General features: G+C 59.9%; 48 protein-coding genes and 2 pseudogenes (1 of these 50 running past the window's edge). 20 read left to right on the forward strand and 30 right to left on the reverse strand.

The features are described from left to right. Positions 1–96: 96 nt before the first annotated feature. The 4 genes from QUH67_RS03650 to QUH67_RS03665 form a co-directional block, all read right to left on the reverse strand. Positions 97–1,158 carry an MBL fold metallo-hydrolase gene (locus tag QUH67_RS03650; protein WP_300945282.1) on the reverse strand — a complete coding sequence of 354 codons (1,062 nt, stop codon included), beginning with the start codon at positions 1,156–1,158 and terminating at the stop codon, positions 97–99. A gap of 273 nt (positions 1,159–1,431) precedes the next feature. Beyond that, the gene (locus QUH67_RS03655; protein WP_300945283.1) at positions 1,432–3,552 is read right to left on the reverse strand and encodes a methyl-accepting chemotaxis protein; all 2,121 of its coding nucleotides are present in this window, start codon (positions 3,550–3,552) and stop codon (positions 1,432–1,434) included. A gap of 207 nt (positions 3,553–3,759) precedes the next feature. Beyond that, positions 3,760–4,485 (reverse strand): outer membrane protein, encoded by a 726-nt coding sequence (locus QUH67_RS03660; RefSeq protein WP_300945284.1) that lies wholly within the window; start codon positions 4,483–4,485, stop codon positions 3,760–3,762. Positions 4,486–4,706: 221 nt separating this feature from the next. Further along, on the reverse strand, positions 4,707–5,027 hold the full coding sequence (locus QUH67_RS03665) for a hypothetical protein (protein WP_300945285.1): 321 nt from the start codon (positions 5,025–5,027) through the stop codon (positions 4,707–4,709). A 95-nt stretch (positions 5,028–5,122) separates the two neighbouring features. On the opposite strand from QUH67_RS03665, the gene QUH67_RS03670 reads away from it, so the two are divergent. After that, the gene (locus QUH67_RS03670) at positions 5,123–5,356 is read left to right on the forward strand and encodes a hypothetical protein (RefSeq protein WP_300945286.1); all 234 of its coding nucleotides are present in this window, start codon (positions 5,123–5,125) and stop codon (positions 5,354–5,356) included. Positions 5,357–5,426: 70 nt separating this feature from the next. Here QUH67_RS03670 and QUH67_RS03675 read toward each other — a convergent pair whose 3' ends face one another. Together QUH67_RS03675 and QUH67_RS03680 are read right to left on the reverse strand one after the other, a co-directional pair. Further along, positions 5,427–6,884, reverse strand: coding sequence for a GH1 family beta-glucosidase (locus QUH67_RS03675; protein WP_300945287.1), 1,458 nt, complete (start codon positions 6,882–6,884; stop codon positions 5,427–5,429). A 13-nt stretch (positions 6,885–6,897) separates the two neighbouring features. Further along, positions 6,898–7,920 (reverse strand): glycoside hydrolase family 16 protein, encoded by a 1,023-nt coding sequence (locus QUH67_RS03680; RefSeq protein ID WP_407080405.1) that lies wholly within the window; start codon positions 7,918–7,920, stop codon positions 6,898–6,900. A 250-nt stretch (positions 7,921–8,170) separates the two neighbouring features. On the opposite strand from QUH67_RS03680, the gene QUH67_RS03685 reads away from it, so the two are divergent. Together QUH67_RS03685 and QUH67_RS03690 are read left to right on the forward strand one after the other, a co-directional pair. Continuing rightward, positions 8,171–9,211 carry an HD-GYP domain-containing protein gene (locus QUH67_RS03685; protein WP_300945288.1) on the forward strand — a complete coding sequence of 347 codons (1,041 nt, stop codon included), beginning with the start codon at positions 8,171–8,173 and terminating at the stop codon, positions 9,209–9,211. A 172-nt stretch (positions 9,212–9,383) separates the two neighbouring features. Further along, complete coding sequence (locus QUH67_RS03690; protein WP_300945289.1) at positions 9,384–10,379, forward strand: hypothetical protein; 996 nt, start codon at positions 9,384–9,386, stop codon at positions 10,377–10,379. Positions 10,380–10,384: 5 nt separating this feature from the next. Here QUH67_RS03690 and QUH67_RS03695 read toward each other — a convergent pair whose 3' ends face one another. Continuing rightward, positions 10,385–11,095 carry a GntR family transcriptional regulator gene (locus QUH67_RS03695; protein ID WP_300945290.1) on the reverse strand — a complete coding sequence of 237 codons (711 nt, stop codon included), beginning with the start codon at positions 11,093–11,095 and terminating at the stop codon, positions 10,385–10,387. A gap of 133 nt (positions 11,096–11,228) precedes the next feature. Between QUH67_RS03695 and QUH67_RS03700 the strand changes: the two genes are divergently transcribed. From QUH67_RS03700 to QUH67_RS34895, 6 genes and pseudogenes are all read left to right on the forward strand, one after another. After that, positions 11,229–12,176: an ABC transporter substrate-binding protein gene (locus tag QUH67_RS03700; RefSeq protein WP_300945292.1), complete on the forward strand. Its 948-nt coding sequence runs from the start codon at positions 11,229–11,231 to the stop codon at positions 12,174–12,176. Continuing rightward, positions 12,173–13,024 carry an ABC transporter ATP-binding protein gene (locus tag QUH67_RS03705; RefSeq protein ID WP_300945293.1) on the forward strand — a complete coding sequence of 284 codons (852 nt, stop codon included), beginning with the start codon at positions 12,173–12,175 and terminating at the stop codon, positions 13,022–13,024. The genes QUH67_RS03700 and QUH67_RS03705 overlap by 4 nt, the downstream gene beginning before the upstream one ends. Then, positions 13,021–13,770, forward strand: coding sequence for an ABC transporter permease (locus QUH67_RS03710; RefSeq protein WP_300945294.1), 750 nt, complete (start codon positions 13,021–13,023; stop codon positions 13,768–13,770). The genes QUH67_RS03705 and QUH67_RS03710 overlap by 4 nt, the downstream gene beginning before the upstream one ends. Before the next feature lies 1 nt (position 13,771). Continuing rightward, the gene (locus QUH67_RS03715) at positions 13,772–14,506 is read left to right on the forward strand and encodes an ABC transporter permease (RefSeq protein ID WP_300945295.1); all 735 of its coding nucleotides are present in this window, start codon (positions 13,772–13,774) and stop codon (positions 14,504–14,506) included. A gap of 31 nt (positions 14,507–14,537) precedes the next feature. Next, complete coding sequence (locus QUH67_RS03720) at positions 14,538–15,401, forward strand: isocitrate lyase/PEP mutase family protein (protein WP_300945296.1); 864 nt, start codon at positions 14,538–14,540, stop codon at positions 15,399–15,401. Between the two features lie 856 nt (positions 15,402–16,257). Then, a pseudogene (locus tag QUH67_RS34895) lies at positions 16,258–16,359 on the forward strand (PEPxxWA-CTERM sorting domain-containing protein); the annotation flags it as partial. Between the two features lie 724 nt (positions 16,360–17,083). Here the strand turns inward: QUH67_RS34895 and QUH67_RS03730 are convergent. The 17 genes and pseudogenes from QUH67_RS03730 to QUH67_RS03810 all read right to left on the reverse strand — a co-directional run bounded on the left by QUH67_RS03730 (position 17,084) and on the right by QUH67_RS03810 (position 36,222). Then, entirely contained in the window at positions 17,084–17,344 is a 261-nt protein-coding gene (locus tag QUH67_RS03730; protein ID WP_300945298.1) for a hypothetical protein, read from the reverse strand. A 212-nt stretch (positions 17,345–17,556) separates the two neighbouring features. Further along, positions 17,557–18,603 carry a TetR/AcrR family transcriptional regulator C-terminal domain-containing protein gene (locus tag QUH67_RS03735; protein ID WP_300945299.1) on the reverse strand — a complete coding sequence of 349 codons (1,047 nt, stop codon included), beginning with the start codon at positions 18,601–18,603 and terminating at the stop codon, positions 17,557–17,559. Further along, a complete protein-coding gene (locus tag QUH67_RS34820) occupies positions 18,600–19,256 on the reverse strand; it encodes a TetR/AcrR family transcriptional regulator C-terminal domain-containing protein (protein ID WP_407080443.1) in 657 nt (218 codons plus the stop codon). The genes QUH67_RS03735 and QUH67_RS34820 overlap by 4 nt, the downstream gene beginning before the upstream one ends. Further along, positions 19,239–20,864 (reverse strand): annotated as a pseudogene (locus tag QUH67_RS03745) (DHA2 family efflux MFS transporter permease subunit); the annotation flags it as partial. The pseudogene QUH67_RS03745 and the gene QUH67_RS34820, both read right to left, overlap by 18 nt. Next, positions 20,861–21,892, reverse strand: a complete 1,032-nt coding sequence (locus tag QUH67_RS03750) for an HlyD family secretion protein (protein WP_300945300.1) — start codon at positions 21,890–21,892, stop codon at positions 20,861–20,863. The pseudogene QUH67_RS03745 and the gene QUH67_RS03750, both read right to left, overlap by 4 nt. A gap of 52 nt (positions 21,893–21,944) precedes the next feature. Beyond that, positions 21,945–22,727, reverse strand: a complete 783-nt coding sequence (locus QUH67_RS03755; RefSeq protein ID WP_300945301.1) for a 3-hydroxybutyrate dehydrogenase — start codon at positions 22,725–22,727, stop codon at positions 21,945–21,947. Between the two features lie 40 nt (positions 22,728–22,767). Next, positions 22,768–23,940 (reverse strand): patatin-like phospholipase family protein, encoded by a 1,173-nt coding sequence (locus QUH67_RS03760; RefSeq protein WP_300945302.1) that lies wholly within the window; start codon positions 23,938–23,940, stop codon positions 22,768–22,770. Positions 23,941–23,972: 32 nt separating this feature from the next. Beyond that, the gene (locus QUH67_RS03765) at positions 23,973–24,773 is read right to left on the reverse strand and encodes an acetoacetate decarboxylase (protein WP_300945303.1); all 801 of its coding nucleotides are present in this window, start codon (positions 24,771–24,773) and stop codon (positions 23,973–23,975) included. Positions 24,774–24,865: 92 nt separating this feature from the next. Beyond that, complete coding sequence (locus QUH67_RS03770) at positions 24,866–25,840, reverse strand: MBL fold metallo-hydrolase (protein WP_300945304.1); 975 nt, start codon at positions 25,838–25,840, stop codon at positions 24,866–24,868. Between the two features lie 89 nt (positions 25,841–25,929). After that, positions 25,930–27,147: an NAD(P)/FAD-dependent oxidoreductase gene (locus QUH67_RS03775; protein WP_300945305.1), complete on the reverse strand. Its 1,218-nt coding sequence runs from the start codon at positions 27,145–27,147 to the stop codon at positions 25,930–25,932. A 111-nt stretch (positions 27,148–27,258) separates the two neighbouring features. Then, on the reverse strand, positions 27,259–27,534 hold the full coding sequence (locus QUH67_RS03780) for a hypothetical protein (RefSeq protein WP_300945306.1): 276 nt from the start codon (positions 27,532–27,534) through the stop codon (positions 27,259–27,261). Between the two features lie 98 nt (positions 27,535–27,632). Continuing rightward, entirely contained in the window at positions 27,633–28,583 is a 951-nt protein-coding gene (locus QUH67_RS03785; RefSeq protein ID WP_300945307.1) for a helix-turn-helix transcriptional regulator, read from the reverse strand. 243 nt (positions 28,584–28,826) lie between these two features. Then, complete coding sequence (locus QUH67_RS03790; RefSeq protein WP_300945308.1) at positions 28,827–30,950, reverse strand: PAS domain-containing sensor histidine kinase; 2,124 nt, start codon at positions 30,948–30,950, stop codon at positions 28,827–28,829. Further along, complete coding sequence (locus tag QUH67_RS03795; RefSeq protein ID WP_320416119.1) at positions 30,943–31,503, reverse strand: response regulator transcription factor; 561 nt, start codon at positions 31,501–31,503, stop codon at positions 30,943–30,945. Before QUH67_RS03795 ends, QUH67_RS03790 begins: the two co-directional genes overlap by 8 nt. Next, a complete protein-coding gene (locus tag QUH67_RS03800) occupies positions 31,442–32,086 on the reverse strand; it encodes a response regulator transcription factor (RefSeq protein ID WP_300947935.1) in 645 nt (214 codons plus the stop codon). The genes QUH67_RS03795 and QUH67_RS03800 overlap by 62 nt, the downstream gene beginning before the upstream one ends. A gap of 63 nt (positions 32,087–32,149) precedes the next feature. Beyond that, positions 32,150–33,124 carry an alpha/beta hydrolase gene (locus tag QUH67_RS03805; protein WP_300945310.1) on the reverse strand — a complete coding sequence of 325 codons (975 nt, stop codon included), beginning with the start codon at positions 33,122–33,124 and terminating at the stop codon, positions 32,150–32,152. Positions 33,125–33,303: 179 nt separating this feature from the next. Continuing rightward, on the reverse strand, positions 33,304–36,222 hold the full coding sequence (locus QUH67_RS03810) for an ATP-binding protein (RefSeq protein WP_300945311.1): 2,919 nt from the start codon (positions 36,220–36,222) through the stop codon (positions 33,304–33,306). A gap of 480 nt (positions 36,223–36,702) precedes the next feature. Between QUH67_RS03810 and QUH67_RS03815 the strand changes: the two genes are divergently transcribed. Further along, positions 36,703–37,587, forward strand: a complete 885-nt coding sequence (locus QUH67_RS03815; protein ID WP_300945312.1) for a DNA cytosine methyltransferase — start codon at positions 36,703–36,705, stop codon at positions 37,585–37,587. 419 nt (positions 37,588–38,006) lie between these two features. Here the strand turns inward: QUH67_RS03815 and QUH67_RS03820 are convergent, their stop codons facing one another. Continuing rightward, the gene (locus tag QUH67_RS03820) at positions 38,007–41,018 is read right to left on the reverse strand and encodes an N-6 DNA methylase (protein WP_300945313.1); all 3,012 of its coding nucleotides are present in this window, start codon (positions 41,016–41,018) and stop codon (positions 38,007–38,009) included. 769 nt (positions 41,019–41,787) lie between these two features. Between QUH67_RS03820 and QUH67_RS03825 the strand changes: the two genes are divergently transcribed. Further along, on the forward strand, positions 41,788–44,154 hold the full coding sequence (locus tag QUH67_RS03825) for a sbcc family protein (protein ID WP_300945314.1): 2,367 nt from the start codon (positions 41,788–41,790) through the stop codon (positions 44,152–44,154). A gap of 167 nt (positions 44,155–44,321) precedes the next feature. Here the strand turns inward: QUH67_RS03825 and QUH67_RS03830 are convergent, their stop codons facing one another. Next, positions 44,322–45,146, reverse strand: coding sequence for an HNH endonuclease signature motif containing protein (locus QUH67_RS03830; RefSeq protein ID WP_300945315.1), 825 nt, complete (start codon positions 45,144–45,146; stop codon positions 44,322–44,324). Between the two features lie 211 nt (positions 45,147–45,357). On the opposite strand from QUH67_RS03830, the gene QUH67_RS03835 reads away from it, so the two are divergent. Then, the gene (locus QUH67_RS03835; RefSeq protein WP_300945316.1) at positions 45,358–46,344 is read left to right on the forward strand and encodes a hypothetical protein; all 987 of its coding nucleotides are present in this window, start codon (positions 45,358–45,360) and stop codon (positions 46,342–46,344) included. Between the two features lie 114 nt (positions 46,345–46,458). Here QUH67_RS03835 and QUH67_RS03840 read toward each other — a convergent pair whose 3' ends face one another. Continuing rightward, positions 46,459–47,409 carry a hypothetical protein gene (locus tag QUH67_RS03840; protein WP_300945317.1) on the reverse strand — a complete coding sequence of 317 codons (951 nt, stop codon included), beginning with the start codon at positions 47,407–47,409 and terminating at the stop codon, positions 46,459–46,461. 625 nt (positions 47,410–48,034) lie between these two features. Between QUH67_RS03840 and QUH67_RS03845 the strand changes: the two genes are divergently transcribed. The 5 genes from QUH67_RS03845 to QUH67_RS03865 all read left to right on the forward strand — a co-directional run bounded on the left by QUH67_RS03845 (position 48,035) and on the right by QUH67_RS03865 (position 50,651). After that, positions 48,035–48,208 (forward strand): ribbon-helix-helix domain-containing protein, encoded by a 174-nt coding sequence (locus tag QUH67_RS03845; RefSeq protein ID WP_300945318.1) that lies wholly within the window; start codon positions 48,035–48,037, stop codon positions 48,206–48,208. 81 nt (positions 48,209–48,289) lie between these two features. After that, a complete protein-coding gene (locus QUH67_RS03850) occupies positions 48,290–49,231 on the forward strand; it encodes a hypothetical protein (RefSeq protein WP_300945319.1) in 942 nt (313 codons plus the stop codon). A 578-nt stretch (positions 49,232–49,809) separates the two neighbouring features. After that, on the forward strand, positions 49,810–49,995 hold the full coding sequence (locus QUH67_RS03855) for a hypothetical protein (RefSeq protein WP_300945320.1): 186 nt from the start codon (positions 49,810–49,812) through the stop codon (positions 49,993–49,995). Further along, positions 49,996–50,367: a hypothetical protein gene (locus QUH67_RS03860; RefSeq protein WP_300945321.1), complete on the forward strand. Its 372-nt coding sequence runs from the start codon at positions 49,996–49,998 to the stop codon at positions 50,365–50,367. Then, positions 50,364–50,651 carry a hypothetical protein gene (locus QUH67_RS03865; RefSeq protein WP_300945322.1) on the forward strand — a complete coding sequence of 96 codons (288 nt, stop codon included), beginning with the start codon at positions 50,364–50,366 and terminating at the stop codon, positions 50,649–50,651. The genes QUH67_RS03860 and QUH67_RS03865 overlap by 4 nt, the downstream gene beginning before the upstream one ends. A 354-nt stretch (positions 50,652–51,005) precedes the next feature. On the opposite strand, the gene QUH67_RS03870 is transcribed toward QUH67_RS03865, so the two are convergent. Further along, a complete protein-coding gene (locus tag QUH67_RS03870) occupies positions 51,006–51,266 on the reverse strand; it encodes a hypothetical protein (RefSeq protein WP_300945323.1) in 261 nt (86 codons plus the stop codon). A gap of 84 nt (positions 51,267–51,350) precedes the next feature. Continuing rightward, positions 51,351–52,031, reverse strand: a complete 681-nt coding sequence (locus tag QUH67_RS03875; protein ID WP_300945324.1) for a recombinase family protein — start codon at positions 52,029–52,031, stop codon at positions 51,351–51,353. Between the two features lie 764 nt (positions 52,032–52,795). Between QUH67_RS03875 and QUH67_RS03880 the strand changes: the two genes are divergently transcribed. The 3 genes from QUH67_RS03880 to QUH67_RS03890 all read left to right on the forward strand — a co-directional run bounded on the left by QUH67_RS03880 (position 52,796) and on the right by QUH67_RS03890 (position 57,547). After that, positions 52,796–55,987 carry a phage tail tape measure protein gene (locus QUH67_RS03880; RefSeq protein ID WP_300945325.1) on the forward strand — a complete coding sequence of 1,064 codons (3,192 nt, stop codon included), beginning with the start codon at positions 52,796–52,798 and terminating at the stop codon, positions 55,985–55,987. Positions 55,988–56,123: 136 nt separating this feature from the next. Then, positions 56,124–56,510, forward strand: a complete 387-nt coding sequence (locus QUH67_RS03885) for an excisionase (RefSeq protein ID WP_300945326.1) — start codon at positions 56,124–56,126, stop codon at positions 56,508–56,510. A gap of 74 nt (positions 56,511–56,584) precedes the next feature. Beyond that, positions 56,585–57,547, forward strand: a complete 963-nt coding sequence (locus QUH67_RS03890) for a site-specific integrase (RefSeq protein ID WP_300945327.1) — start codon at positions 56,585–56,587, stop codon at positions 57,545–57,547. Between the two features lie 69 nt (positions 57,548–57,616). Here QUH67_RS03890 and QUH67_RS03895 read toward each other — a convergent pair whose 3' ends face one another. Then, positions 57,617–57,671, reverse strand: partial view of a tyrosine-type recombinase/integrase gene (locus QUH67_RS03895; protein ID WP_300945328.1) — the 3' portion only. The gene runs 1,541 nt beyond the window's last position; 55 of the gene's 1,596 nt are visible here — the last part of the coding sequence; its start codon lies beyond the right edge, outside the window; the stop codon is at positions 57,617–57,619.

The following is a 57,671-nucleotide window of genomic DNA, read 5'->3' on the forward strand; positions in this document are numbered from 1 at the left end:
GGTCAGGTAGGCGAGTACCGTGAACGCCTTGGAGCGGCGTATGGGTCAGAATGCGAAGCACCACTGCATCCGCCCTCCCGATTCAGCCTGTCGCTGTCAGGTGGTCCGGAAGCGCAGGACGCCGTCGGTCATTTCCGAGGTCAGGCGCCCTTCGTTGATCATGTAATTGACGTGGGCGATCAACTCGCCGGAAGCAAAGCCCATCTGGTGTACATCGAGCGGATATTTGTTGAACACGACCGGCACCAGTTCCCGTGACGTTTGCGGGACTTCCCGGCAGGCTTCCGCGATCAGGCGGCAGCGATCCTCGTGATGATCGGCGAGCTGCTTGATACGGGTCTTCAAGCCGTAGAACGGCACGCCGTGGCCGGGCAGCACCATGACGTCGTAGGGCAGGGTGGTGGTCAGGCTGGCAAGCGAGGCCAGATATTCGCCCAGCGAGTTCTGGTCGGGCTCGACGGCCCAGACGCTGACATTGGGCGAGATCTTGCTCAGGACCTGGTCGGCGGAGAGAAACAGCTTGTCGGCCGCGCAATACAGCATGACCTGGTCGAGGGCGTGGCCGCCGCCGGTGATGACCTTGAAGCGGCGGGTGCCGATCACGACCTCGTCGCCGTGGGAAATGCGGTGGTAAGCCGGCGGCAGCACCGAGACGCGCTTCAGATAATCCTGGCCGCGGCCGAGCAGCTTGTCGGTCAGGTCCTCGTCCATGCCGTGACGGCGGAAGAACAACCGCTGTGCGTTTTTCCGCTCTTCGGTGCCGCGGTTCTGGTGATAGACCGATTGCAGGTATTCGACCTGCGACATCTGCAGCGGGCAGTCGAAGCGCTCCGTGATCCAGCCGGCAAGGCCGACATGATCGGGATGCGAATGGGTGACGATCAGCCGCGTCACCCTCACATGCTGCAGCGGTCCCTCGAACAGCGTCGTCCACGCCGCAATGGTCTCTTCATTGCCGAATCCGGAATCGACCATCGCCCAGCCGTCGCCGTCGGCCAGCAGGTAGATGTTCACGTGATTGAGCCGGAACGGCAGCTTCAGACGGATCCAAAGCACGCCGGGCACCACTTCGACGACCTGATCGTGGCCGGGGTGGCTTTCCCAAGGGTATCGCAGTGCCTCGGCCGAGGACGGCACGGTGTCGGTTTTCGAATGCATGCTACCGGCTTAGCGGCAGAGGCGGCGCTGCGCTAGTTGAAAAAATGGGGGTAGGACGCAGGCGTGCATTGGGGGCGCGGAGCCGGCCAAGACCTCAATCGTCGTCCCGGGCTTGACCCGGGACCCATAACCACCGGCGGAAATTGATCTGCTCGCAGGTCGTTATCTTTCTTTCCGGCAATAACGGCCGCGGCGTATGGGTCCCGGGTCAAGCCCGGGACGACAGCGAGTTTGTGGCAGCTGCATCCGGCCCAAGGCCGGGACGACCGTCTCTTACGCCGCCCGGATATTCGACAGGAACGCGTCGATTTCCTCGCGCAGCACGTCGGCCTCGCGGCGCAGCTTGTCGGAGGCGGTCAGCACCTCGTTGGCGGTGGTTCCGGCCTGGGCCGAGGCGCTGGAGACGCCGACGATGTTGGTGGAAACCTCGGTGGTGCCGCTGGCGGCATGCTGGATGTTGCGCGCGATTTCGCGCGTCGCCGCACCCTGTTCCTCGACCGCGGCCGCGATCGCCGTCGTCACCTCGTTGATCTCGGCGATCGTGCCGCTGATGTTGCGGATCGCGGAGACCGCGGTCTCCGTCACCGTCTGCATGCTGCCGATCTGCTGGCGGATCTCGTCGGTGGCCTTTGCGGTCTGGTTGGCGAGGCTCTTCACTTCGGAGGCGACCACGGCAAAACCGCGGCCGGCGTCGCCAGCGCGCGCGGCCTCGATGGTGGCGTTCAGCGCCAGCAGGTTGGTCTGCGAGGCGATGGTCTGGATCAGGTCGACCACCACGCTGATGCGCGCGGCGTTGTCCGCGAGCCCCTGCATGGTGGCGTCGGTCGCGCCGGCGTCTTCGACCGCCTTGCGGGCGATTTCGGAGGAGGTGACGACCTGGCGGCCGATCTCCTCGATGGACGACGACAATTCCTCGGTGCCCGAGGACACCGTCTGCACGTTGGCGGAGGTCTGCTCGGCGGCGGTCGCGACCGTGGTCACCAGCGCGCTGGACTTGTCGGCGGTCGCGGACATGGCCTTTGCGGTGGTCTGCATCGAGCCCGCGGCGTTCGACAGGCTGTCGAGCGCGGTGCGGACGGTGGTTTCGAACTCGACGATGCGGGCTTCCATGCGGCTGGCACGTTCGCTCTTGGCGATGCGGTCCTTGTCCTGCTCGGCGGAGAGCGCGCGGCTCTGGATCATGCTCTCGCGGAACACCTGGAGCGAGTCGGCCATGACGCCGATCTCGTCCTGGTGGTGGGTCTGGTAGATATCGGTTTCGAGGTCGCCGCTGGACAAAACCTGCATCGATTGCTGCAGGTTGCTGATCCGCCGCAGGATGTTGCGGCCGACATAGAGCCAGACGAACAGCACCGAACCGACCAGCGTGCCGATGCCGAGCGCGAGCATGACCATGGTCCCGAACGAAATCTCCTGGCGCGCCTGCCAGGTCGCGGCGTCGGTTTCCTTCTGAACGCCATCGACCAGCTGCTGCACGCTGATTCCGAGTCCGACGTTGAGCTTGCGGGTTTCCTCCAGAATGGTCTGGCCGAAATCATCCGCATCCAGTTCCTGCTGACGGACCTTGAAGATACCGGCCTTGCCGTCGGCCAGCGCCAGCAATTCCAGCGTCGCCGAGCGGACCACGTTCATCGCCGTGGTTTTCGGCAGCGCTTCCACGTTCGACTTCACGCGCCCCTGCGCCGTGCGGAATTCCTTGCCGATGTTTTCCAGCGTTTGGCCGTTGGTCGCAGACAGCGCGGCGATCATGTCGAAAGCCATGAGGTTGCCGCTGGCGGCGATGTCGGCAAGCTGCTCGGCGGTCTTGTGCGCCTTGATGGCGTCGGACTGGGAGAAGTTCGGCGCGGCGTAGATGCTGTAGAGCTCGGTCTGCGCGTCGATCGCCGCGGGACCGGCCGCGGCGACGAAGCGCCGTTGCGCCTTGCGGACCGCGGCGTACAGCCTTTCGTGCTGCGCGGCGAGTTCGAGCCGTTCGAGGGCGGCCGAGCCGAGGCTCTTGATCACCGCGTCGATGTTTTTCATGTTCTCGGTGAGTGCCGCGACGACCGCCTTGTCGGCGCCGAGTTCGACGATCTCGCCGAGCTTCTGCGTCGCGATCGCCTGGGTTTCCTTCATTTTCCGGGTGCGATCGTTCAGTGCTTCTTCGCTGCGCGCCGCCAGCAGCGCCGGCCCCTGGCTCGCGAGGCTCGCGCTCTGTGCGGACAATTGCAGGCTCGCGGCAAGACGCGGGATGTCCCGGGCGCTGAGGTCAATCATGGTGCCGCCGAGGCGCCCGAGCATCAAGCCGGCGCCGGCGGAGATGATGATCGCCATGCCCGCGATGACGGCGAAGGCGGCAAACAGGCTGCCCCTCACGCCGAAGCTAAAACCCTTGGATTTGATTGGTGCCGCCATTTTGCCCACTGCCCCGTCCGCGCTACCTTGAGGTGTTTCCTGGCGGCAGTATCCCCTTACCCGGTTAACAAGTTTGGAATTGAAGGGCTTTTCGTCGCTTTTTTGGTGGCGAATGAATTATTCTGTTCCGCAAACCGGAAAACTCGCGCCAAAAAATAAGAAGGCCGGCGCGAACGTCGGCCTTCTGCAACTGATAGTTGAGGTTACTCAGTAGCGTGCGGCGACGGGGCTCGCGAAGTTGAAGCGATAGTTGACGCCGAGCTTCAGCGTGTGGTCGTCGGTGCGGAAGCTTCCAAACGGCGCGAGCGCGACAGGGCTCGCGAACCGCGCGGTGCCGAAGTCATAATACATGTACTCGCCTTTGACCGCCCAGTTCGGGGCGACCATGTATTCGAGGCCGGCGCCGACGGTCCAACCGTTGCTGTGGTTGCCGTTGAGCAGGAAGGGGATCGGCGCGCCGGCCAGCGTCACCCGCTCGTTGTTGTCGGAATAGGCATAGCCGCCTTTGACATAGAGCAGGCCCGGACCCCAGGTGTAGCCGAGGCGGGCGGTGACCGAACCGAGGCCGCGCTGGTCGTTGGTATAGACGTAGGCGCCGGGGAAGGTGGCGGTGAGGTTGCTCTTGCCGAGCCAGGAATACTGGCCCTCGGTGCCGAGCACCCAGTTCTGCGCGAACTGCCAATCCAGGCCGGCCTGGATGCCGCCGAGCACGCGGGCGCTGGAATCGCTCAGCACCGCGCCGTTGAAATCGCTGCTGCCGCTGAATGCACCGCCGACATGGCCACCGATATAAAAGCCAGTCCAGTTATAGAGTGGCGCGGCATAGGCCGGAGGCCCCTTGTAGTAGGAGCGGCCGCCGAGATCGGCGCCGAAAGCCGGGGCGGCGGCGGTGAGGGCCGCGGCGGCGACGAGGGCTGCGAGGATCTTTTTCATTGTGCTGGTCTCCGAAAACCGTTCGGCGACCTCGACGCGGGCCGCCCTCCATGGCCACGGAGATAGACGGCATTTGACTAAAATGCTGTCACTTGGCGGTGACACCGGGTCGTAACCCAACCCATTGGCAGGTAAACGTTTTTCGTGCTTAATGAAGGACTAATCAAAGGTTAGGGAAGGCTTAATTTCGCGGACCTTTCGCCCCTTCCGGCAAGCTTTGCTTAACCAATGCGGCGTCGCACGTCGCTGCGCATCTGTTCGCGAAAGGCCTGCCGGCGGGCAGGCCGTTCTTTCGCCGGCACGTCGTGGCGGTCGAATACGTTGAACATGTCCAGGATCGGGTAGCGGTCGCTGGCCATCGACAGAATCCGCAGGAACTCCGCCACGGGTCCGGCCGGACCGGTGACCTCCCATTTGCGGATGGTGTCGGCGCCATCAGGGCCCTCCAGCCCGCAGAGTTTGGCCATGTCGGCGACCGACAGCTTCTGGCCGATGGCTTCGCCCAGATGCTCGCGAAGTTTCTTCAATTCAGCTCCGGTCAACGGGTTCTCCGTTCAATTCATTTCTGTGAAGTAAGTCACACACCAGGCGTGACTTGGGGCGTATACGCAGCGCATTCATTCCCGAGGAGGCCATCATGCGGCGGTTGATCGAAAGCCTGACGCCACAAGCCCGCCAGCTTTACTGGAAATGGGTCGGCGGCGTGTTCGCACTTTATGTCGTGCTGTTGCTAACCGCGGCCAGCCTGTTTGTCGGTCACGAATCGCCGCGCAAGCTGGCGCAAGAACCGGTCACGACTGTGGCGGTCGAGGGCAAGACGCGCTCGATCTCCGAGGTCTCAGCGCCGGTGCGGCAGGCCGCGCGGTATTGATCCTGGTGCTGTTCCGGAAAGTGCATGCCGTTCCTCCGAAAAGGCCGCGCACAATTCATGGCGTTGGCCATCACACGCCGATCGCGTTGCGCGCCACCACGTCACGATAGAAGTCGACGCTGAGTTTCGGCGTCCGGCGCTGCGTCGCAAAGTCGACATGGAAGATGCCGAAGCGCTTTTCATAGCCGTAGATCCATTCGAAATTATCCATCAGGCTCCAGAGGAAATAGCCGCGTACCGGAACGCCCTCTGACGTCGCGCGCTGCAGCTGCCGCAGGTAGTTGCGCAGATACATGATGCGATCGAGATCGTAGATCTGGCCGTCGGCGCTGACCTTGTCTTCCGACGAGGTGCCGTTCTCGCTGATGTAGATGTTCTCGATGTTCCAGACTTTTGCCGCCAGCCGCGGCGCCCAGTAGATCGTCTCGGGACCGACGCGAAGCCAATCCGAACTCATGTGCGGGAATGACGCGGGGAAGGGCAGCATTTTCCAGCCGGGCGGCTTGTCGGAGGCCGCGATGTAGAACTGCGGCGCGTAGATGTTGAGGCCGACGAAATCGTTCGGCGACGAAATGATCTTCAATTCTTCTGCGGTGAATTTCGGTGCGTTGCTGCCGGCATATTGCAGGAAGCCGTCCGTGTACTTGCCTTCCAGGATGACGCCGAGGAAGCCCGAATTGAGCTCGCGCGTCGCGATCTCGGCGGCGCGAACGTGTTCAGGTGTGTCGAATGCCGGTACGCAGGTCGCGAGGTTTTCCGCGGGGCCGACCTTGGTGCCAGCGCGCCCGCGGGCGCGGATCGCCTGCACGGCAAGCCCATGCGCAAGCGCCACATGGTGACGGACCTGGTTGACGTCGGCATCCGGCAGCTTCAGTCCGGGCGCATCGATGCCCAATCCGTAGCCGAAGGTCACGAACCTGCCGGCCTCGTTGATGGTGAAGATCGATTTGACGCGGTCGGTCAGGCGCGCCGCCATGTGGCCCGCATAGTCCGCAAACGCTTTCGAGGTTTCGCTGGAGCGCCAGCCGCCGCGCCGATCCTCGAGCGCCTGCGGCAGGTCCCAGTGATACAGCGTAGCAAACGGCTCGATGCCGTTCTTGAGTAGTTCGTCGACGAGGCGGTCGTAGAAGTCGAGTCCCTTGGGGTTCGGCGCCCCCGTTCCGTCCGGAAACACCCGCGGCCATGCGATGGAAAACCGGTAGGCCTTGGCGCCGATCTGTTTGATGAGGCCGATGTCTTCCTTGTAGCGATGGTAGTGTTCGTTGGCGCGGTCGCCGGTGGTGCCGTCCTCGATCTTGCCCGGCGTATGCGAAAACGTATCCCAGATCGAGCGGCCACGACCGTCTTCATTGACAGCGCCTTCGATCTGGTACGACGACGTGGCGGTGCCCCACACGAAGCCTTGCGGAAAGCTGGCAGGCTGCCCGGCCGTTGCCGGCGCGGCGGCGTGAGCCGGCGCGGTTGCGACGCCGAGCGCCGACGCGCCTGCGAGCTTGGCAAAATGCCGGCGCGAGAATTTTCCGAACATCCATTGTCTCCGGTCAGCGTTCGTCGATTTGATAGGCGGATATGCGGTCGATCTCGAAGGCGACGGTCGCGGGCGACAGGCCGTCGACGAATCCCACGCCCTCGAACGTCTTCGAACCCATTGCGAGATTGACGATCATGTACATCGGATCGATGAAGCCGACGGGAACCTTGATCTCGGATACCGGTCGACGATCGATGAAATAGGTGATGCGGTCCGGCTGCCACAACGCGCCGTAATTGTGGAAGGCGGTCGGCGCGTCCGGAACCCGGAAGTCGAAGCCGCAGCGCTCCACGCGCTGCGTTTCCGGGATGCGCCAGTGCGTCGTCATCGCGATGTCGCCCGGCCGCTGCCCGCGGCCTTCCATGATATCGACTTCGGGCGGCCAGCCGCCATTATCGGCGAGCATCCAGAACGCCGGCCACACGCCGATGCCGACCGGTATCCTGGCGCGGATTTCGAAGTATCCGTACTTCTGGGAAAACCGGCCCTGTGTCGTCAGGATTCCCGAGATATATTCATTGTCGAACAGCAAGGTTTTCAGCGCCGCGGGGGTGCGGCTGGCGACGATCGAGAGAACACCGTCCTTGACCTTGAACGGGTCGAGTCCGAGCGGCGTTGTTTCCCGTCCGCCATAGCGCGGGTCGACATAGATCTGCTGCTCGCCGTTCCAGTTGGTCTTGCGCCTGAAGTCAGAGCCGTCGCCGCCCCAATAACGCGCTTCCGGCCAGGCCGGGCCGCCAGCGTAATGCGGGGCCCATCTGTTGTCCAACAGGGGATGGGTGTCGAAATCGTCGTTGAAGGTTCGGTGCAGCGATACCGAAGCCAGCGAGGCGGGCTCTGGCGCTTCGATGCGGCGGCATTTCTCGCCGAGGATGGTGGTCGCGACCTGCAGCGTGAGCTTGCTCGTCGCGCCGGCGAGATCGGCCTGCGCGAATGCCGGGACGGCGGCGATCACGCTCCCGAACGAGGCCAGTGCGCACCACGTCAATCTTCCGTAGCTGGTTTCGCTTCGAAACGACGGGAAATCACTCACTGATGGCGCCCTCGATCTGACGGTCCTTTCGATCCTGACGGACGCGCTCACCCGTTTGGGGTCCGTAGTTATACGAGGTCGGAACTTAACGGCAAGGTAGCCAAGTTTGATGTTGATTAAAGGCTGAAATGCAATGCGACGAATGCGCCGATCCATGGTGGGATATATCGGCTAGCGGTTTCATTTCCGGTCAATGCTTGAATTTTAAAGAGCAGCTACCTCTAGAGTACCGAGTACGGAAGTTCCAGGAATGCTCGTTTATTTTGTCACCGACGAACCGACGAAGCTGCCGGCGGTTCGTGCGATGCTCGAGCCGCAACACGCCGTACTTCCCTGGGTATTGGGCGGCGACGGCACCGGGGTCAGGTCGCACGGCGTGCTGATGGTCGACATCGACCTGCGGCAAGGGGCGCGCGTCGATCAGCTCAAATTCGTTTTGCAGGATCTCGCCGAGATTCCCGAGAAGCTGTTCGTCGTTCACAATCTTTCCCGCTCGATGGTGGCGCAGGCCTACGCGCTCGGCGCGACGGCAGTAATTTCACGTCCCAAGGAAGCCGTTCTCAAGGTGGCGGAGATCGAACAGGCGGAAACCGCTGCAGAAGATGGCGCCGCAGAACCGCCGACGGCGGACGAGGGCGTTGCCGCCTTCGCCTCGATGTTTTCGAATGTGCGCAATGGCAAGCCGCTGAAGCTGGCCGATGCGCAGCGGGCGACCTCCAAGATCATCACCCGCGTCGGGCAGGACGGGCTTTCGACATGGCTCGACGAGGTACGCCGCTATCACGAGGGCACGTTCCAGCACTGCCTGCTCGTGACCGGTATTGCCGTCGCCTTCGGGCTGGACGTCGGATTTTCCGGCGGCGACGTCTCGCGGCTCGGGATGGCGGCGACGCTGCACGACATCGGCAAGGCGCGCATTCCGCTCGCGATTCTCGACAAGCCGGGACGCCTCGATGCCGAGGAAGAGGAAATCATCAAGCGGCATCCCGCGATCGGATATGAATTGCTGAAGGGCGTGCGCGGCATCAGCCCGGAAATCCTCGACGGCGTCCGGCATCATCACGAATATCTCGATGGCTCCGGCTATCCGGACGGACTGTCGGGCTCGCAGATTTCCGATCTGGTCAGGTTGCTGACGATATCGGATATTTTTGCAGCACTGGTCGAGGCAAGGCCCTACAAGCCGCCGATGCCCCGGCAGGACGCCTACCAGATACTCTGCGGCATGGAGGGCAAGCTGGAGAGCGCGCTGGTCAGGGCGTTCCGCAAGGTCGCGCTAGCGCCGGAGTGAACCGGCGCGCTGGCCGCGCAAACTGACATCCAGAGCAAAGCTGCCATCGCATCGTCCGCTCGTTCGTCGGCGGAAATCAGCGCATGACATTGTGCATCCGCAGCCGCGGGATATTCGTTGCTGTGGAGCGGGCAGCTGTTGCCGGTTATGGTTCGGGCCGAAAGGCGAAGCCATGAATGTCATCGTCGAGGATATCGATCGAACGCTGGAATACCGCTCGGACGCGGTCATGGTTCGGCTGCTGCCGAGCGGCCTTTTGCTGATCTTCCTCGGCCTGTTGATACATGTGTTGTCGTATCCCGCGCCGATCGGGACGATGATCGCGGTCGCCCTCTGCACGGCTTTCGGAATCTGTCTGGTCTCCCTTGCGCTCTGGCGGCGCATCCACCACGGCAGGCCGCTGTTCAGGCTTTCGCCTGACGGCATCGACTACCGGATCCCCTGGCTGAAGGCGCTCCACATCCCCTGGAGCGAAATCCGGGGCATCGACACGATCGACGTCGAGGCGAGGTACTGGAGCTTTTGGGACTTCCGTTACGGGTTTCAGATAATCCCCGACCGTAAAGTCGTAAACTATCCCAACGTCACCGTCGTGCTGGTGTCGAAGCAATTCTACGACCGGCGGATAGGCGTTTCTCCGCTGCTCCTGCCAGGTCCCGGCTGGAGGGCGAATTTCATTCCAAAAGACGGGCTGGTCCAGGTCGCCCTGCACCACGATCTCGTGTCGGTCGAGCCGCGTCCGTTTCGCGAAGCGGTCGAAGCGCGGTGGATGGCGTTTCGCGACCGCCCCGGCAACACAAGCGTTCCGGCCGTCGCGGTGGGGCAGGGCAATGCGGCGGCGGCTTCAAGGCCCGCCGTGCGACGCGCCGCGCCCGGGACGGCCGCCGTTGCGATGGGGGCAAATCCGAAAGCCATGTCGCGGTGGCAGGTTGTGGCGAGCTCCGTGCTGCTGATCGGCATCGCCATCCTGCTGGCCAATATCGCCGGGCTGTGGGATCTGCCGGGGCAGAACGAGGTGCGTGAAGCCAGAACCAAGGCTCAGACGGAACAAAAAGTTTGGGCGGATTCGATCAAGCGGAACAGGGAAGAAAGCAGGCGGCTCGAAGCGGAGCAGAAAGAATTGCGGCGGCAGCTCGACGAGGACATGCGGCGGATGTTTGCGCGATAGAAGGTTCAGCCGGCGGCGGTTTCCGATGTTGCCCCGCGCGTCCCTTCGTTCGCCGCGCCGCCGGTGGACGCGCGCAGCATGACTTGCCGCCCGGCGTGAATGTGGGCGCGCATCACCGCCACGGCCCAATCCGCATTGCGGCCATCGATGGCTTCGACCAGGTCGTAATGATGGCTGACGCTGCGCGCCAGTTCCTGCCGGTCGAAGCGCGTGAACGTGCGCACCACAAGCGGGATTTCAACGAGCGTGACGAGGAGGCTGACGAGGCGCTGGTTGGCTGCCGACGCGACGATCAGGCTGTGGAAGCGGTTGTTCAGCTCGGTGATGCGCACATAGTCCGGCTCCGCGCCGCCGAACGCGGCCTGCTCGATCTGCCTCGCGAGTTCGCGCAGCTCGGCGACCTGCGCCGGGCTGGCATGGCGCGCCGCCTGTCCCGCCGCGTAGCTTTCCAGCTCGACGCGCAGCGCAAAAATCTCCTCGATGTCACGATGGGACCAGCCCGGCACCCGGACGCCGAGATGCGGCTCGAACGCGACCAGCTGTTCGCTGGCAAGCCGGCGCAGCGCCTCCCGCACCGGCGTGCGGCTGATGCCGAGTTCGGCCGCGAGTTCGCTTTCGCGCAAGTGCGAACCGGGCGCCCAGCGGCCGGCCGCCAGCCCCTGACGGATCGAGCTGTAGGCGACGTCGGAGGCGCGCAGGCGCTCGGGTTGGTTCAAGGCGGCATCTTTCCGCTGGACAGAAGAGATCATTGTATACAATATAACTGGAGAAAAACAGGATGTATCGACGAGACAGTCGATATTTGTTGAATCAAAGCGATTTGGCAATCATTCCGGGTAGGGAGCGACCATGAGCATTGTGTACAAGTTTGTCCTGGGCTGCACGTTGACCCTGGCGGCATGGGCAGGCCTGCGCCCGGCTGCGGCCGAACAGATCACGGTCACGCATTGGGGCGTGCTGATGTACGGCGCGCCCTACGCGATCGCGATCGAGAAGGGCTATTACAAGGAGGTCGGCCTCGACATCGACGGCGTGCTTACCTCCAAGGGCGGCGGCACCACGATGCGCAATGTCATGGCCTCCAGCCTGCCCTATGGCGAGGTGGCGCTGTCGGCAGCCCTTGCCGCCATGAAGCAGGGCATCGATCTGAAGATCATCCATACCGGCGTGCGCACCGCCGGCGAAATTCTCTGGGTCACCCTGCCGGATTCCGGCATCTCGTCGGTCAAGGACCTCGCCGGCAAGAAGGTCGCCTTCACGTCGCCGAAATCCGTCACCGACATGCTGCTGACGATGGTGAGCGACAAGCATGGCATCAAGTCGGAGACCGTCGCGGCCGGCGGCATCGGCGCCGGGCTGACGATGGTCGAGCAGAAGGCCGTGGTCGCGGCGCCTGTGATGGATCCGATCTGGTCCAAGGTGTCGGCCAAGTTCAAGCCGGTGTTCTTCGCCAAGGACGAATTGCCGCCGATGGTGCAGACGGTCGGCGTCACCACGTCGGAATACGCCAAGGCCAACAAGGACAAACTGCGCAAGCTGGTGCAGGCGCGCGCCAAAGCGGTCGCCTTCCTCTACGCCAATCCGGAGGAGACGGCCAGGATCGTGGCGAAGCGTTACGAGACCGACGAGAAGACCATTCTCGCTGCGGTCAACAATCTGATCGCGATGAAATACTGGAGCGACGGCGCTTTCGAGTACGACGCCATGGATCACATGGTGAAGGGGCTGCAGATCGTCGGCGAGATCGACGGCAAGGTCGAGTGGAACAAGGTCGTCGACGAAAGTTTTCTGAAATGAGCGCCGTCGCGCGCACGATGGAAGGTAAGGTGCGCGAGGCTTCCGGGGGCGACCTGCACGCCGAAATACGCGGCGTCACCCGCGTCTATCCCGGCGGCATCCATGCGCTCGCCGCCACTGACCTGCGCTTGCGGCGAGGCGAATTCTATTCGGTGATCGGCCCGTCCGGCTGCGGGAAGTCGACGCTGCTCGACGTGCTCGCCGGCCTGTCGCAGCCGACCAGCGGCGAGGTGCTGTTTGAGGGCCGCCCGCTTGATGGCCGCGTGCCCGAGGGCGTCGGCGTCGTGTTCCAGGAGGATGCGTCGTTTGCCTGGCTCAACGTCGCCGACAACATCGTGTTCGGCCTGCGCCGCGAGGGCGTCGATGCCGCAGAGATCGCGCGCCGGCTCGACGATGCGCTGCGGCTGATGGGGCTGGTCGATTTCGCAAAAGCCTATCCGGCGCAGTTGTCGGGCGGCATGCGCCAGCGCGTCTGTATCGCGCGGACGCTGGTGATGCAGCCGCGCATGATCCTGCTCGACGAGCCCTTCGGCGCGCTCGACGCGCAAACGCGGCTGGTGATGGGCGACGAATTGCTCAAGGTCTGGCGGGCCACGGGCGCGACCGTCTTGTTGATCACGCACGCGCTCGACGAGGCCGCGATGCTGTCCGACCGGATCGGCGTGATGTCGGCGCGGCCCGGACATATCATCGAGGAACTGGAAACCGGCTGGCCGCGCGAGCGCGATTCGCGGATTGCGGCCGATCCGGCCTTCGGCGCGATCACCGCCCGGCTGTGGTCGGTTCTGCGCGAGGAATCGCTGAAGACGATGCGGCAAGCCAAGCCCTCAAAGGGTAAACCTTCATGAGCCGGGTCGGCCTGATCCGCCTGCTGGTGGTCGCAGGCTTCATCGCGGCGCTCGAACTGTTGTGCCGAACCGGCGCGATCAGCCCGCGCGTGCTGCTGGCGCCGTCGGACATGGCGGTGCGGCTGGGAAAACTGCTCGCCTCCGGCAAGGCCAATGCCGACATCGCCGAGACGCTCGGCAATGTCGCGATCTCGCTGCTGCTGTCGGTGGCCGGCGGCTTTACCATCGGCGCGCTGGTCCATGGCTTTCCGCGGCTGCGCGCGGCGATCGATCCGTTCCTCGCCAGCTATTACGCCTTGCCGTTCTTCGCGTTCTATCCGCTGTTCATCGTGCTGTTCGGCCTCGGACGCGGCGCCATCGTCGCGATCGGCTTTCTGTTCGGCGTGGTCGCGATGATCATCGCCACCCTCAACGGTTTCGACCGCATCCCGCGCGTGCTGCTGCGCACCGCCGCCGTCCACCACATGAGCCCCGCCGCCACCGCCCTGCTGATCAAGCTGCCGAGCGCCGTGCCGTACCTGTTCACCGGCGTCAAGCTGGCCATCGCCTATTGCTTCATCGGCGTCATCGCGGCCGAGTTCATCATGGCCTCTTCCGGGCTGGGTTATGCCATCTCCTATGCCTTCAACAATTTCGACAACGGGACGATGTATGCGCTGATGCTGTTCGTCATCGTGCTGGTGACGATCGTCAACGCGCTATTCTACGGCTATGAGCGGCGCTTGCTGCGCCGCTGGGGGCGCTGACATGAGACGCGTCCTCGATACCGCGCTGCTGATGCTCGCCGGCCTCGCCATCTGGCAGGCGCTGCACTGGGCGGCGCCGTTTGTGCTGACCTCGCCGGCCGGCACCGCTGATCGAGCCTGGCAGATGCTGTCGAGCGCCAGTTTCTGGCCGCATGCGGCCGAGACCGCGCGCGCGTTCGCCTGGGCGCTGCTGCTGGCGGTCACAGGCGGCCTCGCGCTGGGGTTCAGTCTCGGCCTCAACCGCACCAGCGCCGAAGTCGCCGAGCCTATTCTGGTGTCGGTCTACAGCCTGCCCAAGGTGACGCTGTATCCGCTGATCCTCTTGGTGTTCGGGCTCGGCGTCCCCGCCAAGATCGCCTTCGGCACGCTGCACGGCATCGTCCCGATCGCGATCTTCGCGATGAACGCCGTGCGTAACGTCGCCGCCGTCCATTTCAAGACTGCCCGGGTGATGCGCCTGTCGCGCCGCCAGACGCTGCTCTCCATCGTCATCCCCGGCGCCATGCCCGAGATCGTATCGGGCCTGCGCATCGGCTTCTCGCTCACCTTGCTCGGCGTGCTGATCGGCGAGATGTTCGCGTCGCAGCGCGGGCTCGGCTACCTCATCATGAACGCGATCGGCCTGCATGATGTCCCCACCATCATGGCGACGATCCTTCTGCTCGCGATCGTTGCCGTATCTGCCAGCGCCTTGCTGCTCTGGCTCGACCGTCGCTTGCACCACCGCGTCGCCTGAGGCGCCCGACAATTTTGAAAGTAATGAATCGATGACGCAAAGCCTCTCCGCCCGCCTGAAACAGCCCGGCTTGATCTCGGCGCCCGGCGTGTTCGAAATGATTTCCGCGCGCATCGCCGACACCATGGGCTTCGATGCGCTCTACATCACCGGCTATGGCGTGGTCGCCTCGCATCTAGGCCTCCCGGATGCGGGACTGGCGAGCTACACCGAGATGGTCGGCCGCGTGCAGCAGATCGCCTCGGGTACATCGACGCCGCTGATTGCCGACGGCGACACCGGCTATGGCGGACTGCTGAACGTCGATCACACCGTGCGCGGCTATGAGAAAGCCGGCGCGCAGGCGATCCAGATCGAGGACCAGGAATATCCCAAGAAATGCGGACATACGCCCGGCCGCCGGGTGGTGCCGATCGCCGACGCCGCGCGCCGCATCAAGGTCGCGTGTGAGGCGCGTTCGTCAAAGGATTTTCTCGTCATTGCCCGCACCGATGCGCGCACCGCGCTCGGCCTCGACGAGGCGCTGCGCCGCGGCGAAGCTTTTCTCAAGGCCGGCGCCGATTTGCTGTTCATCGAATCGCCGGAGAGCGAGGCGGAACTTGCCAAGATCGGCCAAACCTTCGCCGGCGTGCCGCTGGTCGCCAACATGGTGGAAGGCGGCCGCACGCCGATTCTCTCGCGCGCCGAACTTGAGGCCTCCGGCTTCAAGCTCGCGATCTTCCCCACCGCTGGATTTCTCGCCGCAGGCGCCGCACTTCGTTCCGTCTATGGTGAACTCCGCGCCAAGGGCTCCAGCAAGGCGTGGGGCGGGGAACTCTATCCGTTCGACGACTTCTCCCGCCTGATGGGTTTTGAGCGGGTCTGGGCGTTCGAACGCGAGCACGCCGAAGGCTGACGTTTTTCCGCAACGGAAAACCAAGGTTGTCGCTCTCAAGGATCCGACCTTTGATGCAGCCATCGCTTGCAGAGAGTGTTTCTCTCGTCTTGTTACGAGCGTCGCTAGCATCAGGCACATACCGGCATGCGTGCCTGACGCGCCGGCGGTGGGAAACCGTCACACACGCTTAATACTGGTAAACGAAAGATGAACTGTCGCTGCAACGCGCGGCGAGAAAAGCCTTGGCCGGTGCTTGGCTGGCAAGAGGCGAGTTCATTGAGGAAGTGGTATGAAAATGATCAAGACGGTTGCGGCAGTTGCCGCGCTAGCTTGGGTCGCTGCAGTTAGTGTATCCCCCGCATCAGCTGACGTTATCAGCAATCCCATCAACGGTTACTCCTTTCCCTATCTCGGCACCGGGACTGGAGGTCAGCAAACGCAATACATCGGACAGACGTTCACGTCGCCGATCTCCGGGCAACTGACCGACTTCCAGTTCACCCTGAACAGCTCGACCATCACCTCGCTCTATGCGGCGGTGTACGAATGGAATGGCTCCGGACCGACCTCTTTGCTCTGGCAAAGCCCGACGGTATCGGGAATTGGATCCGGCGCGAACGGCGCCGGTGTTTTCGACTTCTCGCCCACCGGGGTGAGCCTTGTCGACGGCCACACCTATGTGGCTTTCCTGAGCACCTACGGAATCGCAGGAAATTCCGGCCTGGCGACCGTCGGTACGTGCCTGAGCTTCAGCCAATGCACCAGCGTCGACCCGCATCTCGGCAATCTGGTGTACGCCAACGTCTTCGGCGACGGCACTACCACCTGGTCGAACGCAAACCGCGCTTTCGACGCCACCTTCTCCGCGACGATCTCCGCCGTCCCCGAGCCCTCCACCTGGGCGATGATGATCCTCGGCTTCTTCGGCGTGGGTTTCTTTGCGTATCGGCGCAGGAACGGAACTGCTATCGCCTGATTTTCGGCGCTGGCTATCAAGCACAACGGAAGACCGCCCTGGTGGCGGTCTTTCTTGTTTTCGCAAGTCAATTGCGTCGCCAGTCTTGCGGGAGCTTTCGCGGATGTCGGCGTCGTTGCCTATCGCTGAGTCAATCGGTCGAGTGTTGTGGGAAATGAATGGTGCTGCCAGACAGGATTGAACTAAGGCTGTAATCCTGCTTGATATTGATTTTACTGTACTTTTCGGTCCGGCGATCTGTTCTTGTGTGGCACTCGTGGGTGGCGCCTGTTGGCGCTGGAGAGTACCTTACAGCGGCCCAGAATGCATCATCTCTTGGCGGCGCAGTCTAAGATTCTCGTAGGGATGATCCTGAAGCCTTGACGACGCTGGTGCAGCGCCGGATCGGTGAGTCGATGAACTGGCGCACTCACGACAGTTCGTCCGAATACACCTAACCAAGGGCTCAAAACTAAGGCCCTGCCATCCCCGGCGGGCCTTTTTCTTTTCCTGACGAGCTGACTCGGATGCAAATGGCAATGCAAACCAAGACCGGCAACAATAAGAACTCTCCGAGGAAGGTATTCCGAGAATGATCCAGCATCCCCAAGAGTACAGCATCGAACACCGGAACGGCCGGTACGTCGCCAAGCCGCTGGATAGAGACAAGTTGAAGATTTGCTCCAACTTGCCTCGCGTCCTGATGCAATCGATACACTCTGGGATCGCCTCTCTCAAATACCGGCTATGCGGCGCGACGACCGAGTTCGCGACGCAGTCGCAATTTGGGCCAAGGCTGATGCTTGGCATGCCATTTCGGGCCAGGGCCACGCATGTAGCGCAACTCGGGCCGGTAGCTATCGCGCACGTCCATAATCAAGTTGTGAACGACGTTGGCGAACTCGGAGACGGTCTCAACTGTCTTGTGAGCAAAATCGGACTTTGCGAACCGGCGCGCAAAAGCCCGTGCGATCGCATGGGGGCTGACGATGCTTTTCCAGGCCATGCTTTTTCTCCGTTCGGTTGATTGTGGGCACCATGATGGCTTAGCGTATCGGAGCTGCGGCTGCGCCAGAGTGATTGCCGTACCTGTAGAGGGTTTGCTGCCGACACTTGCGCCCCGCCACTCGCTCAGTATTCCGCAGGTGTCGCAGGATAGCTCGGCCGGTTGTGTTCTCCGCCAACCCGGAGCTGCCGCCCGTTACGATGATGACCTTTTCATTCCGCATGTGCGATTTTCTCTTCTGTTGCCATTAATGCTCCTCGTGCAAGGATTGGCACCGTCTCGACGGGCGCGGCCCCGTCGAGAAAAACCTTCACCGCTGTGCGTGCGCGCAAATCGATCTCGGAGAGCGTTGGTATGTCGCCGAGCTGAAGCACGGCGTCCAGATGAACGTTTCCGTGGAGCATTCCAAGAAACTGGCGGGCACCGGCTTCACAATCCGGAAGATCGATTCCGCCGGCCTGCTTCGCCTTTGCGAGAACTTTCGTAAGAACCGCGATGGCCGGCGCAGGGCCATGTTGCGCGTAGGCCCGCGTCGCATCGGGGTAGCGGTCCGCTTCGAGGATGGCGGTGTAGCAAACCTCCAGCAACGACGGCGTCATCATCGTCTCGAGAAGATTGCGCCCAACGATGATGAGCAATTCCCTTAACGGGAGAGAAAGCTGGTCGGCACTGACACTCAGTGCGTTGGACGAGCAATGGCTGACAACTTGGGTGAACTGGTCGACGAGAAGTTGCTGGACACTCTCGCGCTGTGTCGACTTTTCCCGGAGCAGTTGCCGGTAGAGACCGTGTGGCGTCCATGCCCAGCTCGATCGCCCTAGCAGGAAAGCAGAAAGAACTGCGCAATTCGACCAGCCGCGAATCTGGCTCGCCTTGCCTGGTACCGCTTCGCGCACGCGAAGGATATCGCCCGTCGCGCCCCACCGCAGAAATCTGACGGCATCGGCCGGCGGCAGGATCGTCACCATCAGGCGCGTCCACCACGGCTCTACGAGCAGCCAGCTCCCCGTGCCCGTGGGGCGCATGGCAAAAACGTGCTTGTGCCTGCGATGGACGAACCGGTGCCACCATTGCCGTCGGAGGCCGGGCACGAAGCAGACGATCCAGTCGGCGGCATCGACAGTTACAAGGGAGCCGTCCTCGTCGATGCTGTTCGCCAAGTCCGGTGGGACATCGCCGACGACCTTCAGTTCTGAAGGGATCTCTCTATTCCTTACGCAGAACCGTTTCGACTGGGCAATATCATTAGCTGTGGTCATCGTGTAATGCTCCTCGCGCTCGCGCATCCATGGATAAAGGTTTCGATCGTGCCTCTGACGCGGTCGGCGGCTGCTCCCTCCCGGCGCATTGCGGGACTCAGCATCAGTGCCTGGTAGAGCGGCTCTCTCAGCAGTCCCAGCAATTGCTCGGCGTACAGCTGAGCGTCCGCTATCGACAGGATCCCCCGTTCATTTGCTGTTGACAGGAACTCCTGCAGCTTAAGTGTGACCGTTGCCTGACCCGCCTCGTGCACCCGCTTCTTGAGCAAGGGGTTGCGTGAACCTTCGGTCATCATCATGCGAATGAACCCGACCAAGGTAGTCGAATATTCCTTCCAAGCAACGCGTCCGAACGCGATCAAGGTTTCGCGTACATCGTCTATGGTGCCGGGGGGCGCTCTCCTCACCAATGGCTGCGACATGAGGGAGGTTTTGTGTTCGGCGATCGCGACGATGAGATCGTCGACGCTCTCAAATGCCAATAGAATATCTTCCTTCGAGTATCCGCTTCGATCCAGTATGCTATCGAGGTTAGCCGGTGCCGCGCCGGGACGAGCGAGAGCCTCGCTGACTGCCAGCACAATGTCGGCGCGGGCGTCTGGCCTCGAGATGGTATTGTCTTGTCGAACGGGATTCGGCGCAGCATGTGTCATGGAGGGCTCCTCGGTCTGGTCTAACTGCGCCACGCGCATCTTCGCGTGCAGCGCGAAGGCGATCTTGATGGAGACCAGCACCGGCGCGGCGATGACGAAAAGCAGGGCAATTGCGGCGAAGGCGGTGTCGAAGGCGATCACTGTGGATTGGCCGGTGAGGGATCGGCCCAGCAGGCCCATCGCAGCCCGGCCGGCGGTCACGCCGTCCATCCCTCGTGCCACGAGCATAGCACTCATCGTCGTAAGCCGCTCGCTGACCGCAGGAACGCCTGCGGTGACACTGGCGCCAAGCACGGTGGCATTGGCGGTGACATTGTGGTCGATCATGGTCTGCAGCCCGGCGACGCCCATGAGGCCACCGAGTTGACGACCGGCATTGAAGAGACCGATGCCGGCCGCGCGGTTGCGGTTGTTGAGGTCGCTAAAGGCGATCAGGGTGATCGACAGAAAAAGGAAGCCAAGTCCAAAGCCGCGCAGCAGGATGGCTGCCATCATGTCGTCGGTGCCGCTTTCGCTGGTCGAGCCTGATAGCATCCACATCGCCACCATGATCATCAGGATGCCAAACGGCACGGTGACGATCGGCGGAGCCCCGCGTACCTGCATAAGAAAGGCGGCCACGAGGAGGGCGCCGACGAAAAGCGCGCCGCTTGGCAACAGGAGCAGGCCGGCATCGGTAGGCGTGAACGCGAGCACGGACACGGCAAACGACGGGATCAGGAACGCACTTCCGAACAAGGCGGCGCCGGCGACGAAGCTGACGATGAAGGCGAAGGAAAAATCGCTCGACCGGAACAGGGTGAAATCGAGCATGCCACGGCTTCTGGCCATCACCTGTTGGCCGAGAAAGGCCAGCAAAGCGGCTGTCCCGATCACGGTCAGCCAAACGATGCGAGGCTCCTCGAACCAGCGCCATCGGCTGCCCTGATTGAGAACGTAAGTAAGACAGAAAAATGCGACCGTCAGGAGTACGAAGCCGATCCAGTCGAACGGAAAGCGATCTGTCTTAAACTGCCTCGGGCTGTCCGCGATCAACTGAAGTCCGGCAGCGGCGAGGGCCACCGGAACAACGCCGAAGAAAATCCATGCCCACGACTGGCTGTCGATCAACCACCCCTGGAGCGCCGGAGCGATGGTTCCGGGAGCGACGACAGATCCCACCGCAAACAGGGCCTGAAGGATCGGCTGCCAGGAGCGCGGATAGGCTAGGAAAAGGATCGACTGCCCGGCGATAAGCAAAGTGCCGCCGGAGAAGCCCTGTATCATGCGCAGTGCGACCAAGAAGTCCAGCCGATATGTGATGGCGGCAATTCCGCATGCCGCGCCCATGACCAACGTTGAACCAATGATCAGGCTGCGCGGATTTATGCGCGTCATGAGCCAAGCGGCCATCATGAACCCGATAAGCTTGCTAGCGGTGTATCCGACGTCGAGCCAGGCGAACTCGTCGGGAGTTGCATGGATGTCGCCGATGATGTCGTTGCGTCCGAGCGACAGGACGGTGCTCGCGATCGCCTCCGTCAGGGTGGCGAGCACGATGCCTGCCACGAGAAGGCTTCCTGCCGCGCGCTTGTCGTAGCCAGGCGTGACGCAGACAATCGCGGTCATTTGCCACTTCCTCGATCGATCTCGACACGCGCTGACAGGCCGGGCACGACGCGGCCGGGCAAAGGATTCCTGGCGAACTTGATCTTCACCGGCACGCGCTGGACGACACGAATGAAGTTTCCCGTCGCATTGTCGGTAGGGAGCAGGGTGAACGCAGACCCGCTGCCCGGCGCAAAGCTGTCCACCACGCCTTCAATCGTTTGGTTCGGATAGCCGTCCACGGTGATGTGGGCGCGCTGACCGGGCCGGATATGTTCGATTTGGCTTTCCTTGAAATTCGCCACGACCCAAACGTCCCTGACCGGAACGATGTCGAGCAGGGAGGTGCCCGGCGCGACAAGCCGGCCGACGCGGACCTGACGGTTGCCGATGACACCATTGATCGGCGCATGCACCACGGTGTGGTTGAGATCGATCTGGGCAATATCGCGCGCAGCGTGCGCCTGCGCCACGGCAGCGACAGCAGCTCCGCGTTGACTGGCAAGAACAGCGATGCGTTGCTTCTGGGCCTCCACCGTTGCCGACGCCGCCGACACGCCGGCTTCGGTTTTCGACAGCGCCGCATCGCTCTCATCGACCTGCGCCTGGCTGACGGCGTTGGTGCGGATCAGCTCGCGGCGGCGATCGGAAGCCTTGCGGGCTAGATTCATCTCGGCCACGCTCGCAAGTCTTTGAGCCTCAGCCTGCCGTATCAGAGCGTGCTGGAGCTGAGTCTCCGCATCGACATTGGCGAGGCGAGCTTGAGCCGCTTCGACATTGGCTTCTGCTTGCGCAAGGCGAGCGCGGTAGTCCCGGTCGTCGATCCGGAACAGGACATCACCGGTGCGAACGGCCTGGTTGTCCTGAACCTCGACCGCCGTGACGTAGCCCGCAACCTTCGGCGCGAGCGAGGTCATGTCCCCGCGAATGTAGGCGTTGTCGGTGAATGTCTCGTCCGAATGGGCATAGACCCATCCGCCGGCCACGACCAGGACTGCGCCAAGGCACAGCAACAAGCCAATCCTCTTCTTCTTGTCGAAATGGGACATGACGTCTCCTGAAACGGTTATTGCTGTTCACCAAAGGCCGGCTCACGTGGGGCTACCGCGCGGTCCAGCCGCCATCGACGGAGATCGCGGTGGCCGTGATCTGGTCTGCCGCCGCCGAGCACAGGAAGGCGACGGTGCCGCCAAGCTGCGCCGGCGAAGCGAAATCGAGCGACGGCTGCTTCTCGGCGAGAAGCTCCTCAGTCGCTTGCTTCTGGCTGATGCCTCGCTGCGCGGCGATGTCGCTGATCTGTTTTTCCACCAAGGGCGTCTTCACCCAGCCGGGACAGACCGCGTTGCAGGTGACGCCGCTGCCGGCGGTCTCGAGGCCGACCACCTTGGTGAGACCGACCAGCCCGTGCTTGGCCGCGACATAGGCGGCCTTATGCGTGGAGGCGACGAGGCCGTGCGTAGAGGCGATGTTGACGATGCGTCCCCAGCCCTGCTTCTTCATCTGCGGCACCGCGGTCGCAATGCCGTGGAACGCCGCCGACAGATTGATGTCGAGGATGGCATGCCATTTGGCCGGCGGGAATTCATCCACCGGCGCGGTGAACTGAATGCCGGCATTGTTGACGAGGATGTCGAGGCGGCCGAACTTCTCGATGGTCGCGTCGATCAATCCGCGCACAGCCTCGCCCTTGGACATGTCGGCGCCGTCATAGGCGACGCGCACGCCGTAGTCGCGCTCGATGCCGCTGCGGATCGCCTCGATCTCGCCGGCGTCGCCAAAACCGTTCAACACGAGGTCGGCGCCTTGCTTTGCCAGCTCCTTGGCGATCCCGAGACCGATGCCGCTGGTCGATCCAGTGACGATCGCTACCTTGCCCTTCAACATGGGATTTCCTTTCGATGCTTGAAAGACGAATGGCCGGAACTCAATCGCGGCGATGGATGTCATGGGTGACGATGCCGATCTCGGGCGGCGGCGGGTCGAGGCGCCGGCGGTCGGCCAGCGTGCGGCGGATATCCTCCAGTCCGCTCTGCCAATGGGCGCGCATCCCGCTCAACCCGAACTCGTAATCCTTCGAGTGACCCTCGTGGAGCTTGGACTGATAGATCAGGTGGATGATGTTGTGCGAGCGGTGTTGGGCCAGATCCGCGATGGCGCGGATTTCCGGATCCTTCCTTGCGCTTTCCGGCAGCACGTCGAGCGTCCGTTGCAGCGCCTGGCGCATCTTCTGCATCCGCAGCGCCTGGTCGGTGACGGTGCGGGTGCGGCTCGAGTACTGAATGTCCTTTTGCCGGCTCGACACTTCCATCATGTCGTAGGGAACGCGGCCCTTGGCTGACCAGAGGTCGATCTGAAATGTCAGCGTATCACGCGCATCGCCTGACATCACGCGGGAGAGAGGCGTGTTAGAAACCACGCCGCCATCCCAATAGTGCTCACCTTCAATTTCGACGGCGGGGAATCCTGGCGGCAGCGCGCCGGAAGCCATGAAATGCTTGGGTCCCAGCAAGCGCTCGGCAGTGTCGAAATAGGTCAGGTTGCCGGTGCGAACGTTGACCGCGCCGACGCTGACGCGCACCTCGCCCGAGTTCAGCCGGTCGAAGTCGACTAGCCGTTCCAACGTCTGGTGCAACGGTGCGGTGTCGTAGAAGCTGGTCGCGGCATCGCCCGAAAAAGGCGACCAGAGTGGCGAGGGGAAGCGTGGCTTGAAGAAGCCGGGCTGGCCCTGGACCAGGGCTCTCGCCGCCGCCAACGCGTTGCGGACCGAGTGAAAGTCGAGAGCAAATGGCAAGGCGTCGACCAACCCTTCGCCGGCGGGCCACTCGATCGAATGAGCGCAGATAGTCTCCCAGAACTTGCGCAGCCGTTCCACGCGCTCTTCTTCCGGGGAACCGGCGATGATGGCCGCGTTGAGCGCGCCGATCGAAATGCCGGCCAGCCAGTTCGGCCGGATGCCGGCCTCGTGGAGGCCTTCATAGACTCCGGCTTGATAGGCACCCAGCGCTCCGCCGCCCTGCAACACCAGAGCGACGACATCATATGGCAGCGGATTGATCTGCTGCGCAGAATTGATTTGCTCGCGCGTCACGTTCAACATTGCCAGTACTCCCTGCATTGCGGCTGATCCGGTCAATCGGCGTTCGCTTCGATCAGGATTTCAGATGCGGCTCCGCGCCATCGCGCCACCGCGGCTGGGCACAGATAGTCGTGGACCACCGTGCCGAGCCCGAGCGTCAGGTCGGCGACGACGTGCTTGGCCGACAGCACTTGCAGCACCGGCAGCTCCGCGACGGGGGCGAGCGCATGGGAATAGAGGTCGAGCGCAGCTGGCCCGGTCCACGCGCCCTTCACGGTGATGTCCTCGAGGTGGAAGCGCACCAGTTCGCAAATGCGTGCCGTGCCGTCGACATGCGGGATGATCTTGAGCAGGAAATTCGGCGCGGCGAGTTTCTTTGCTTCGGCAACGGCATCGAGGGCGCGGTGCTTGTAGCCCATGGTGCCGGTCGCGATGCGCACCGAGCCGTAGTTCAGCGTTCCGACTAGTGCGTCGATCTCGACGGCCAGCTTCGGCTGCGCCAGCTTCTTGGGAAAGCCCCACAGCTCGCGGCCGCCCGCAATCGGCGGATGGTCGTTGAGGAACATCTGATGCACGAAGCTGCCGGTCTGGCCGCGGAAGCACACCGGGATGACCTGTCCGCTCTCGGTGTAGTCGCCAAAGCCGGTGGAGTCAGGCATGCGGATGAACTCGTAGTTCACCACAGGTTCCGCGAGTTCGAGCGGCTCCGGCACGACCCGGCGCAGTGCTTCGGGATCGGTCCGGTACTGGATGATGAAGTATTCGCGGTTGACGAACCGGTAGGGGCCGGACGGAAAAGCCGGGTTCGTCAGCGGCATGGCGAACGCGCTCGTACGCACGGTCTCGTGTTTCATCGTCGTCGAGCTCCAGATCGATTGAGGTGAGCGGGCCGCGATTCCAGCGTTTCGAAACGCGGCCCGTGTCGCGTGAGGCGATGCACAAGCGGTCAGTAATCCCAGGTGACCGGAACCCAACGAAACACGTCGCCGGTGACTGCCACCCGGCCGACGGACGGGAACGGCAGGTGAGTGGCCACCAGCAGCTCACCGGTCGCCGCCAGCTCCCGCAAAAGACTGACCCGAACGCGGGCCGCCTCCTCGGGGTCGTGTTCGAAGCCGTTGTGCCAGTCAGGGTGGTCGAACCCGACCGTGAACACGGCGTCGCCGGCGAACGTCAGCCGGTCGCCGCCTGACGCCAGGCGCACCACGCTGTGTCCGGGGGTGTGGCCGCCGGTGCGAGTGACCACCACCCCCGGCGCAACCTCGTGCTGCTCCTCGAACGTCCGCAACTGGCTGCGGTACTCCCTCAAGAACCGCTGGGCGGTCGTCTCAAGTGCGTCCGGGAACCCCTGCGGCATGGAGGTGAGGGAGAAATCGGGCTTCGCCCAGAACTTGACCTCGGCGGCCGCCACGTGGATCCGCAGGTCGGGACGCAGCTGTTCCTTCACTCCGTCGATGAGCAGCCCGCCAATGTGGTCCATGTGCATGTGAGTAAGGACCACGTCGGTCACGGATCCGATATCGATGCCGGCGTGCTCCAGTCGCTGGGCCAACTGCCCGGCTCGCGGCAGGTTCGGGTTCACACCCACACCGGCGTCGACGAGTATGGTTCGGCCGCCGCTGTTCACCACGGCCACGTTCAGCGGCCAATCGATCATTTCCGGCGGCAGGAACATGTCGTCCAGCCAAGCCGCCCGGACGGCCGGGTCGGTGTCGTGTGCCAACATCTTGGTCGGCAGCGATAGTATCCCATCGCTGATCACCAGCACTTCGATCTCGCCGACCCGCACCGCGTAGCGCGACGGGACCAATTCGTCGTGTTTCGGTCGACCGAGGTGTGAAGGGTTGTCTGGGCTCATGTGCGAGATGTTGTGCAAGTTCATGCTTGTCTCCTCCTGAGTGTTGCGGATCATCTGATCCATCCTTGAAAACTCATGTGTTCGACCTTGGGGCTCGATTCTGGGCGGGCCGCGTTTCGGTAGGGCATGCTCGGCCCGTTTCGCGTGAGGGCCTATAAGAAGCCAGTCACGTCAGTCACACGCTCCGGATCGGCCGAGGCCAGCGCGGCGGCGCGTTCGGCTCGCGGCGGATAGATCCAGACGGTGTTGATCTCGCGCTTGGTCTTCTTGCCGACGTCGCCGACCATCTTGATCTTGCGATCCCAGCCGGTCGTGAACAGTGCACCGGCTTCGCCAAGGTCGAGGCAGGTAACGTACCCCTTCTGGTGATAAGTCTTGGTCGGAACGCCGACCAGCTCGGCGGCGGCGTTGTTGCCGGCAAAGGCGCCCATGCGCGTGGCGTGCTGGCACGACATCAGCGCGTAGTTGCCTTCATCGTCGCAGGCGGCGCGGGCGGCATCCCCGGTCGCGAACACGCCGTCCGCTCCCGGCACGCGCAGGTCGCGGTCGACCAGCAGCCGGCCGAAATTGTCGCGTTCGGCGGGGATCTGCTGTGTCAACGGCGCGGCGCGAATGCCAGCTGCCCACACCACGGTCTCGGTTTCGATGTGTTCACCGTTGGAAAGCGTGACGCCGGATTCGTCGAGCGAGGCGACACCGGCGCCGAGACGGGTCTCCACGCCAAGCTTGCGCAGAGCATCCTCGATGACGGGGCGGGGGCCTTCGCCCATGTCGGGTGCGATCGCATTGTTGCGGTCGACGATGATGACGCGCGGCTTGGCTTTGTCGCCTAAGATTTCGCGCAGCCGCGCCGGCATCTCGGTGGCCGCCTCGATGCCGGTGAAGCCGCCGCCGCAGACGACGACCGTGTCGCGTCCATTGATGGCCGGCCGGTCGGGGAGGCTGTGCAGATGCTTGTCGAGGGCAAGCGCATCATCGAGCGAGTCGACACTGAAGCCGTGTTCGGCGAGGCCAGGAATGTTCGGACGGAACAGCCGGCTGCCGGTGGCGACCACCAGGCGATCGTAGGAGAGCGACTTTCGCGTTCCCATGGCGGTGGCGATTTGCACCATGCGGGACTTGGTGTCGATCGTCTCAGCGCTGCCCTGCACGTAGACGACGTCAATCGACTTAAGGACATTCAGCAGCGGCGCCGTCAGGGTCTCAGGCTTCGGCTCGTAAAGCCGCGGGCGAACGACCAGCGTCGGCTCCGGCGCAACGAGTGCGATTTCGAGTTCGTCGGGCGAAACGCCCTGGATGTCGCGCAGGCGGGCTGCGGAAAGGGCGGCGTACATGCCGGCGAAGCCGGCGCCGATGATGACCAGTCGCATGTGTCTTCTCCTTGGTTGAATTCCCCAAAGTTCGCGCGTTACCGCCGCTGCTCCCGTTGAGGGCAGCGCTCGAGGACGACACGAAGAAGTGAAATGAAAAGGTCTCGATCCTTATGGACGGAGGCCGTCCGGCATCGACATTGGCCGCGAGGACTCACATGCCCGCGCGGCGTTCGTCCAGTCCTCATAGGGGAGTCGGGGGCCGGTCTCGGTCATGATGGACATCACGGACTTGGCCCGTTGCGCGGACTGCACTGGCAACTCGACCTCCTCGCCCGCTGCCGAGGTGAAACGGACGGCCAGCGAAAGCCCGTACACGGTTGCGGTTGCAAGGCCGTGCCTTCGCGATGAGATGGCAAGCCGGTTGACGAAGGTTTTCTTGATCATTGTGGTCTCCGTCGGTTGTCGTTGACACTGTGATTGTTGTAACTGATCGGATCTTCAGCTGCCCCAGAGCGATTGCCGTACCTGTAGAGAGATTGCTGCTAACGCATGCGCCGTCGCCAGTCGCTGGGAGTTTCGCCAGTCAGCTTCCGGAATGCCGCGGCGAAGGCGGTCTGCGAGGAATAGCCGAGCGCGACTGCGACCTCGACGATCGATACATCGCTGTCACGCAGCATGTTCATGGCGTGCTCAAGCCGGTGCTGGCGCAGCCAGGCGTGCGGCGAAAGGCCGGTGCTTTCCTTAAAGGCGCGGCAGAAGTGGAAGCGCGACAGGCCGGCATCGGAAGCCAGCGCATCGAGGGAGACGTCCGCACCGCTGTCCGAGCGCAGGCGTTCGATTGCACGGCGCAGGACCTTCTGCGACAGCCCGCCGATGGTCGGCTGGAACGTGCTTGGCGAGCCGGTGTGCGCAGCCAGGAGCCGTGTGGCCAATAGGTCTGTCAGTTGATGCCTGAACAGCGCATCCAGGGCCCCATTGCCCTCCAAGGCATCGGCCGCACTCAAGAGCAATCGGGACGTAATGGGGTCGGGATACGCAGTTCTCTCCAGGAGATCGGTCGGTGATGCGATCTCGGCTTCGTCGGCAACGCGTTTCAGCATTGCGTGAGGAAGATAGAGCTGAACGACGTCAACAGGCTTTGGGATATCCCACCGGGAGCTTGATCCTTCCGGAATGATTATCACAACCCCGCGACGAAACGTTCCAATCGCAACCGATCTCCCGGTCCGCCGCTCCATGCGCTGCACCGAGCCGTTATAAGCCATGATGACGTGATGGGCCATGGGCTCGACGTCGTCGTGCAACGGGTCATGTTTCCAGTGGGCGATCCCGCTGCCGGAGGCATCCAAAGCCATGTGAAATGGTGTGGTCCCGAGCACGCGTGCCATCTCCGCATCGGGGGGACGCCCATCGGAAATCGGCATGTTGCTCTGATGCGCTTCAGGCGCGACCGGCTGATCCACTGAACGATCGTGCAAGATTGGCTTACTCATGGGCATATGCTCGCGTTGGGAAGCTATGTGCTCACTCCGGACATTCATCTCTGGGCAGGCGCGGAGACCTTGCCTCGTCTGCTCGCAATGATGATAGGGAACACCGCGTGGCGGTATCGTGCGGTGAGTCTGATCCCGCTAGGCTCAGCAGATAGATTGACCTGTACTTTGGGATAGTACGCGCGGATTGTGCGTCATCGGGCCGACCGCGCCAGAATGGAATAAGAGCTCATCGGCAAAGGATCACTGGATCGGCTGGTGCGCTTGGCCGATGAAATCGACAACACTGGAATCGGGCGGGTCGAGCCGTGGCACAGGAAGCGTGAAGCGAAAATGTGCGCCGCCGTTCGGACGGTTTGAACCTGAAATGCTGCCGCTGTGCGCGGTAATGATCGAATGGCAAATAGCCAGGCCAATGCCAATTCCTGCTTCCTTGGTGCTGAAGAAGCTATCGAAGACATGACCCAGGTCTGCGGCAGGAATGCCCGGTCCATTGTCAAAAGCCGAAAAGACGACCGAACCCTCGTTATCGAGCGATGTTTGGACGTCAATTCGACGGATTGGCTGCCCGGACTGGGTAATCGCCTGGACGCTATTGACCAGCAAGTTGATGATCACTTGCTGCAGCTGAATCCGGTCACCCAGCACGCGGGGAAGTCCTGCGCCGAGGGTCGCCGAAAGAACGATCGACTTCGCGTCAATGTCGTGGCGGATGAACAGGAGGGCTTCCTCGACTGTCTCATTGAGGTCGATGAGACGTTTCTCCGGTTCATTTTTCGCCGCCATGCCCCGGATGCGATGAATGATCTCACCCGCACGCCGCGCGCTCGATACGATTCTGGAAGTGAGCTGTGTGACCTTCTCGATGTTTTGATCGGCGCGCGCGAGCCACCTCAGGCTCGTCTCGCCGTTGGTAATGATTGCCGTAAGCGGCTGGTTGATTTCGTGCGCAATCGAGGTTGCCAGTTCGCCGAGGGTTGCGATGCGTCCAGCATGCGTGAAGTCGGCCTGCAATTTTCGAAGTTGCTGTTCTGCATTCAACCGCTCGCTGATGTCCTGCATGGTTATGAAGGTCATGTCCAGTTGCTCGGGCGGCACCGGATATGTAACCGTGAACAGAACATCGACGACCGTACCGTCAAAGGCGCGAATCCTGGTCTCTTCGATGAAATTTCGGCGACCTTCGAAGTGCGCAACCATGACCCGTTCCGCGAGCCCGGGGGCCGCGGCAAAGATGTATCGAACAGACTTTATCAGAGCAGCGGCGTTATCGGCGCGAAACAGCGAAACCGCGCCGCGGTTTACATCCGTTACGCGCACGACGTCTTTGGCATGTTCAACTAGGTCCGGATTCTGATCGAGATAGGTTGCGATATCGCGTACGCCGTTTGCCTTCAACTGTTCGAGCGCGTCGGCGGCGCGACGGGAGTCGACCTGCCAGAGCGCGGTCGGTAGATATTGAATCAGCTTGCGGTATCGGTCCTCGCTCGCCTGCAGTTCCCAGGACGTGCGATCGTCACTTGCTGCACCCTTGATCGTTACAAGCACGGTGCCGGGAGGCTTCGGCTCCGCAGCACGCCATGCACTGATGATGGGACTGCGGATAGTTCCGCTCGAGACCATTTTGCGAGCCTCGAAGGGCGAGCGATCGGTCGCTACTTTTTCTAGTAGGGAGGCAAGGACTGAGCGACTTTCTGCCGGCCAGAACGCGCCGACGGGTTGACCGACCATCTGCTCGTACCCGGCATGCGCTCCGAACATGCGAACCGCGCGATCGTTGACGGCCGAGATGCGGGTCGCCGTCAGGAGCCTCTCAACCCACTTCGGATGTTCGTTGAGATTGTCGATTATGCCACGGCTTCTGAGTTCGTCGATCGTATGGAGCACAGAGCGTGCGGGCGAGGTATCAAGCTCCCAAGCGGCCGCTAGGTAGCTTTGGAGTTCGGCATCCATGCGCATGGTTGCGGCTTGGGCTATTCTCCCCGCGTCTCGTCCGAACTCAATGATATCAAGCACGGTGCCGCTTGCGTCTCGCCTGACGATTTGCCTGACGGCGGCAGCAACTTCTGTTCCATCCGGACTGCGTCTACGGGCCACACCCTCCCACCGACCTTCCTGCAGCAGTGTGCGGACCTGTTCGGCAGTGTCGGGGCCGGGCGCGCAGAACGCCGCAAAATTCTGCCCGATCATGGCCATGGCCGGCCATCCATAGAGAGCTTCCGATGCTGCATTCCAGTACTGGATGATGCCATCCGCGTTGCGCACGATCACGCTTTCAGATGCCCAATCGGACAATTCCATTCCCGGCGCAGACGCGAACGGGCGTTCTGGGCCGCCCGTGATGGCTTTGTGGATGAGGCTAGTCATCGGAAGGCGTCCCCCGCCCATTACCATCAGAGGACGGATCCACATGTCTCAGAGCGGACTGCAGATGACCAAGCAGCGCTTCGCTGTTTACCGGCTTTGTCAGATATGCCTGGGCGCCGCCTCTCATGGCGCGCAATCGGGTCGCCGATTTCGTGTCGGCAGTGACGATGATGACGGGTATTAAGGAGCCGATGCTCCGTAGTCGATGCAGCAGGTCGAGCCCGCTATGTCCCGGCATGCTCACATCGGTAATCAGGCAATCGAACCCGCCCGGGACGTATTCCGCCATGAAGGCCTCCGCTCGATCGAAAGTGCGACACGATAGATCCAGCACCAGAAGGAGGTCGGAAAGGGCCTCTCGCACAGCTTCGTCGTCATCTACGATCGCGACAATAGGCGCTTTAGACAAGCCAGTGACCTTCGCTAGCGTGGCCGGATGGCCACCCTCGCATCTGGCCCATTGCTGGCCCGGACTGTAACCATCCTTTGGTCTAGGGTGATCCTTCTCGAATTGCCGCAGGCAACAGTTCCCAGATGCGAATGAGCTGACCAACGGACGTTGCCTGCATCTTTTTGGTGACGTTGCCGCGGTGCAACTTGACGGTGATTTCGCTGATACCGAGATCGAAGGCAATTTGCTTGTTGAGGCGGCCCTTGACCACCTCGCGCAGAACTTCGCGTTCGCGCGGTGTCAACTTTGCGTAGCGGTCGACATGCTGTTTGACGAGCCGGGCCGCGGCCATTTGCGAGACATCTTTCTCGATCGCGGCCCTGACTGCATCGAGGAGCGTCTGGTCTCTGACAGGCTTGGTAAGGAAATCGACAGCTCCAGCCTTCATCGCCTGCACGGTCATGGCGATGTCGCCATGACCGGAAAGGAAAATGATCGGTCGCGTACTGCCGTTCAGAGCGAGGTGCTGCTGGAGATCCAGGCCGCTTGCTCCGGGCATACGAACGTCGAGGATTAGACAACCCGGCCGCTCCGGAAGATCGGCACTCAGCAATTCTTGTGTCGATCCAAAGCAACAGGCATCAATTCCGACCGACAGCAGAAGTTCGCGGAGCGCGGACCGGACCTCCTCGTCATCGTCCACGATCAAGACAAGCGGATCCGTATTGTCGATAGCCAGGCTCATGGGAAGGCGGGGTAAAGCAAATGGCCCGGCGAGTGCAGTTGTACCAACCACTGCGTGCCTCCTTCATTCAAGAATGGACCGGAGAAGGGCGTTGGTCTGCGCAATAGCGCCTCGGGCAGCAGGAGTATCGGCCAGTGCGTTGAGCATGACGAAATCATGAATAGTGCCGTTGTATCGCGTAGAGGTGACGCGCACCCCCGCGCGAGCCAATTTGCGCGCGTAGCACTCACCCTCATCACGGAGAACGTCGTTTTCGGCGACGATGACAAGCGCATCCGGAAGGCCGGTCAGTTGATCAATCGAGGCGTTGAGCGGTGCCGCGGTGATCTGCCTGCGCGTGGCGAGGTCCGGAATATAAGCGCTCCTGAACGCTTCCATCGCTTGCCTGGTCAGCCACGGACCATTTGCGAACGAGGCATAGGACCCGGTGTCGAACATCAGGCTGACGGCGGGGTAGAACAGCACCTGCACGTCTATCTTGGGGCCGCGCCGCTCCTTTGCCATGAGAGTGACCGCGGCGGCCATGTTGCCGCCGATACCGTCGCCAACGATGGCCATCCGCGTGGAATCAATTCCTAGATGCCCAGCATGGTCCACTAGGTATTTGGTAACGGCATAGACCTGTTCGATTGCTACGGGATATTTGGCTTCCGGCGAGCGGTCGTAATCCACAAAGAACAAGGCGACGTGCGCACCGACCGCGATCTCGCGAATCAAGCGATCGTGCGTCTGTTTATCGCCGGAAGTCCAACCGCCATGGACATATACCAATGCAGGCAGAGTTTCACTTGCGCTCTCCGGTCGAACGATGCGAATTGGCACCGTGCCGGTGGGACCGGTGCAGGCTACCATATCCTCAAAATGCACGGCTGGCTTGCCGATGACGCCTGATTGGATATCCGCTAGAAACATTCGTGCGTCTTTGAAAGACAGTTCGCGTGTCGTCGGGCCGTTAGCCATCGCATCGACAAACTGCTGCGTCAGGGGCTCGAGCAAACCGACATCGGCGATACATGCTGGTTCGGCTTTCTCACGCATCGAATCCGTCCGGAAAAATAGCGCTAGACGTGCATTATGCGCACTCGCGCGGCAAAGTCCTAAACAAACCTTGTGAATTCTCGCAAATCTAGGAAGGAAGCGTGAAACCTCCCCATGAAACATTGTGAATTTCCGTGAAATCTCAGCACGGGATGTGAAGCGGCGTGCTTTGGTCTGGACTAGCGCTGTCCGGAGAGCTCATCCAGCAGACCCTTCGCGATCCTAAGATCGTTGGTTTCGTAGCCCTCGGTGAAGCGGCTATAGAGCGGCGAGAGCAGCTCGTAGGCTTCGCCGACCCTCCCTTGATCCCGTCGCAGTCGCGCCAGGCTGGTTGTGGTGCGCAGCTCCCATGCGAGAGCCTCCTGCGTTCGGGCCAACTCAATCGACGCCAGAAATTCTTCCTCGGCCTGACCAGCGTCTCGCTGCAAAGCGACGACACCCTTGATCCGCAACAGCTCCGGACTGCACCAGCGCTCCTCGCTCTGCTCGTTTCGTTCGATCGCCTCATCGATCGTGGTCCGTGCCAGCAGATCGTCTCCAGCGGCCGTCAGCCCCTCGGCCAACGCTCCCAGAAAGGTCGTGAGATACTGGACGAATCTGGCTCGGCGAAGCTCGTCGATACCAGCTTTTAGCTGCCGTAAGCCGGCGGCGAGATTGCCGCGCTTGACCTGCAGTTCTCCTTCGAAGCAGCGCCCATAAGCTCGCCAGATATCGAGCTCATCGCTGCCGGTCTGATAGAAGAGCATCCTCGTGTAACGCTCCGCGGCCGACAGATCGCCAGCCACGAGGGCAATCGGACACGCCGCTTGAGCGAGCGCGTTGCAGAGCGAGAGTCTGTGATTGATCGAAAGAGCGTCGCCGACATTATTCTCGATACAGCGTAATGCCTCAGTTGCAAGCCCTTGCAGCCATAGCACCCGTGCGAGCGTGATGCGTGCTGTCACCCGTTGGTCGAACTGGAAGCGCACCGCATGTGATCGACGGACGGGAGCTACGTAGTGCGCAAGCATCCGCTCAATGTGCTGCCTTGCACCGGATTGATTGCCCAGGAAGTGCAGCGTCGCACCTTTCAATCGGTCGCCGAGTAATCGATCGTTGATATCTGTCGTCTTCTCAGCAACCGACGAAAACCGCTTCGCGAGCTCCAGAGCTTCGACGAACTGGCCTCGGTTGACTCGCGAAGCCCACATTCCCCAAAGAGCCCGCAAGCGGTAGTCAGTATCATCCAGAGTTTCTGCGATTTCGAACGCAGTCGCCCACGCCACCCCAGTGTCCCGGGCCGATGCTGTCGTGTACATCTGCGACCAAGCAACCGCAGCATAGAGGTGCATCCGGCGGCGACCGTCGCTTGTGCTTTCGCCGAGGATAGTCAGTGCACGCTCGGCCCGCGTGCGACATTCCTCCATCAGGGACATCTCGAACCAAACAGGCACCGCCACGACCGTCAGTGCTACACCGACGCCAGGATCGCCGCTCGGCGAAAATGCCCAGTCCAGTGCGCTGCGAAGATCGTCGATCTGCGGTGCATGCGCCGATAACCATTCGGTGGTGGGCCAGGTCTCCCACTCAACAAGGGCGCGCTCGAACCGCTCAAGTTGGTAGAGTGCGTGTCGGCTTCTAACAGCCAGGGTTTCACCCTCTTCACTCAGCCTTTTCTGAGCGTAAGCTCGTGCTGTATCAGTTAAGCGGTAATATACGGTCTCGCCTGCCACATCCGCTATGACCAGCGACTTATCGACAAGATCGGCAACGACCCCATCGATGTCGGACGCGACTATTTTGTTGTCTCCGGTGATTGCGCTGGCAGCTTCCATCGTAAAGCGTCCGGCGAAAACACCTAGTCGGCGCATAACGACGCGTTCGACGTCGGAGAGCAGATCGTAGCTCCAATCGAACGCCGCGCGGAGCGTTTGGTGCCGGGGCAGTGCGGTGCGTCTACCGCGTGTCAACAGATGAAATCGATCGTCCAGGCGACTGGCCACTCCGCGAACCCCAAAGGCGTCCACGCGACATGCAGCAAGCTCGATGGCCAGCGCGATTCCATCGAGGCGACGGCAGATTTGCGCGACAACCGGAACATCTTCATCCTTGAGTTCGTATCCGCCGGCGCTCGCTGCCGCGCGCTCGACAAAGAGTTGTACCGCTGGGTAGCTAAGCGCTTCCATGACCGTCAATTCTGCCTCGACGGGAGCAGTTTCCAGTGGCGGGAGGCGCTGCACGCGCTCGTCCTCGGCACGTAAAGGTTCTCGGCTGGTGGCAAGGATATGAACAGCAGGTGCCCCTTTCAGAAGTTCTTCAGCTAACTCCGCCGCTGCCAGCAAGACATGCTCGCAGTTGTCGAACAGTAGCAACATCTGCTTATGCTTGAGAAACGAAGTCAGTGCGGGATATGGATTCTCCGAGCGGATCGGAACACCAAGCACAGAAGCGAGTGCGCTTGGAACAAGCTTGGAATCGTTGAGCGGAGCAAGGTCAACGAATCGTCCACCATCTTTGTAAGAAGCTATCAACTGGTCGGCGACCGCCAGAGCAACTGTAGTCTTGCCGATTCCGCCCGGTCCGACGATCGTGACGAAGCGGCGTCGCTGTAGCCTGCTGCTCACCATGGCGACGATATCGGCACGGCCGATCGGTCGGGTGAGGCGGTCCGGCAAGTTGTGGCCTTTATGAGGGGCGGGGAAGGTTTGGGCTGTATCGCCCATGTGCCGTGAAACCGTCGCAACGAAGCGATATCCCCGACCGGGCGCCGTGACGATGTAGTTCTCGCCCGGTCTACCTTCCGCTAGTGCGCGGCGCACTGCGTTGATTTGAGCTCGAAGATTCGATTCTTCTACGGCGAGACCAGACCACACACGAGCAACGAGTTCATCCTTGTCGACCACCTTGCCGGCTTGCTCAACCAACGCCACGAGAATTTCAAAGGCTCGACTTCCGAGCGGAATCGGATTCCCGCCTTGGAGGAGTAGTTGCTGTCGCGGGAAAAGGCGGAACGGGCCAAAGGCAAAGGTAAGCTCGATGGACGCGCTTAGGTCGTTACGTCCGCCAGCTTCCGTTCCGGATACATGATGGTCAGGGCCGCCTCTGGTAGCGGGTGCCATTGTTTTGGCTCACCATTCTTGAAAACGAAATAGCACGCCCCGATGGAACCGGTCAATGCGAGGGTCACGCTCCTATCCACCGAGGCCGCCGACGATAACCAATGGGAATGGTTAGACTTTTGGTCAACCAAAAAATTAGCCGATTGAACTTGCGAGGCCGTTCAACCCATGCGGCGATTCCGCGGCTTTCGTAGGCACGACTCGGTTTAGAATTTCGCCGCGGGAACAATCAATGCGGATCGGTCGTCCGCCTTCGACAACACCTCCCAGTCACGCGCTCCGGGTTGACTGACCGGGAAGACATCACGCTTCCCAGAAACTTTTCTGCGGAGGAGCTCGAAGAGCGGTGGGCCGGCCGGAGGCTGGGGCAGGGTATGGAAACGTCAGATACACTCGACGGGCGGGAGCCGCGCGCGCCTATCGGGCGTCTTGCTAAGTCGGCATCGACGATGGCCGCCTTTGGCGGAAGGGCCGTCTGAAGTGCCGAGCTATCTCGAGTTCTTCGCCGGCGGGGGGATGGTGCGCGCAGGCCTGGGCGGTCGGTGGAAGTGCCAGTTCGCGAACGATTTCGACCCGCTTAAGGTCAAGGTCTACGCTGACAATTGGGGCGACGCGGAAATCGTCGAGGACGATATCCACAAGCTGGAGCCCGAAGATCTTGGTCGTCGCGTCGATCTCGCTTGGGCCTCGTTCCCTTGCCAAGACCTGTCAACGGCCGGAAATGGCCTTGGCATCGGCCAGGCGGCCGGCGCTAACCGCACCAGGTCCGGAACGTTCTGGGCGTTCATCGACCTGATGAAGGGGCTCAAGGCAAACGGGCGGCTGCCCCGCATCGTAGTCTTGGAGAACGTCGTCGGCCTCCTGACAATCAACGGCGGCGAGGAGTTCAAAACGGTCATTTCGTCGCTCGACAGGCTCGGCATGCGGGCCGGCGCGGTCGTCGTCGATGCTCGGCATTTCGTTCCACAGTCACGCCCCCGCGTCTTCATCATCGCCGTCTCCAAGACGTCGACGCTGGCTCAAGAGCTCGTTCGCGAACAGCCGCATCCGAGTTGGCATCCGGACACGCTGGTCAAGGCTGTCGGCAGGCTATTGCCGCAATGCCGCGAGCAGTGGATCTGGTTCAATCTCGGCCCCGCGCCCGAACTCAAAAAGACACTCAATAAGATCGTCAAAGGCAAACCGATCGGCGTCGAGTGGCACACGCCCGCAGAGACCAAGCGCCTGGTCAGCATGATGTCCGATGCGCACAAACAGAAGCTTGCTGAGGCTAAAGGGTCCGGCAAGCGGATGGTCGGTACGCTCTCGCTGCGCATGCGGCCTTCGCGCGGAAAGACCGTGCAGCGCTGCTATGGGTTGGAATAGGTGCTGGAAAGCGTGTGACATATGCGTCCGGCGTAAAGTCACCGTCCGCGTTCCTCGCGAGCTTTTTCGCGGCTTCTCTTGCGATAATACCAGTTCTCCGAACCGTTCCTCTTGATCAGCGACACGACATTCAAGACCATATGTGCAACAGCTCCGTGTAACAGGAGCGGCGCGAAAACCACAACCAGGCCAGTATGTTGCTGATCTTTCAGGGAAAAAGCTGGTGCTGCCAGACAGAATTGAACTGGGGCGTCAGTCCTGCTCAGCATTGATTTTATTGGCGTTTTCGATCCGGCGATGTTGTTTTGTGTGGCACTCTTGCGTTGCAAAAGTGCCCACGGACTGTAGCTCAATCAAAGTCGAATTGCACTTGCGCAATTCGCTCCTCGCCTTCCTCTCAGGCGCTTCTGTCAATTTTCTCAAGACAAGAGCTCGAACACGATTTTATTTATCTGCTGCATAGCTGAGCTTTGATCCAAAGCTTCCCGAAGTCGCCGCCTGCTCGCCGCAAAATGCAATTTGGGATCGATGGTTACCTTTTCCGCGACCGACTGAGCTTCACGCCCAAGTTTTGCAAGGGCAACATGTGCAGCGTCGTCGCTGTTAAACTCCGGAACGGGGAGTTGCCAAATGTGTTTCTCGATATCTCTCTCGTCCTTGCCATAGGACATGAACGGTCGAGCCAGTTCTGTTGTCACGGGAGCATTCAGTATTGCGCAAAGATAATCGGCTTCATCTTCTGTGCTTGTTGCTGCCCAGTAGAGCCCATTTTCAATTACAGCCCTTCGATCGCGGATTTTGGCCGCGACTACGTGCATCCCTGACTTATTGTACGCTACGCGAATGTTGGCGATTGGAAGCTGCTTGGAGAGCTTTGACATATAGTCGAGCTGGCCCCCCAAATTGAGGCGGTCGTTTGAGCGGTGTTTCTCCCAAGATTGGGACGACTGGCGCCACCAAGCTGCTAGGCCCGGATACATCTCAAGATCGTTCTCATTTCCACCCAGAAGCTTACTGCCCTCCAAGGGAATTACCGCTTTTGCTGGCGCGGTTGTCCGGAATGGAAGCAAGCACTCGCTCAATATCACTGGCCGAACAAATTCGGTCTCAACAACACCGGAGAGCGCTTCCACCTTTTTCCAGGGAGACTTCTCATTCGGACTACGAGCGGATTCGATCCGCATTCTACCGGCCGGCACCCCAAGCGGGCTCTGATCCTGTTCTTTGACGAAGAAAAGAACGCGCGGAAATATGGTCGCCCCATTGTAAAATCGATCTCGATAAGGCGAGAACGACGTCGACGAAACCCGCGAAATCTTCCCGTCAGTTGTAGTAAGTGTAGGGCTAACCTCTTGCCACGACGAGCCAGTCTTTGGAACTCGACCTGACCAATTGACCACTGCATTCCCCATCGGGACGGCCGTCGAACTACGGCGGCCAAATACAACGGAGGAGCCGCGTGGAAAAATATGAGGGCGAATGCGACGAAGGTCCCATGGCGTCGTGAACTCGAGCCGTAGTTGCTCGCTCTTCTCATCGTAGTCGCCGGTTCGGAAGCCAGAATAGTGTGCACGGTCGACGACCGCGTTTGGCATGACAAAGCCGAACGTGCCCTCCTCCTTCAGGTAGAGCTGAATAGACCTCGCCACGAACAGGGCCGATAAGTCTTGTTGAGTAGCCACTTCTGCCCCTTCCCAAAGACCTCGCGCCTGACTCATTTCGCGGAACGTGTCCTGCATATCAGGAGTCATGTGTCGGTAAGCCAACCAAGGCGGATTACCGATGAGCGCGTCTACGCGATTGGGCTCGCGTGCGAGCCACATGGGGCGCGCTAGATTTCGGATATAATAAGCCCAGATGTGATCGCGGTCTTCGTCGTGCAATCGACACATCGTGGCGAAAGTGGCTTCCACCGTCGAGTGGTAAGCGGTTGGGATACCTAGACGTTGAAACGTGGGTGACAACGCTGGTGCTTTGGTTCCCTTTTTTCTATTTGAGGCTTTAGTCGACAGGTCACTCACGAGCTGATCGAAAAGCGCCGCATTCTCTAGCAGGGCGTCCGGAAAGCGCAGCTCCGACGAAAACAGCTCACGATTATCGTCCGTACGGATGACCAAATTTCCCGCAGTCCACAGGTCAACCTGCTGCCTCCATTGTATGGAATCGCCAAGGTAGACCGGTATTTGAATGGTACCGCGTTGTGTATTGGTCAGGCGGGCCTTTCCTATCGCAAGCAAATAGGTAACCCGAGCTAGAGTTACCGCAACTGGGTGAAGGTCCATGCCGATCACGTTCTTTGTAACGCCGTTAAGCGTTTCGGCAAGATCGACGCCGTTTTCTTCTGAATGAGCGATGTACTTTCGGACGGCGTGAAAGAGGAACGTTCCTGATCCGCATGCAGGGTCGAGGACGCGCATATCCAGCGGCAAAGTCAGAACCTCGTCTACAATACGAGCGGCGAGCCAATCCGGTGTGTAATACTCTCCAAGCTTCTTGCGTGTTTCGGTCCCGATCACAGACTCGTAAAGCACCTTAAGGACATCCTGGTCGACCGAACTCCAGTCGAACCTTCCCAGGCGCCGAGAAAGGGTTCTAACAAAACTTGGACCGTCATCGACCTCAAGAACCCAGCTGAAAAAGTCAGATTCTACGACGCCATAAATGCCGCTTTCATCAAACTTTGTCCCAGTCAGTAATGAGTTTGGATTGATGGCCTCTACGACGAAACCCAAAACAGCATGCGCAATAATCTCCGCAGAATTAACCAAGAGAGTGTGCTCGATAAATAACTCATCGTCGTCTCGGAATTGCGTACCCAGCGCGGACGTGAGGAGCCGAGACCAAAGTTCTTTCTTAAGCTTCACGGTCGGCGTGTGTCGATTCTTCTCATATAGGATCGCCAAGGTAGCTCGATCCAGCTGATGGGCGCTGCTGCCGGCACCTAGCCGGGCTCGGATCTCCGACGCCGTTGGCGAGACGCCCTTTGCCGTCGCTAGGACACCCTCAAGCCAAACTGTCAATCGTTCTACGTCAGCTCGGCCGTCCGACACGGCAATCGATGACACCTTCTGAAGAGTTCCCTCAACTAGGTTGTAGCAGTCCCATTCGGCGCCATCGGTAAGCACTCCCGCGTAGCGTCTACCAGTTTGCTTCGCTCTCGCAGCGACGTAGCCGGCAAGCTGAACTAGGGCCTCATCTCGAACGCGCCCTCGCCGAAGGTCTCTCTTGACCTCAATTACCGTTGAGCCGACTTCGACGTCGATGCGACGGCGATCACCCAATTGCGATTCAAGCAGGACGTTTTGCACGTCCCCCTCTTCTAATTGAAATGGGGCCTCCAGCAAGAACCCGCGGACGTCCGCCTGTACCTCCGCCTCCGTGCGCGGCGCTTCGCGGTTCGCCAGACGTTTTAGTAAATCGCTTAGGCTCATGAGTTAGAATTTGTCCAAAAAAATGAAGCCTCAAAGGAGGGATCTTTGTTGGCTTGCCGGAGGCGAAAGGGAGGCTGATCGCGCGGTCTCGATAGCCGTTGGTAACAGGTGCGGAGCACCGTTCGCCGTCTGCTTCGATCTTCAATCATGAGCAGTTTTGACAACAAATGTAAACGATTCATAGCCATCTACCGGCTTCCGACTTGCTCAGGTATCTATTCCGCGTTGGGCCATGATGTCGCTCGGTCCCGTTCCGCGAATAAGGAAAGCGCCGCCTCTAGGGTGGGCGGGCTCTATAGTGGCACATCAAGTCTTCTCGCCTTGGCGGCGTTGGGGTCCAAGCGTCCCCTCACCGTCTTAGAAACGTGCGTCGAATTGTGTTCGCGATCGATCTTTGTTGCGCCGAAGGCTTAAGCGCTAGAGGCCCCCGATCGACGTTCGAAGCTTCTGTTGCAGCCGCTGCGAATCCTTCATGCTCCGATTCGCCCACGCAATGCATCAGCGGTTATGTTGAGCGAGGCGGTGGGCCGCTATGAATGTTCTTCGCTTGCAGCTATTAGTATACTGATTCGATGTTCACCCGCGGTGCGATAATGCCCAAAGCTCCTGAGCACAAGCCGGCATCTGACCGAAGCATAGAGTCGTTTTTAGCACTCGTACGTGAAGATGAAAGTCTGCCAATTTCGCTTCGCAGCATAGTCGAGGATTGCAAGGGTAAGTCGGCGACAGAATTGCTAACTGCTATCAAACAGGCGATCGGAAAGAGCTTGTGAAGCTTGAAAAAATCCAAATCGGAAGGATGCGCGGTATTCCAAGCGATTGGCCCGCCGTCGAAGTTGGTCCGCGTGGTCTTATTGTGTATGGCCCGAATGGGGTCGGCAAAAGCTCGATAATTGATTCGATAGAGGCGACGATAAGAGGGACTTCGTCTCTATTCCCTAACGCACGCGCCGGCGTAAATTGGGAAGCGGCTTCCCTCCACGTAAAAGGGGGGGCTAGATCTTGTACAGTGTTTGGTTCTCACGATGGGAAAGACCAAGCGATAGCGTTCGGTTCAACACCTCCGGTGGAGCTGGCTGCGTGGATGAAAGCAGCGGGAGCAGCGAGCTTCGTGCTTCGCCGCTATATGCTGTTGCAGTTCATCGATACGGAACCGAAGGAGCGTTACGAGCAAATTGAGCCGTTTCTCAATCTGGATGACTTTGCGAACCTGGAGCGGGGGCTCAAGGTCGCAGTTCTAGACTTTGAAACACGCCTGACCGGCGTCACTGCCAAATCGCTAGGAACCGCGCAGACAATCCGCCAAATCTTTGGGTTCGCACGAGACAGAGCGATCGACCGAGATTCGCTTCTTGCGCATCTGAGACAGAGGCTGGTCGGCACCGGACAGTCCCTTGCTGGCTCAGCTGCTACTGATCTGGCAAAGCTTTCCGATGAACTAGCTGCCGAACTCGGTGGAAGGAGCGTTAGTCAAAGAGCGGCTCAACTTGGTGCCGCAATGCATTTGGCCCAACAGTTAAGTTCGGTGTCGGTCCTTCGTGCTTCGTACGATCAAGTGCTCAGTGCGGCGGAGACTCTCAGCAAGGAACTTGAGTCGGCCATCCAAAAGACGCCTATCGACCTCCTAACAGCGGCGCGAGAGCATATTGCAACCAGCGAGGAGGATCGGTGTCCGGTTTGCGAACAGGCAATCGATCGCATAGCAATTCTTTCTCAACTCGATGATCGCATAGCCAAAAGCGAGTCGGTAAGGCTTGCGCGCAGAACGCTTGATCAGCGTCTTCGTGACCTCAGTGATGCGGCGTCCCAAGCGCTCAATTTTTACCAGACTTTCTTCTCTGCTTGGGGTCAGCTCGGACTCGCGGCATTGCCAGATTGCTACGCTGAGGCGGAAACGTTGCTCCGCAGGCTGTCCGCATTGATCATCAGTACGTTGGATACCGAGAAGGCAACGCTAAGCGGTGCATTTGAAAAAGCCGAGTGCGATCCATCAATTCAAATCGCCCTAGTCGATGAAGCTATCCTCGCGCTTGGGGGCGGCGATCGAGTTGCAAGCTTAACCCAAGCAGTTGGTTTTATTTCCTGCCTGCAACAAGATGTGCCCGCGTACGAAGCGACCCTGGCAGATGTCATTCTTTTGACGAAGCAAAAGACCCTGGCGGAAAAGGTCCACGCTCACGCCGAAGCGGCGCGCAAGACAACGGTTCAGGAGATCGCCAATGATGTCGCAGAGCTTGCGAACAGGTTTTACGATCTAGTGCATCCAGGCGAGGGGATTGCAACGGCAAAATTGACCGTCCGATCGGCTACCTCAAGCTCAGTGCTTCTCAATTCCACATTCCATGGGCAAGAAGCGCCGCCGCTCAAATATTACAGTGAAAGTCATCTCGACACGTTGGGGCTCTGCTTCTTCCTTGCTATTCGAAAGCTGGAGCTGGCAACTTATCCGGATTTTCGACTGCTTCTTATCGACGATGTCTTGCACTCAGTGGATGCAGAACACCGGACTAGGTTGGCCAATCTGCTCCGAGATCACTTCAATGATCATCAAATCATTCTCGTGACCCACGACAAGAATTTCTATGATAGGCTTAGGGCAACATTCGGCGGAGGTTTCAAGTACCTCTCCATCTCCGCTTGGGATGTCGATAGCGGCCCTAGGCTCAGTGATCCTTCCACCGATTTGGACCGGGTGCTTGATCCATCAACAAGAGCGGGAAAATCGCATGAAGAAGTCGCAGCCGCGGCAGGTCGCTTCTTCGAATGGCTCTTGAAGCAACTTACAGAGCGGCTGCAGGTTGCGATTCAAGCTCGCTTCACTCACGAGCATGACATTGGTTCGATGTGGCCGGCCCTCGCGGCAAAGCTTGGAAAGCACAAGGTCTTTGTTGCGCTCCATCCAGGGCTGATAGCGACTCTCAATGAGAATGTCTGGGTACGCAACAAATTGGGGGCGCATGACAACAGTTTCTCGGCGAGCCCAGTCTCTCCTTCTGAAGTTGGCGAGCTTGCTGACGGCATTGCCGCGCTTTATTCAGCCACTATGTGCAATTCTTGCGGCACTCATATTCAGAGTGGGAGGGAGAAGCGGGATATTTGGCGCTGTGCCTGCTCGAAGCTTCAGTATGGTGCATGACTCATTGGTTGCTGTGGACCAGCTGTGGTTCGGTTTTCAGTGTTAAGCGGGCCGCAGATAAAGAACAGGGCGCTGCGGCACGAGTATCGTTCTCGGTCTGTAGGAGGCTGTGCGTCGAGGGCGATGGGGAATGGGGCGACTACTCGGGCAAGCAGTCCTTCAGAGTTTCATATATCTCTCGTATAATAGTAGGTTGGCCGCGCCAATCGTACAGCCCATTTCTGCGCGTTGAAGTCGTCTAGATAGGTCGTGCCTAGCGCCGTGACGAGACTAAGTATCGCTCCTCGTAGGTCGGCTATTGTGCCTTCCAGAGTTTCTACGGTGCCGGCTCGCGCTTGATTGCCACAGTCTTTTGATTCGATTAGTAGGCGATTCCACCAGTTCCGAAGCGCAACGAACTCGCTGTAATGGTTTCTTATCGGCTTCCCGCCGAAATGGTAGGGGTCAACCCACTGCGACAGCTGAACCAATATCTGCTCCAAGACTCCAACGATTAGTTGCCCCGCAGCCACCGCGACCCGGCTGTCTCCTTCTGCAATCAACATGGTTGCACCGTTGGCGTAGGCATCCCCGATGATGTCGGGTAACGTTTCGAGATAGAACCTCAAGACTTTTGCCGAAGGCCTATACCTGAACGAGGCGTCCTCTACTTCTCGCGATGTCCCAGGAGCGAGTTTTCCGGGGATGGCTGCAAGCCGTGCGATGACCATCCTGTCGACTTCGATGCGGCGTTCCTGAATCCGTCGTGTCCACTCTTCGCGATACCTGCTCACGTCTACCGCGCGCAACTTTCTACCGAAGCCGCCGCTGATTTGGGTTTCCTCATGATGCTGGAGACAAAGAACAGCTAGATTATCTGGATCGTGGTTTGAAGGATCTTCGTCAATATGGTGAAGCTGAACGGCCTTGCCGGGCTCATTGCAAACGCAACAGATGCGGTCGTGCTGGTAAAGCACCTCAGTCGTAACGTCATCTGGAATTCGTGTACGCACAAAGTCTCCTTGCCACCTGTGCGAGCATTGAAGTAGCCTATAAATCGCGGTCGTGCTTGTCCAGTTTTGACCGTGGAGCTTCATATCTTGCATCAACGGAAGGGACTTCGCGAAGGACGCTGGTCTCTCCAGGCGAGGTCGAGCGGCGACTTCCGCGATCGTCGGGCGATGACAGGTGCTCGATAGGCGAGAAGTAGCAGGATGAGCGAGAATGTTCGGACCACAACATCTTAAGTATTTGATCACTTATTTCGACGGAGTAGATAAGGCTCTCGCCAAAAAGTTGGCGCGTAAACATCCGCCGGATGAGCCCGCGTTGACGAACGAGCTTTGTGCTTTGCTCGACGCTGAAACGCAGCGTGCCGAGCCCACACTGGAGTATAGCTTAGACCAGCTCAATCGTGATCTCGCTGCGGTCGGTGACGGCCTCGATTTTGAGATTACGCTAGATACTCATCCTCACAACATGGCCATGGAGCGCTATGTATCGCAGTCCGATTTTGGTCTTGTGCTTGAATACGACAATCGCGTGCTGCCACAGGAGAATTGGTCGAAGGCCTATCTCGTTCAGGCAAAGAGGCTGTTTCGGAATCCGCAATCGGGCGAATACGATCACAAGTCGCGATTTCAGGCCTTGAACAGCGATCAAAGCGCCAGGCTCACTCGACTTGCCGAAATACTGGGGCGGAATGCTCTATATTATGCATTCTATTGTCCTTTGGCTTCGGCCTTGTCCGAGACTGCACGAACTCAAGTGCGTGCTTTGCACACTCGTAACCTCAGCCGTAAACTCTATGATGGTAGCACAGGACTTGCTTTGAGGGATGCGGTTGCTGTCAATGGTGGAATTGACGCTGGCATTTGGATGCATCAGCTTGCAAGTCCTCCGACCCTGCTGCCGCAACTGCACGTTGGCGCGTTTAATCAGGCATGGCCGCTCACTTGGTTTCTTGTTGACCGGTTCTCAGGTTACGATGACCTTTATGGTGACGACGAGAGCTACGACCAGGAGCGCGTAAGGCGAATAGTCGCGGGTGACATGGTGGCGATTCGAGAGCTTATCGAAGAACTCTCGAAAGCAGGCGAAGAGGACGTAGCTCCCTCGACCATTACTGTACTTCCGCGCCATACAATTTCGATCAAGGTGACGGTTGGAAAATCCCTGCCATCTGACTTGGCTGGCATTCAGGTTGATTGAAGGGGAACGTCGTACCAGCGTACGCTGTGCGTGAGGCTAGACGTTGCAGACGCTCCCCAGACCCGGGCAACCGAATCTGCTTATGTTTAGGGGCCGCGGGGGAATGGATTCGCGCTAAAGAAAGATGTTCAGGTCGTCGTGATCTTCAACCGGTTTTGGCCCTTGGATGTTTGCTTCGAATTCGCGAAGCACGCGAACCTTCTTATCGCTAGACCATTTGTCGTAGTGCGATGGGCTTAGTACAAAGTTCTCAATGCGTTGAATAATTAGCTTTGCCAATTCATACGTCAACCTGTCCTCGTCGCCATCAAAGATCTCGGGTAGATCGGCCTTTATCTTGGGCTCCTGACCGGACGGATATGAAAGTACAGCAAACGACTTATCATTATCCATCGGGACAACATTAAAGGTTGGGCCGATGAGTTCGCCATCCTCTGCGAAATCTGAGGATAGCAGTGCCGACGCCGCCACTACCGGCTCTTGACCATTCATGGTTATGAGGAGGTGCTGAAGGTCGGGTATCTTTCCCCTCGATAGCGGAGTGTCGAAATGCTTCTCGCGATAGTTCAGCGCTTGCAGCCCCTTTCGATCGTGGTTCAAAGCAATTATGGACGCCGCCGTGGCCACTTCGGCTGGGTTCTTGCCGCCAGCTTTACAAAGCTGCTCATGTATCGCCCATGCCTTCTCCGAGTTTAGCAGGTGAACGTGTAAATCCCGCATGACTGAGCGATATGCGAGCTGCTCTAGGTGCTCGCGTCTGCGGACGTTGAGAGGCTCAGTGTCAATGGTCTTGAACAGTTCAATGTCATGCTTTGAGCAGAGGCCTGTAAAGGTCGACGCATCGTTTCGACCGATTTTGACGAACGCAAGCTTCGGCTCGCCGTTAACCAGCCTGAAATCCGGCATGAGCACATGTCCATTATCCTGGATCAGCTCAATCACCTTCGCATTCTGAATTGAATGGGCGTCAACAGGCTTTTCTTCGCACGTTAAGTCGCCATACAAGCACTTCGCGTAGGTCCTTTTCTGGGCCGCAACAAAGGTCTGGATGGTTTCGTTCGACATGAATCGCCTCCGAACTGATCGAACAAGGTATCGCTTAGCGTTGGAATTTGTAAGCATTGCTCGCTTTGGGGGGGCCTCGTCTTGATGAGGCCAAAGGGGGCATTCTTAATTCTTGTGTAGGGGGCCGATTTAAGAACTGGGCTCGTGTGACGAAGTTGCGCTAATGAATGTCCTTCGTCAGAGCGTATCGTCGACTGGCTCGGCAGATGGTCAATGGGTGAGTGTTTGCAGAGACAACCTCATGGTCCGCCGATCTTGTAGGGCGGGCAAGCGTCATTGAAGGCCGCGTGCTTGGAAGGCTGGGCGGTTATTCGATTTACTCAACTTACTGGAAAGACGGGGTGCTCCAGTAATCGACCGAGCTTCGACGCTGCTCCATTATGCAGGCGATGGAAGCGATGACAGCCGAGATCGAGGGGAAGTAATAGTCCTCACTAACTATTTCGTTTCATCGCATGCGACCCGTTACCCATTAGGCGCTTCGCCTGACTCGATTTGACTCATGCGCCCCCTCTTGCTGCGCGATTCCAGCCGGCTGCAACAACCATGGTTGTTTGTCTACTGGTATGCGACGCGATACAAAGCATGAACGATAAGATCCAGCCAATGGGAGAACCATCCATAAATGAAGAACCAAGGCCACGCCTACACGCCGGTCATCGCTATCCGACTGCCTCAGAAAACGATTGATGCCCTCGACACCGCAAAGAACCGCCTCGGAGTCACCGGCCGGTCGAAAGTGATCCGCGCAGCGATTGCTCGGTACCTCGCAGATATCGATACCGGGCCAGCCGCCTAATCCCCATAGCAAAAGCCCCGGCGCGATCAACACCGGGGCTCTAGTAATTTCCTCAAAACAGCAAGTGAACAATACCACACGATGACCTCGAAAAGCAAGTCCAGGTACCAGCTCGATCTACTCGACGAGAAACGCGCCTTCGTCGTAATCGCACTGACTGACAAGTTGAAACAGCCCGCGTCCAAGCTTGCCGCTATGAACGCGCTGGCTCACTACAATTCCAAGGAAGGCTATTCATGGGCATCGGTCCCAACGGTGGCCGTTGAAAGCGGGTACTCAGCCACTTCAACCAAGACGATCAATGCAGGTCTCGAAGAGATCGAAAAAGTTGGCGCCTTCAAGATCAAGAGAACCAAAGGTGGCGCAAAGAACACGCATCGCATCTGCCCTGTCATGTCATGGTTCAAGGCTGAGTATGATCTGATCCGGAAGTCCGGCAAGATTGCGAACGACAATGATGACTTTGCCGACGTCAGAACCGGGGACGATAACCCGGGTCCACAACCTGGGTTAGACGACCCGGAGGAGGAAGAAACCCAGTTTCAGGACCAAGACAACCCGGGTTCAGAACCCGGGCAACCCGGGTCCACAACCCAGGCAACCCGGGCTCAGAACCCGACTAACCCTGGTTCAGAACCCGACGAAGAGAACAAACGAAACGAACAGAGAGAAACGAACAGAGAGAAACGAACCAACCAAAACGAACAGCACCAGCCCGCCTGCGGCGAGCGACCGGCTGGAGTGGACGACATGCCAGCCGACTGGACGGAGGACTGGCGCAACCGGTTCTGGGACGCTTCACCGGAACGTAAGAACGTTGCCGCCACGGAGAAGGCACTGATTGCCATCGCTAAGACCGGAGTGAAGTTCGAGTCGATCCTGATAGCAGCGCGACGACGATCGAAGGCAGAAGGCTTTGGCTACCGCCGTGACCCGGTGAAGTGGCTGGCCGATGAACCGTGGCGGGACAATGCCAAGGCACAGAAGCAGGTGCACCGCGCTGTGCAATCCTTCGCGATCTAGACCAGTAGCAACCTGACCAGCTGCCTTCAGCGCAGCCGGTCCCTTGCCCTATCACCAGTCGCGTCGCCTCAGCCCGCCCCTGGCCGCGACCAGGGGCGCCGCCTGTGCGTTGTTTCAGATAAGAGGCCGGGTTCACCGCGCCGACATGCAGAGCCTACGTGCGGCTACGTAGCGGCTTCGGGACGCGTTGCCTGTTAATCACACGGGCATGATCGCCGTTACGGCATGACGCGCGTGCCCGTATACGAAAGCACGTAATATCATAGCGTGCTAATTCCTGCTTCGGCGGAATCGACGTAAGGGGGAAAGCGATCGAAATCGAGCGGTGCGGATGTGTTGTCCGCTCGCCAGATGCCTCCCCCATAAAGAAGGAATTTGAATTACGCTGTGTCACTCGCTTACAACCATGGTTGTTTGACGCTGGGCCGATATCGTGCTATGTATTCAGGCACAATCACACAAGATATGAGATGACCACAAGGCTGCCCTCTCGGTCGCCCTTGGTATGTCTGCATGTGAACCCCAAGCTCGCTTCGCTCTCACCCAGAGCAGGCGGGCTTTTCTTTTGGAGAACGAAAATGACACCCAAATTTGATGCCGCCGCGCTCGTCGCATCACCAATGCGGAACATCAGTGTTCTATTGCCGGAGGCGCTTCTCAGCGAAATCGACAAGGCCGCCGTCCGCGACGACCCGTCCGCGCCCAACAGATCATCTTGGATGCGCCGTGCCTTGATCGGCCAACTCAAGCGCGAGGCCGCGTAAATGACCGATCTTGAAGATAGGTTCGTCGCGGAATGTCGCCGTCAGGGCTTCCAGCCCGATCAGAACGCCATGCAAAAGGCGGCAATTGCCCTGGCCGGTTCGAAACAGACACCAGAGGGGTTGATCCACCTCTGCAATGTTGGCGTTATCAGTCCGGCGGACTTCGCCAGATCACTGCGAAACGGAATGCCGGAAGCCTTCGCGGCACTCGCTGACGACAAGCCGGCCAAGTCCACCGGCCATCACTCCGGTCTTACCAAGCAATACACAGATGAGATTGCCGCCAACCGCAACAAATCCCGTCTAGACGCATCGAAATTCACTGGCATGACACGCCGGTTTATCGAAGAAAACCAAGGGAAACACCAATGAGACGACCCGGACTAAAGAACCGCGCTCTTGCAGCCCAAATCCGGCGCGAAGCGTATGAAGTGCCGCCAGACGTCAGAGCTGCTCGCAGTGCCGCTCGGGCTCAGTTCGATCTCGGGCGGCTCAAGGTTGCCGCTGACGAGCGAGTTGAGGCAGCGCGGGCCAAGCTTGAATCGATCGATCTGTTCTCGCTCAGGCAGGAACTTGAGGACGCGATTGCGGCGCAATCCGAAATCGATGGTAAGCTGGCCGATCTGCAGGGCGAGAACGTCCTAATGGCCGGCTGAGAGCAGGTAGATGAACGGCGGTAGCGGCTTCACTCCCGGGGGCCGCCGTTCTTCCCGGAGGAGCGAATAGACGATGTTGAGACTCGCGGTACTGCTCGGATCGGTGGCTCTCGTCACCGCTCCTCCGGCCCTTGCTGACAGCCCATATGCAAAACCGACCCGTGACGGCCGGGAGCGCATTCAGCGCACGGGAACGTGTCCGACTGGATATATCGGCAAAGGTGATAAGTGCGAGGCGTTGCACGCTGACACGCCACGGGCCTTTCCGGTGGTCTCCGGTGAAGCCTGTCCGTCCGGGACCTTCCGGAGCGGCGATTACTGCAAGAGTTTTCGATGAGGGGCTACCGAGAGGCGTCAATGCCGGCGGCGTTCCACTGACGCGCCGACGGCTTCCATTTGATCGAGGAGCCGCAGATAGTTCCGGAGCTTCTCCATAGAGCTTTCTAGTAGCTCCTCGCGGTCCGAGGACTCGATCAGAAACAAGACGTGAGCAAGGGTGCCAACGACCTTCAAGAGGGCTGCGTCGGCATCGTCATCAACCGATTTGATAATCTCGTCAGCCATGGCAAGCGTGGCTTCGACGTGATCTGCCATTTCTTGTTTTTCGCGGGCCATTGGCGCACCCCTAGTTTGGTTCCCCCACAGACCATGGTTTAATGGCGGCTTCGAGACAGAATCCGTAGCGGACAAGCGTAGTGTTCACGCTGCGCTGGACCGGTCCAATACATTCTTGACCGTCATTGCGTGCCAGCGACCGCCGCGTGCTGTCCGGACACCACGGGCATTGAGCGCGTCGGCAATTTCACGGAGTGTAGTAGCACCCGCTTTCCGGGCATCGTTGATGATGGGAACGATGTTCGCCGCGTGCCGGTCCGCGCTGGCGGTTACAACCACCTTGCTGGCCTCGCGAGCCTCTTTGAGTTTCGGGCCGCCCAACACCACGCCTTGCGCTTTCTTGGCTGCCAAAGCCGCCTTGGTGCGCCCAGCGATCAGCGCCCGCTCTTTCTCACCGAGCGCGGCGTAAATGTGCAGCATAAAGGGATCAACGTCCGGACCTAGCTCGGTAACGATGAATGGCACCTTATGAGCCATCAGGCCGCTGATGAAATGGACGTCGCGGCTCAGCCGGTCCAGCTTAGCGACAACTACTGAGCCCTTGCGCTTGCGTGCGTCGGCGAGGGCTGCAGTCAACTTAGGCCGGCGGTCCAAAGCATCGGCGCCCTTGCCCGTCTCGACTTCCTCGTACCACTCGACAACCTCGTAGCCCTCGTTGGCTGCAAAGCGTTCGATGTTCTCGCGCTGCGCTTTGAGACCGAGCCCCGACTTGCCCTGCCGTCCAGTCGAGACACGGAGGTAACCAACGAGGGGCAGTTTCGGCATGGCAACGATCCTTACTGGCTGTCTGTAAAAGATACATACCAGCGTTTAGAATTTATACAAGCGAGAACTTAGCTAGACTTTCGACCAATCCCGTCATCCGCCGCTGGCCATGCGCCCCGCTGACCAGGAGTGAGTCCTGCCGTCTCCCGGTTCGCTTCCAACGTTCCGCGACCGTCCCCCCGTTGGGTTTTCCATCTTCGATCACGCAGCACGTTGCGTTCTCTCGTGGTCACGCGAGGTCAGCAAGCGAAGAGGTTTCCCAGCACTCAATCGAGGGCGCGGGGCTCAGATTTTTTATTCGGTATGGCCCGCGTCGGGCCGCGAACCCGGGACTTCCCAACTCATCACGACCTTTTATCGATTTACGGAGACCACCCTGATGCCTCGCGGCAAAGAACCTGAGAACCATACCGGCCAACAGTACGGAGATTGGATGCCGCTCTTCCGCTGCGAGCCGCCGTTTCCATCCGTGCCGGGCCGCGCGGTGCCGTGGATGTGCAAGCACAAATGTGGCCACGTGCAAGCGCTGATCCCGTTGCGCTTCAAGTACTCGCGTGTCGCGCGATGCGAGCGCTGCAAAAGCAAGCCGCCGCACCTGATCTAGATGAGACCCTGCCGCCCTCGGAATCGGGCGTCACGGTTTCATTCCGAGAATCGGCGCGCAACCCAAAAGACGATTTAACACCGGCCCATTCCTGGCCATCCGCATCACACCGCGCGCCACCCTAAGCAGCGCTCCCATCATAACGAGGAACTACACTACAGTGTCCGACAACCTCTCTATCCACACCAGACTCACCGCGACCAATGAAGCAAGCCCGGCAATCCGAAAGCTGATCGCTGACTTGGAAAAACTGAAAGTTGTTGCCAAGACTTTCGGCGCATCATTCAGCAACGTCGGCAAGGCGGCTTTCCAATCGCTGGACGGCGTGACTCGCGCCAGCAAATCGGCCGCCGATCAGATGCGAGGCCTCAGCAATGTCGCAGAGCGCGCGGCGAAGTCCTACGCCAACGACTGGAACAAAGCCAACGCCAGTCGCATGAGTGATGCACGCTCTATGTACAGCAAGCTAATGAATGAGGAGCGGCAGTATCAGGCGCTGGTTGCCAAGCGTTCAGCCGGTCCATCATCCCCGCATGGTAACGGCACCAGCGTTCGTAGGATTGCAGGCGGGACGTTCTTGGGCGTCGGCGCGGCATCGGCAACGCACCAACTCAGCCACTCCGTTGTCGCTGCAGAGCGAAGCATCAGCCGGGGAATCGCGTCGGCATTCCGTGAGAGGCTGAAAATCTCCCGAGCCGAAACTCAGAGTGAGATTTTCGGCGACCTTTCAGCCAGCGAAGTAAAAAAGCTGCGGAAGGATTCCCTCGACAGGCTCGGCATCAAGTTCGGGACCGGCGCGGAAGGAACGTTGGGCGTTGCCACCGAACTTAGCAAGGCCGGTCTAGGCAAAGAAGTCCTCGGCGATGCCACCGAACTTGCACTCAAGGCTAAGATGGCCCTGGATGTCAGTGCGGAAGACACCGCAAAACTGTTCGGCGGCCTCGCCAGCTTCATTCAGTTCGACAAGATGCGATACGGTTCGATCTCAAATGCCATCGCAGTCGCCAACAAAAGCTCGAAGGCGAGTGGCACCGAGATTATCGAGGGCATGAAGCGCGGCCTGTCCGCAATAGCGACTACCGGCGGAAAGCTTTCTCCCGAACAACTCGCCGGCCTTGTCGGTACTGCGATTGATGTTGGCATTCAGCCCGGCAAGAGCGGCAATTTCATCTCGCATTTCGTTGGCACCGTCGGATCATCGGACACACAGCGGGGTCAGAAGGCCAAGGACGCGCAAGAGGCCGCTCAGCATCTCGGTTTTGGCAGTCGCCAGAACATGGCGCAATCGATGCGGGATAATCCGCTGGAGACGATTTACAAGATTCTCGACGGCCTCGCGAAGTTGCCGGAGAAGATGAAAATCCGGGTTGCCAAAGACCTGGGCGGCGAGATGTGGTTTGATGAGATTCTGCAGATGGTTTTGGCCAAAGACAAATTGAAGTCGATGCAGAAGGATATCGCGGCCGACACCGGCTTTCTCGACAAGGCCGCGCTCAAGGCCATCCGGTCCATCTCCGGTGCACATGCCAGTGTCATTGCCGCAGCGAAGCTGGCGCAAGAGAAAGTTGGCGGCGGTTTCGACCGGGCATTCACCCAAATCTCTGATGCCATCCTGCGGCACGCCGACACCTTCAACTTCGATTCCGTGACCAGCCACGTCACTGCGTTCGTCGATGGATTGCGATCGGGATTTGGGTTTCGGGATTGGGGTCAGGCGATTGTCCGGCTGGTGGCTCAGTTCGATGCCGGGACGATCGCGACCTGGAGAGCATGGGGTCGCGGGTTCGCTTCCGGCCTCAAGTCCTGGGGCGAAAACCTCGCTTCCGCCTTCAACGTCATCAAGCGCCTGACCGGCACCGGTGACGATGCAGAGAGCACGGGCAAACTGGTCGCCAATCTCGCGGTGCTCGCAACCTCGTTGATCGTCGTCAATCCGCTGCTGCTGCTGCTGGCCGGAACGATGGCGTTGCTCTCAAGCCCTTTCGCGGCCTTCATCGCTGCGGTCATCGCGCTGAAAAAGGCACTCGATTGGGTTGCAGATAAAATGTTCGCCGCGTTTGTCTCCATCGTGGATGCGATCAAAGGCGTCGCACTATCGATGGTCAACAAGGTCCGCGGCTGGATGGGCTTAAACCGGATCGAAGGCTCCGGCCCTAGTCGCATGCCGGGGGAAAGCAATCAGGACTTCCAGAAGAGGATCGACGACTTTACGCTCGAACGCCTCAAACAGCCTACCAACTACAGCGGCGCTACCGACTTCTCCGGCCGGCGACGCAATGCTGACCTTTCCGAGAACTTCACCAAGTTCGCCGGCAAGATCGAGCGCGCTGCGTTCATGTCAGGTGGCCTCGGTGGCGGCATTCGATACGCCGCACTCGGTGGCGGATCAGGCAGAGGAATCAGCAGCAACGGTGGTAGTCGCAACATCGTCGGCGAAGTCCCCGGCATCATCACCAGCACACCGGGTACGGCTTTGCCGGGTCTCAATCGCTTGGGCGGCAACGGCATCATTCGACGGGACCGTATTCCGTCGTTCGATGGATCAGGCGGCAGTGCTGCATCTGGCGGAAGGTCCGGCGGCATCGTGGCTCCTAATGTCATAACCGGCGCAACACCGGGAGGTGGTGCAGCGTCGGGCCGATCATCGGCTGGCAAGTCATCATCCGCTGGGTCAGCCGGTACTGGCGATGCGGTTGGATGGGCCGAAAAGTACAAGGGCATGAATGAGTACAGCGACACCAAAATTTTGGCATCCGTTCTTGGTGGTGACGTTCGTGGCAAGTCGAACGCCTGGTGCGCTCGGTTCGTCAACAAAGCACTGGCGGAAGCTGGTGGCAAAGGCACCGGCAGCGCTGTAGCAAACTCGTTTCAGCGCTACGGCACTGCCGTTCGACCGGCTGACGTGAAGCGGAACGACGTTCTGTTGCAGACCCATGGTCGCGGCTACAACGTGCCCGGCGGCCACGTCGGAATGGCTACGGGAAAGACCCGCATGCGGAACGGCAAGATGGAAATCGAAATGATCGCCGGCAACGATGGCGACTCCGTTCGAACGCGATGGATCAGTGCGGACGATCCGGACTTGATGGTCCGTCGCAGTAACGTCGGTACCAACGTCTCGCAGGGCGTCACTAACGCGGTGCCACCTTCCGGTTTGGTCCAGAACGTCCCGCCGGCCGACGCTGTCTCTCGCGGCTTCACCGGACCGGGAATGATGCGTGGTGGATCAGGCGTTCAGATCCACATCAATGGCTCTTCGCACGATCCGGAAGCTCTGGCAACGCTCGTGCAGCGCCGCGTTGACGAGTCGATGAACTGGCGAACCCACGATACGGCGTCAGAATATACCTAATCACTGCGAAGCACGGCTCCCGCTTTTGCATCAATGCAAATTCGTACCGCGTTAATGCAAATTCGCATCGTGCTTCGACAGTGCTACAAGGACCACAGGCTGAGTTCGCAACGCGTTTGCCAAACGACAACCCACTATGAAGAAATTCAAATTTGCTTGTTTTGATGTCGAACAAGTCGGACCGGATACGCCCCTGCGATTGGAAGTCGCCGCGCGGCTGGCGTTCCCGGACGGCTCTATCAAAATCGCTGGCTTGCGCCGGGAGATCGCTCGTGGCCGGCTGGAATACGAAGTGATTGCGGGCAAGCAATTTACAACATTGGCCGACATCAAGCGGATGAGGGAAAGGTGTCGCGTAAAAGCAAAGGACCTCGCCTTTACAAGCGCTCAGCACAGTACAAGGACGGCGTTATCAGAAAGAATGCCGTTTGGGTCATCCGAGACGGTGACCGGCAAATCTCCACGGGAGTTGCTGCAAGCCCGACTGAATCTAAACCGCCAAGCAAGGCAGAAGAAGCCCTAGCCGAATACTTGATTAGGAAGCATCGGCCAGACCGCAGGCTTCGTCAGCTCGAAAACATAGCGTTAGCCGACGTATTGTCCGTCTATTTGGACGATCAGATCGACCCGGAGAAGTCTCCGCACGAGCACACCTCCAAGGAACTTCATCTTGAAGGGACTATCCGGCGCCTCAATGAATATTGGGGCGACAAGTGGCTGTCTGAAATTAATACCAGGGAGAGTAAGGGATACGTAAGGCATCGCATCGCAGCCGGGGGAGGCGAGGGCGGCGCTCGGCGGGATTTGCAGATCTTGCAAGCGGCTATCAATCATCATGGCTGCGAGAATTTGCACTACGGCCAGGTAAATGTTTGGCTTCCCGCGAAGGGAAATTCTCGTCAGCGGTGGCTGACTCGAACTGAGGCGGCAAAGATGATTTGGGCCGCCTATCGCTATCGCGAAATTCAGACGATTCATATCGGTCCAATGAAAGGTCAGAAGATTGTTACAGGTCGCCGGCCTCTTCGACACATCGCTCGGTTCATTTTGATCGGGTGTTACACCGGTACGCGGGCCAGTGCGATCGCGTCTGCGGCCAAGCGACAAGAATTTGGGAAGTCATGGGTGGACTTGGAACGTGGCCTCTTTTTTCGTAAGCCCATCGGCAAGAAGGAGACGAAGAAGCGTCAGCCGCCTGTACCACTCTCCAATCGGCTGCTGGCCCACATGCGCCGCTGGGACCGCCTAGATATCGCGAAGCATCATTTCGTCGAATACAACGGTCAATCCGTCCAGTCGGTCAAAACGGGTTTTGCCAATGTGGTTAAGCTCTCGGAGATCGACATCTCGCTCGAGAACGTTACACCCCATACCCTTCGCCACACCGCGGCAACTTGGCTTATGCAGGCGGGTACGAATCTTTGGGATGCGGCGGGGTACCTCGGCATGACCGTGGAGGTGCTAGAGCGGGTCTACGGCCACCATCATCCCGACTATCTGGCCGAGGCGAGAAAGAACATCACGAAGAAGAGGCCAGATGAAGTTGATCGAGATCGATAGCTGGTAAGCGATCGGAGATGATGACAATCTACACTTTCGTACGGACTACTCTCGGTGTGGCATCTTTCATTATCCGGCCGTTTCGAGTTGCGCTGCTTGGAGACTTTTTCCGGTATCGACCATT

The sequence above is a fragment of the Bradyrhizobium roseum genome (assembly GCF_030413175.1).
Lineage (GTDB): Bacteria > Pseudomonadota > Alphaproteobacteria > Rhizobiales > Xanthobacteraceae > Bradyrhizobium > Bradyrhizobium roseum.

Excerpts from the sequence above, each read along its gene's own strand:
- QUH67_RS03755 (WP_300945301.1), bottom strand. The coding sequence starts at position 22,727 with ATGTTGAAGGGCAAGGTAGCGATCGTCACTGGATCGACCAGCGGCATC.
- QUH67_RS03660 (WP_300945284.1), bottom strand. The coding sequence starts at position 4,485 with ATGAAAAAGATCCTCGCAGCCCTCGTCGCCGCCGCGGCCCTCACCGCC.
- QUH67_RS03790 (WP_300945308.1), bottom strand. The coding sequence starts at position 30,950 with ATGACTAGCCTCATCCACAAAGCCATCACGGGCGGCCCAGAACGCCCG.
- QUH67_RS03810 (WP_300945311.1), bottom strand. The coding sequence starts at position 36,222 with ATGGCACCCGCTACCAGAGGCGGCCCTGACCATCATGTATCCGGAACG.
- QUH67_RS03885 (WP_300945326.1), top strand. The coding sequence starts at position 56,124 with ATGAAGAAATTCAAATTTGCTTGTTTTGATGTCGAACAAGTCGGACCG.
- QUH67_RS03865 (WP_300945322.1), top strand. The coding sequence starts at position 50,364 with ATGAGACGACCCGGACTAAAGAACCGCGCTCTTGCAGCCCAAATCCGG.
- QUH67_RS03775 (WP_300945305.1), bottom strand. The coding sequence starts at position 27,147 with ATGCGACTGGTCATCATCGGCGCCGGCTTCGCCGGCATGTACGCCGCC.
- QUH67_RS03850 (WP_300945319.1), top strand. The coding sequence starts at position 48,290 with ATGACCTCGAAAAGCAAGTCCAGGTACCAGCTCGATCTACTCGACGAG.
- QUH67_RS03715 (WP_300945295.1), top strand. The coding sequence starts at position 13,772 with ATGAGACGCGTCCTCGATACCGCGCTGCTGATGCTCGCCGGCCTCGCC.
- QUH67_RS03855 (WP_300945320.1), top strand. The coding sequence starts at position 49,810 with ATGACACCCAAATTTGATGCCGCCGCGCTCGTCGCATCACCAATGCGG.
- QUH67_RS03650 (WP_300945282.1), bottom strand. The coding sequence starts at position 1,158 with ATGCATTCGAAAACCGACACCGTGCCGTCCTCGGCCGAGGCACTGCGA.
- QUH67_RS03720 (WP_300945296.1), top strand. The coding sequence starts at position 14,538 with ATGACGCAAAGCCTCTCCGCCCGCCTGAAACAGCCCGGCTTGATCTCG.
- QUH67_RS03875 (WP_300945324.1), bottom strand. The coding sequence starts at position 52,031 with ATGCCGAAACTGCCCCTCGTTGGTTACCTCCGTGTCTCGACTGGACGG.
- QUH67_RS34820 (WP_407080443.1), bottom strand. The coding sequence starts at position 19,256 with ATGACACATGCTGCGCCGAATCCCGTTCGACAAGACAATACCATCTCG.
- QUH67_RS03655 (WP_300945283.1), bottom strand. The coding sequence starts at position 3,552 with ATGGCGGCACCAATCAAATCCAAGGGTTTTAGCTTCGGCGTGAGGGGC.
- QUH67_RS03870 (WP_300945323.1), bottom strand. The coding sequence starts at position 51,266 with ATGGCCCGCGAAAAACAAGAAATGGCAGATCACGTCGAAGCCACGCTT.
- QUH67_RS03700 (WP_300945292.1), top strand. The coding sequence starts at position 11,229 with ATGAGCATTGTGTACAAGTTTGTCCTGGGCTGCACGTTGACCCTGGCG.
- QUH67_RS03675 (WP_300945287.1), bottom strand. The coding sequence starts at position 6,884 with ATGTTCGGAAAATTCTCGCGCCGGCATTTTGCCAAGCTCGCAGGCGCG.
- QUH67_RS03860 (WP_300945321.1), top strand. The coding sequence starts at position 49,996 with ATGACCGATCTTGAAGATAGGTTCGTCGCGGAATGTCGCCGTCAGGGC.
- QUH67_RS03730 (WP_300945298.1), bottom strand. The coding sequence starts at position 17,344 with ATGGCCTGGAAAAGCATCGTCAGCCCCCATGCGATCGCACGGGCTTTT.
- QUH67_RS03735 (WP_300945299.1), bottom strand. The coding sequence starts at position 18,603 with ATGACCACAGCTAATGATATTGCCCAGTCGAAACGGTTCTGCGTAAGG.
- QUH67_RS03800 (WP_300947935.1), bottom strand. The coding sequence starts at position 32,086 with ATGAGCCTGGCTATCGACAATACGGATCCGCTTGTCTTGATCGTGGAC.
- QUH67_RS03820 (WP_300945313.1), bottom strand. The coding sequence starts at position 41,018 with ATGAGCCTAAGCGATTTACTAAAACGTCTGGCGAACCGCGAAGCGCCG.
- QUH67_RS03780 (WP_300945306.1), bottom strand. The coding sequence starts at position 27,534 with ATGATCAAGAAAACCTTCGTCAACCGGCTTGCCATCTCATCGCGAAGG.
- QUH67_RS03710 (WP_300945294.1), top strand. The coding sequence starts at position 13,021 with ATGAGCCGGGTCGGCCTGATCCGCCTGCTGGTGGTCGCAGGCTTCATC.
- QUH67_RS03770 (WP_300945304.1), bottom strand. The coding sequence starts at position 25,840 with ATGGATCAGATGATCCGCAACACTCAGGAGGAGACAAGCATGAACTTG.
- QUH67_RS03750 (WP_300945300.1), bottom strand. The coding sequence starts at position 21,892 with ATGTCCCATTTCGACAAGAAGAAGAGGATTGGCTTGTTGCTGTGCCTT.
- QUH67_RS03840 (WP_300945317.1), bottom strand. The coding sequence starts at position 47,409 with ATGTCGAACGAAACCATCCAGACCTTTGTTGCGGCCCAGAAAAGGACC.
- QUH67_RS03765 (WP_300945303.1), bottom strand. The coding sequence starts at position 24,773 with ATGAAACACGAGACCGTGCGTACGAGCGCGTTCGCCATGCCGCTGACG.
- QUH67_RS03785 (WP_300945307.1), bottom strand. The coding sequence starts at position 28,583 with ATGAGTAAGCCAATCTTGCACGATCGTTCAGTGGATCAGCCGGTCGCG.
- QUH67_RS03805 (WP_300945310.1), bottom strand. The coding sequence starts at position 33,124 with ATGCGTGAGAAAGCCGAACCAGCATGTATCGCCGATGTCGGTTTGCTC.
- QUH67_RS03670 (WP_300945286.1), top strand. The coding sequence starts at position 5,123 with ATGCGGCGGTTGATCGAAAGCCTGACGCCACAAGCCCGCCAGCTTTAC.
- QUH67_RS03835 (WP_300945316.1), top strand. The coding sequence starts at position 45,358 with ATGTTCGGACCACAACATCTTAAGTATTTGATCACTTATTTCGACGGA.
- QUH67_RS03705 (WP_300945293.1), top strand. The coding sequence starts at position 12,173 with ATGAGCGCCGTCGCGCGCACGATGGAAGGTAAGGTGCGCGAGGCTTCC.
- QUH67_RS03685 (WP_300945288.1), top strand. The coding sequence starts at position 8,171 with ATGCTCGTTTATTTTGTCACCGACGAACCGACGAAGCTGCCGGCGGTT.
- QUH67_RS03760 (WP_300945302.1), bottom strand. The coding sequence starts at position 23,940 with ATGTTGAACGTGACGCGCGAGCAAATCAATTCTGCGCAGCAGATCAAT.
- QUH67_RS03690 (WP_300945289.1), top strand. The coding sequence starts at position 9,384 with ATGAATGTCATCGTCGAGGATATCGATCGAACGCTGGAATACCGCTCG.
- QUH67_RS03845 (WP_300945318.1), top strand. The coding sequence starts at position 48,035 with ATGAAGAACCAAGGCCACGCCTACACGCCGGTCATCGCTATCCGACTG.